This window comes from Humibacter sp. (assembly GCF_035547335.1).
Lineage (GTDB): Bacteria > Actinomycetota > Actinomycetes > Actinomycetales > Microbacteriaceae > Humibacter.
Genome location: NZ_DASZVF010000067.1, coordinates 1 through 56,672, shown reverse-complemented (window position 1 = coordinate 56,672; position 56,672 = coordinate 1). Strand labels below are relative to the sequence as shown.

The 56,672-nt window shown below is 69.2% G+C and carries 54 protein-coding genes, 1 tRNA gene and 1 riboswitch; of the genes, 33 read left to right on the top strand and 22 right to left on the bottom strand.

The genetic code is table 11. The features are described from left to right. Positions 1-30: 30 nt before the first annotated feature. Positions 31-312 carry a hypothetical protein gene (locus VHB92_RS14195; RefSeq protein WP_325454418.1) on the bottom strand — a complete coding sequence of 94 codons (282 nt, stop codon included), beginning with the start codon at positions 310-312 and terminating at the stop codon, positions 31-33. Positions 313-418: 106 nt separating this feature from the next. Here VHB92_RS14195 and VHB92_RS14190 point away from each other — a divergent pair, with 106 nt between their 5' ends. The 9 genes from VHB92_RS14190 (at position 419) to VHB92_RS14150 (ending at position 12,004) form a co-directional block, all read left to right on the top strand. After that, positions 419-1,087: a response regulator transcription factor gene (locus VHB92_RS14190; RefSeq protein WP_325454417.1), complete on the top strand. Its 669-nt coding sequence runs from the start codon at positions 419-421 to the stop codon at positions 1,085-1,087. Positions 1,088-1,091: 4 nt separating this feature from the next. Then, complete coding sequence (mshD, locus tag VHB92_RS14185) at positions 1,092-2,000, top strand: mycothiol synthase (protein ID WP_325454416.1); 909 nt, start codon at positions 1,092-1,094, stop codon at positions 1,998-2,000. Positions 2,001-2,144: 144 nt separating this feature from the next. Further along, entirely contained in the window at positions 2,145-4,325 is a 2,181-nt protein-coding gene (locus tag VHB92_RS14180) for an RNA degradosome polyphosphate kinase (RefSeq protein ID WP_325454415.1), read from the top strand. After that, a complete protein-coding gene (locus VHB92_RS14175) occupies positions 4,322-5,266 on the top strand; it encodes an NUDIX hydrolase (RefSeq protein ID WP_325454414.1) in 945 nt (314 codons plus the stop codon). The genes VHB92_RS14180 and VHB92_RS14175 overlap by 4 nt, the downstream gene beginning before the upstream one ends. Positions 5,267-5,508: 242 nt before the next feature. Beyond that, entirely contained in the window at positions 5,509-6,633 is a 1,125-nt protein-coding gene (locus tag VHB92_RS14170) for a phosphate ABC transporter substrate-binding protein PstS (RefSeq protein WP_325454413.1), read from the top strand. Between the two features lie 249 nt (positions 6,634-6,882). Continuing rightward, positions 6,883-7,914 carry a phosphate ABC transporter permease subunit PstC gene (gene pstC, locus VHB92_RS14165; protein ID WP_325454485.1) on the top strand — a complete coding sequence of 344 codons (1,032 nt, stop codon included), beginning with the start codon at positions 6,883-6,885 and terminating at the stop codon, positions 7,912-7,914. Further along, positions 7,911-9,017 carry a phosphate ABC transporter permease PstA gene (gene pstA, locus VHB92_RS14160; protein ID WP_325454412.1) on the top strand — a complete coding sequence of 369 codons (1,107 nt, stop codon included), beginning with the start codon at positions 7,911-7,913 and terminating at the stop codon, positions 9,015-9,017. Before pstC ends, pstA begins: the two co-directional genes overlap by 4 nt. Positions 9,018-9,036: 19 nt before the next feature. Next, on the top strand, positions 9,037-9,816 hold the full coding sequence (gene pstB / locus VHB92_RS14155; RefSeq protein ID WP_325454411.1) for a phosphate ABC transporter ATP-binding protein PstB: 780 nt from the start codon (positions 9,037-9,039) through the stop codon (positions 9,814-9,816). A gap of 259 nt (positions 9,817-10,075) precedes the next feature. Beyond that, positions 10,076-12,004 carry an acyltransferase family protein gene (locus VHB92_RS14150; RefSeq protein WP_325454410.1) on the top strand — a complete coding sequence of 643 codons (1,929 nt, stop codon included), beginning with the start codon at positions 10,076-10,078 and terminating at the stop codon, positions 12,002-12,004. A gap of 43 nt (positions 12,005-12,047) precedes the next feature. On the opposite strand, the gene VHB92_RS14145 is transcribed toward VHB92_RS14150, so the two are convergent. Then, positions 12,048-12,686 carry a DNA-directed RNA polymerase subunit beta gene (locus VHB92_RS14145; RefSeq protein ID WP_325454409.1) on the bottom strand — a complete coding sequence of 213 codons (639 nt, stop codon included), beginning with the start codon at positions 12,684-12,686 and terminating at the stop codon, positions 12,048-12,050. 146 nt (positions 12,687-12,832) lie between these two features. Here VHB92_RS14145 and VHB92_RS14140 point away from each other — a divergent pair, with 146 nt between their 5' ends. Both VHB92_RS14140 and VHB92_RS14135 read left to right on the top strand, forming a co-directional pair. Beyond that, the gene (locus VHB92_RS14140; protein WP_325454408.1) at positions 12,833-12,997 is read left to right on the top strand and encodes a hypothetical protein; all 165 of its coding nucleotides are present in this window, start codon (positions 12,833-12,835) and stop codon (positions 12,995-12,997) included. Positions 12,998-13,125: 128 nt separating this feature from the next. Beyond that, positions 13,126-13,198 (top strand) — tRNA-Lys (locus VHB92_RS14135). A 108-nt stretch (positions 13,199-13,306) separates the two neighbouring features. Here VHB92_RS14135 and VHB92_RS14130 read toward each other — a convergent pair. Then, positions 13,307-13,840 carry an AAA family ATPase gene (locus VHB92_RS14130; protein ID WP_325454407.1) on the bottom strand — a complete coding sequence of 178 codons (534 nt, stop codon included), beginning with the start codon at positions 13,838-13,840 and terminating at the stop codon, positions 13,307-13,309. A gap of 513 nt (positions 13,841-14,353) precedes the next feature. Next, entirely contained in the window at positions 14,354-14,803 is a 450-nt protein-coding gene (locus tag VHB92_RS14125; RefSeq protein ID WP_325454406.1) for a hypothetical protein, read from the bottom strand. Positions 14,804-15,527: 724 nt separating this feature from the next. Here VHB92_RS14125 and VHB92_RS14120 point away from each other — a divergent pair. Further along, positions 15,528-15,812 (top strand): type II toxin-antitoxin system RelE/ParE family toxin, encoded by a 285-nt coding sequence (locus VHB92_RS14120; protein WP_325454405.1) that lies wholly within the window; start codon positions 15,528-15,530, stop codon positions 15,810-15,812. A 4-nt stretch (positions 15,813-15,816) separates the two neighbouring features. Further along, entirely contained in the window at positions 15,817-16,086 is a 270-nt protein-coding gene (locus VHB92_RS14115; RefSeq protein ID WP_325454404.1) for a HigA family addiction module antitoxin, read from the top strand. Positions 16,087-16,234: 148 nt separating this feature from the next. On the opposite strand, the gene VHB92_RS14110 is transcribed toward VHB92_RS14115, so the two are convergent. Beyond that, complete coding sequence (locus VHB92_RS14110; protein WP_325454484.1) at positions 16,235-17,011, bottom strand: alpha/beta hydrolase; 777 nt, start codon at positions 17,009-17,011, stop codon at positions 16,235-16,237. Between the two features lie 237 nt (positions 17,012-17,248). Between VHB92_RS14110 and VHB92_RS14105 the strand changes: the two genes are divergently transcribed. The 3 genes from VHB92_RS14105 (at position 17,249) to VHB92_RS14095 (ending at position 20,827) form a co-directional block, all read left to right on the top strand. Continuing rightward, on the top strand, positions 17,249-18,436 hold the full coding sequence (locus tag VHB92_RS14105) for an LLM class flavin-dependent oxidoreductase (protein WP_325454403.1): 1,188 nt from the start codon (positions 17,249-17,251) through the stop codon (positions 18,434-18,436). Between the two features lies 1 nt (position 18,437). Next, positions 18,438-19,145: a CE1759 family FMN reductase gene (locus tag VHB92_RS14100; RefSeq protein ID WP_325454402.1), complete on the top strand. Its 708-nt coding sequence runs from the start codon at positions 18,438-18,440 to the stop codon at positions 19,143-19,145. A 209-nt stretch (positions 19,146-19,354) separates the two neighbouring features. Then, entirely contained in the window at positions 19,355-20,827 is a 1,473-nt protein-coding gene (locus tag VHB92_RS14095) for a GH1 family beta-glucosidase (RefSeq protein ID WP_325454401.1), read from the top strand. Between the two features lie 25 nt (positions 20,828-20,852). On the opposite strand, the gene VHB92_RS14090 is transcribed toward VHB92_RS14095, so the two are convergent. The 4 genes from VHB92_RS14090 to VHB92_RS14075 form a co-directional block, all read right to left on the bottom strand. Continuing rightward, entirely contained in the window at positions 20,853-21,851 is a 999-nt protein-coding gene (locus tag VHB92_RS14090) for a zinc-binding alcohol dehydrogenase family protein (protein WP_325454400.1), read from the bottom strand. Positions 21,852-21,899: 48 nt separating this feature from the next. Beyond that, on the bottom strand, positions 21,900-22,457 hold the full coding sequence (locus VHB92_RS14085) for a hypothetical protein (RefSeq protein ID WP_325454399.1): 558 nt from the start codon (positions 22,455-22,457) through the stop codon (positions 21,900-21,902). A 1-nt stretch (position 22,458) separates the two neighbouring features. Beyond that, on the bottom strand, positions 22,459-23,430 hold the full coding sequence (locus VHB92_RS14080; protein ID WP_325454398.1) for an aldose 1-epimerase family protein: 972 nt from the start codon (positions 23,428-23,430) through the stop codon (positions 22,459-22,461). Between the two features lie 100 nt (positions 23,431-23,530). Next, complete coding sequence (locus tag VHB92_RS14075) at positions 23,531-24,361, bottom strand: DeoR/GlpR family DNA-binding transcription regulator (RefSeq protein WP_325454397.1); 831 nt, start codon at positions 24,359-24,361, stop codon at positions 23,531-23,533. A 66-nt stretch (positions 24,362-24,427) separates the two neighbouring features. Here VHB92_RS14075 and galT point away from each other — a divergent pair, with 66 nt between their 5' ends. The 5 genes from galT to VHB92_RS14050 all read left to right on the top strand — a co-directional run bounded on the left by galT (position 24,428) and on the right by VHB92_RS14050 (position 29,550). Next, the gene (gene galT / locus VHB92_RS14070; protein ID WP_325454483.1) at positions 24,428-25,540 is read left to right on the top strand and encodes a galactose-1-phosphate uridylyltransferase; all 1,113 of its coding nucleotides are present in this window, start codon (positions 24,428-24,430) and stop codon (positions 25,538-25,540) included. Then, entirely contained in the window at positions 25,537-26,697 is a 1,161-nt protein-coding gene (galK, locus tag VHB92_RS14065; RefSeq protein WP_325454396.1) for a galactokinase, read from the top strand. The genes galT and galK overlap by 4 nt, the downstream gene beginning before the upstream one ends. Positions 26,698-26,966: 269 nt before the next feature. Further along, positions 26,967-27,506 carry a gamma carbonic anhydrase family protein gene (locus VHB92_RS14060; RefSeq protein WP_325454395.1) on the top strand — a complete coding sequence of 180 codons (540 nt, stop codon included), beginning with the start codon at positions 26,967-26,969 and terminating at the stop codon, positions 27,504-27,506. A gap of 168 nt (positions 27,507-27,674) precedes the next feature. Continuing rightward, on the top strand, positions 27,675-28,688 hold the full coding sequence (locus VHB92_RS14055; RefSeq protein WP_325454394.1) for an NAD(P)-dependent alcohol dehydrogenase: 1,014 nt from the start codon (positions 27,675-27,677) through the stop codon (positions 28,686-28,688). Next, on the top strand, positions 28,681-29,550 hold the full coding sequence (locus VHB92_RS14050; protein ID WP_325454393.1) for an aminoglycoside phosphotransferase family protein: 870 nt from the start codon (positions 28,681-28,683) through the stop codon (positions 29,548-29,550). Before VHB92_RS14055 ends, VHB92_RS14050 begins: the two co-directional genes overlap by 8 nt. 7 nt (positions 29,551-29,557) lie before the next feature. On the opposite strand, the gene VHB92_RS14045 is transcribed toward VHB92_RS14050, so the two are convergent. From VHB92_RS14045 to VHB92_RS14035, 3 genes are all read right to left on the bottom strand, one after another. Next, positions 29,558-30,040, bottom strand: coding sequence for a YbaK/EbsC family protein (locus tag VHB92_RS14045; RefSeq protein ID WP_325454392.1), 483 nt, complete (start codon positions 30,038-30,040; stop codon positions 29,558-29,560). Between the two features lie 80 nt (positions 30,041-30,120). Further along, positions 30,121-30,666, bottom strand: a complete 546-nt coding sequence (locus VHB92_RS14040) for a cysteine hydrolase (RefSeq protein WP_325454391.1) — start codon at positions 30,664-30,666, stop codon at positions 30,121-30,123. Beyond that, a complete protein-coding gene (locus tag VHB92_RS14035; protein WP_325454390.1) occupies positions 30,663-32,174 on the bottom strand; it encodes a purine-cytosine permease family protein in 1,512 nt (503 codons plus the stop codon). Before VHB92_RS14035 ends, VHB92_RS14040 begins: the two co-directional genes overlap by 4 nt. 82 nt (positions 32,175-32,256) lie before the next feature. Between VHB92_RS14035 and VHB92_RS14030 the strand changes: the two genes are divergently transcribed. Next, on the top strand, positions 32,257-32,661 hold the full coding sequence (locus tag VHB92_RS14030) for a VOC family protein (RefSeq protein ID WP_325454389.1): 405 nt from the start codon (positions 32,257-32,259) through the stop codon (positions 32,659-32,661). 39 nt (positions 32,662-32,700) lie between these two features. On the opposite strand, the gene VHB92_RS14025 is transcribed toward VHB92_RS14030, so the two are convergent. The 5 genes from VHB92_RS14025 to tdh all read right to left on the bottom strand — a co-directional run bounded on the left by VHB92_RS14025 (position 32,701) and on the right by tdh (position 38,256). Next, complete coding sequence (locus VHB92_RS14025; RefSeq protein WP_325454388.1) at positions 32,701-33,264, bottom strand: DUF6790 family protein; 564 nt, start codon at positions 33,262-33,264, stop codon at positions 32,701-32,703. A 196-nt stretch (positions 33,265-33,460) separates the two neighbouring features. Further along, positions 33,461-34,345, bottom strand: a complete 885-nt coding sequence (locus VHB92_RS14020; RefSeq protein ID WP_325454387.1) for a bifunctional methylenetetrahydrofolate dehydrogenase/methenyltetrahydrofolate cyclohydrolase — start codon at positions 34,343-34,345, stop codon at positions 33,461-33,463. Positions 34,346-34,350: 5 nt separating this feature from the next. Next, complete coding sequence (gene glyA / locus VHB92_RS14015) at positions 34,351-35,676, bottom strand: serine hydroxymethyltransferase (protein ID WP_325454386.1); 1,326 nt, start codon at positions 35,674-35,676, stop codon at positions 34,351-34,353. Positions 35,677-35,719: 43 nt separating this feature from the next. After that, a riboswitch (ZMP/ZTP riboswitch) is annotated at positions 35,720-35,852 on the bottom strand. Positions 35,853-36,019: 167 nt separating this feature from the next. Beyond that, entirely contained in the window at positions 36,020-37,213 is a 1,194-nt protein-coding gene (locus VHB92_RS14010) for a glycine C-acetyltransferase (RefSeq protein ID WP_325454385.1), read from the bottom strand. Further along, entirely contained in the window at positions 37,213-38,256 is a 1,044-nt protein-coding gene (tdh, locus tag VHB92_RS14005) for an L-threonine 3-dehydrogenase (RefSeq protein ID WP_325454384.1), read from the bottom strand. Before tdh ends, VHB92_RS14010 begins: the two co-directional genes overlap by 1 nt. Before the next feature lie 234 nt (positions 38,257-38,490). Between tdh and VHB92_RS14000 the strand changes: the two genes are divergently transcribed. The 5 genes from VHB92_RS14000 to VHB92_RS13980 all read left to right on the top strand — a co-directional run bounded on the left by VHB92_RS14000 (position 38,491) and on the right by VHB92_RS13980 (position 44,603). After that, complete coding sequence (locus VHB92_RS14000) at positions 38,491-39,414, top strand: SIS domain-containing protein (protein WP_325454383.1); 924 nt, start codon at positions 38,491-38,493, stop codon at positions 39,412-39,414. Next, the gene (locus tag VHB92_RS13995; protein ID WP_325454382.1) at positions 39,411-40,376 is read left to right on the top strand and encodes an ROK family protein; all 966 of its coding nucleotides are present in this window, start codon (positions 39,411-39,413) and stop codon (positions 40,374-40,376) included. Before VHB92_RS14000 ends, VHB92_RS13995 begins: the two co-directional genes overlap by 4 nt. Further along, a complete protein-coding gene (locus VHB92_RS13990; RefSeq protein WP_325454381.1) occupies positions 40,373-41,266 on the top strand; it encodes a class II fructose-bisphosphate aldolase in 894 nt (297 codons plus the stop codon). Before VHB92_RS13995 ends, VHB92_RS13990 begins: the two co-directional genes overlap by 4 nt. Continuing rightward, positions 41,263-42,048 (top strand): DeoR/GlpR family DNA-binding transcription regulator, encoded by a 786-nt coding sequence (locus tag VHB92_RS13985; RefSeq protein WP_325454380.1) that lies wholly within the window; start codon positions 41,263-41,265, stop codon positions 42,046-42,048. Before VHB92_RS13990 ends, VHB92_RS13985 begins: the two co-directional genes overlap by 4 nt. Before the next feature lie 428 nt (positions 42,049-42,476). Further along, entirely contained in the window at positions 42,477-44,603 is a 2,127-nt protein-coding gene (locus VHB92_RS13980; protein WP_325454379.1) for a sigma-70 family RNA polymerase sigma factor, read from the top strand. Here VHB92_RS13980 and VHB92_RS13975 read toward each other — a convergent pair. Beyond that, positions 44,550-45,830: an MFS transporter gene (locus VHB92_RS13975; RefSeq protein WP_325454378.1), complete on the bottom strand. Its 1,281-nt coding sequence runs from the start codon at positions 45,828-45,830 to the stop codon at positions 44,550-44,552. The two genes, VHB92_RS13980 and VHB92_RS13975, sit on opposite strands and share 54 nt — an antisense overlap. Positions 45,831-46,033: 203 nt before the next feature. Here VHB92_RS13975 and purU point away from each other — a divergent pair, with 203 nt between their 5' ends. The 3 genes from purU to nagA all read left to right on the top strand — a co-directional run bounded on the left by purU (position 46,034) and on the right by nagA (position 48,553). After that, positions 46,034-46,897 carry a formyltetrahydrofolate deformylase gene (gene purU / locus VHB92_RS13970; RefSeq protein WP_325454377.1) on the top strand — a complete coding sequence of 288 codons (864 nt, stop codon included), beginning with the start codon at positions 46,034-46,036 and terminating at the stop codon, positions 46,895-46,897. Positions 46,898-47,039: 142 nt separating this feature from the next. Next, the gene (locus VHB92_RS13965) at positions 47,040-47,402 is read left to right on the top strand and encodes a YrdB family protein (RefSeq protein ID WP_325454376.1); all 363 of its coding nucleotides are present in this window, start codon (positions 47,040-47,042) and stop codon (positions 47,400-47,402) included. Continuing rightward, a complete protein-coding gene (nagA, locus tag VHB92_RS13960; RefSeq protein WP_325454375.1) occupies positions 47,399-48,553 on the top strand; it encodes an N-acetylglucosamine-6-phosphate deacetylase in 1,155 nt (384 codons plus the stop codon). The genes VHB92_RS13965 and nagA overlap by 4 nt, the downstream gene beginning before the upstream one ends. Positions 48,554-48,559: 6 nt before the next feature. Here the strand turns inward: nagA and nagB are convergent, their stop codons facing one another. The 3 genes from nagB to nagZ all read right to left on the bottom strand — a co-directional run bounded on the left by nagB (position 48,560) and on the right by nagZ (position 51,973). Next, a complete protein-coding gene (nagB, locus tag VHB92_RS13955; RefSeq protein WP_325454374.1) occupies positions 48,560-49,339 on the bottom strand; it encodes a glucosamine-6-phosphate deaminase in 780 nt (259 codons plus the stop codon). Positions 49,340-49,412: 73 nt separating this feature from the next. Continuing rightward, entirely contained in the window at positions 49,413-50,366 is a 954-nt protein-coding gene (locus VHB92_RS13950) for an ROK family protein (protein ID WP_325454373.1), read from the bottom strand. Further along, positions 50,363-51,973 carry a beta-N-acetylhexosaminidase gene (gene nagZ / locus VHB92_RS13945; RefSeq protein WP_325454372.1) on the bottom strand — a complete coding sequence of 537 codons (1,611 nt, stop codon included), beginning with the start codon at positions 51,971-51,973 and terminating at the stop codon, positions 50,363-50,365. The genes VHB92_RS13950 and nagZ overlap by 4 nt, the downstream gene beginning before the upstream one ends. A 293-nt stretch (positions 51,974-52,266) precedes the next feature. On the opposite strand from nagZ, the gene VHB92_RS13940 reads away from it, so the two are divergent. From VHB92_RS13940 to VHB92_RS13930, 3 genes are all read left to right on the top strand, one after another. Next, entirely contained in the window at positions 52,267-53,373 is a 1,107-nt protein-coding gene (locus tag VHB92_RS13940; protein ID WP_325454371.1) for an ROK family transcriptional regulator, read from the top strand. A gap of 181 nt (positions 53,374-53,554) precedes the next feature. Continuing rightward, positions 53,555-54,322, top strand: coding sequence for an enoyl-CoA hydratase/isomerase family protein (locus VHB92_RS13935; RefSeq protein WP_325454370.1), 768 nt, complete (start codon positions 53,555-53,557; stop codon positions 54,320-54,322). 16 nt (positions 54,323-54,338) lie between these two features. Beyond that, positions 54,339-55,163, top strand: a complete 825-nt coding sequence (locus VHB92_RS13930; protein WP_325454369.1) for an NAD(P)-dependent oxidoreductase — start codon at positions 54,339-54,341, stop codon at positions 55,161-55,163. Positions 55,164-55,190: 27 nt separating this feature from the next. Here the strand turns inward: VHB92_RS13930 and VHB92_RS13925 are convergent. Then, positions 55,191-56,672 (bottom strand): beta-N-acetylhexosaminidase (locus VHB92_RS13925; protein WP_325454368.1); only part of this gene is annotated, 1,482 nt, incomplete at its 5' end.

The window sequence follows — 56,672 nt, the reverse complement described above, 5'->3', positions numbered from 1 at the left end:
GTGATTCAGTCTATCGACCCTCGACGCCCGTCAGGCGTGCGCGAGAGCCAGCACGAGCGTGGCGATCGCGAGGATGACGAACGAGCCGGCGAGGCTCGCGCCCATCCGCATGACGAAGCCCCGCTTCTGCTGCGTGGCCAGCTGGACGCACATCGACACCAGCACGGCTCCCGCCATCGCGATGCCCAACCATCCGAGGTACGCGTTCGCACTCGCGAACACGCCGATCAGCACGGCGGCGACCACGGCCGCCGCCCACACGCACACGACCGAGGTCCAACGCAGGGCTGGGGTGAGGGTTTCGCCGGTCACTCGCACATTCTCCCCCGCTGAGCGCCGGGGCCCAAGGCGGACGCGGCCGAGGGTACGTGCTCGCTGACGATAGGATCGGGATACTCTCAAGCGGGCGGGAGGTCGCGTGGCTCAACTGTTGGTGCTCACGCCCACGCCTTCGCAAGAGGTTCTGCCCGCTCTCGGGCTGTTGTCGCACCGCGTGCGGCAGGTCGCCTCGTCCACGACCGCACTGCTGAACGCCCCCGCGTCCGACCTGATCTTCCTGGATGCCCGGCGCGACCTCGTCGGCGCGAAGGCGCTGTGCAAGATCCTCTCCTCGACCGGCAACTCGACCCCCATCGTGCTCGTGCTGACCGAAGGAGGGCTCACGGCGGTCACCGGCGACTGGGGGGTCGACGACGTGATCCTCGAGGGTGCCGGCCCTGCGGAAGCGGATGCGCGCATCCGGCTCGCGGTCGACCGGCGCTCGAACGATCCCGCCCAGTCGAAGATCCAGGCCTCCGGCGTGACCATCGACGAGGCGAGCTACTCGGCCAAGGTGCACGGACGCTCGCTTGACCTGACGTTCAAGGAGTTCGAGCTGCTGCGGTTCCTCGCCACGCATCCGTCTCGCGTCTTCACGCGGGAGCAGCTGCTGAGCGAGGTGTGGGGCTACGACTACTTCGGCGGCACGCGCACCGTCGACGTGCACGTGCGACGCCTTCGAGCCAAACTCGGCGACTCGGAGTCGCTCATCGGCACGGTGCGGAACGTGGGGTACCGCTTCAACGTGGTCGACGACGAGGAAGCCTGATCGCATGCCCGACGCCTCCGCCCCCGCGATTCGGGTGCATCGTGCCGCGCCGGACGATCTCGCCGGGGTGCTGGCCGTCGCGGATGCCGCGAGCGAGCAGGACGGCGCCGACCCCTTCAACGAGCAGACCCGCCTCGACCTCGCCTCCGGGCGCCGTTCCGCGCATGCCGCGTACAGCGGTGCCGACGGCAGCACCGGCCCCGACGCCGATCGCATCGTCGGGGCCGCAGCGACCGGCGCCGGCGAGCTGGATCTCGTCGTGCTGCCCGGCGAGCGCGGGCGCGGCTACGGAACCGCGCTTCTCGAATCGCTCCTGCCGACGCTGGACCCCAACGTCTCGGCCTGGTCGCACGGCGACCATCCCGCCGCACGCGCGCTCGCGGCGAGCCACGGCTTCCAGCTGGTGCGTACGCTGCTGCGGCTCCGGCTGCCGTCGCTCATCCAGGTCGTGCGGCGGCCGCTGCCCGACGGCATCCGGATCGAGACGTTCGATCCCGTCGCCGGTGCCTCCGACTGGCTCGCGGTCAACTCGCGGGCGTTCGCCGGGCATCCCGAGCAAGGCAGGATGAGCGCCGACGATCTGTCCGAGCGCGAGGCGGAGCCGTGGTTCGACCCTGACGACTTTCTGGTCGCGCTTGACGACGAGGGAAGGATGCTCGGCTTCCACTGGATGAAGCTCGAGCCCGGATCCGACGAGGGCGAGGTGTACGTGCTGGGCGTCGACCCTGGCGCTGCAGGACGCGGACTCGGATCCGTGCTCCTCGCCGAGGGCCTGGTGCGGATGCGCGAACGCGGTCGCACGTCGGCCTCGCTCTACGTGGAGGGCGACAACGACCGCGCCCTTGCGCTGTATCGCCGCGCCGGCTTCGTCGACGATGCGGTGGACGTGCAGTTCCGTCGCGCGCCTGCGTGAGTGTTCGACCCCTCGCGGGTTGAGCTTGTCGAAACCGCGGTCGCAGAGGGTTTCGACAGGCTCAACCCTCGGTCACGGTTGGGCCCCGCTGACGGAAAGCCGATCGGCAACCTGCCGTTTCCCCCACGGTGTCATGATGAGAGGATGGACGGCGAGGACACCCTGATCGGCACCGGGCTCAGCCCCGAGTTCGATGACGACTTCGAGCAGCCGTGGAATCCCGAGCTCGATCCGACCCTTCCGCCCGACCGCTATCTGGACCGCGAGCTGAGCTGGCTCGCGTTCAACCAGCGCGTGCTCGAACTGGCCGAAGATCCCCTGGTGCCCGTGCTGGAGCGGGCGAACTTCCTCGCGATCTTCGCCACCAACCTCGACGAGTTCTTCATGGTGCGCGTCGCCGGGCTGAAGCGGCGCATCCTCACGGGTCTCGCCGTGCAGACGAACACCGGCAGGGCGCCGGTCGACGTGCTCGCCGACATCTCCGCGATGGCCCACGACCTGCAGGTGCGGCACGCCAAGGCCTATCACGAAGGCGTGCTGCCGGCTCTCGCCGAGGCCGGGATCTCGATCGCCACCTGGGACAGCCTCGACGACGCCGATCGCGAGCAGATGCGCGACATCTTCTCGCGTCAGATCTTCCCCGTGCTCATGCCGCTCGCCGTGGACCCCGCGCATCCGTTCCCGTACATCTCGGGGCTCTCGCTCAACCTGGCGATCAGGGTGCGCAACTCGAAGACGGGCAAGGAGCAGTTCGCGAGGCTCAAGGTTCCGACGATGCTGCCCCGGTTCGTGCGCATCGACCAGCGCGAGTCGATCGGGCAGATGCGCTTCATCATGCTCGAGGACCTGATCGCCCACCATCTCGGCGACCTCTTTCCGGGCATGGAGGTGCTCGCGCATCACGTGTTCCGCGTGACGCGCAACGAAGACGTCGAGATCGACGAGGACGAGACGGAGAACCTGATCCAGGCACTGGAGCGGGAGTTGCTGCGGCGCCGGTTCGGTCCGCCGATCCGGCTCGAGGTGTCGCAGGACATGGACGCGATCACGCTCGACCTGCTCGTGCGCGAGCTCGACATCACGCAGCAGGAGGTCTACCCGCTGCCGGCTCCCCTCGACCTCGGCGGCCTGTACGAGCTCGCCAAGATCGAACGGCCCGAGCTGCACTATCCGAACCACGTGCCGACGACGCCCGCGCAGCTCATGCCGCGCGAGCCCAACGCGCTGCCGGATGTCTTCGCCTCGATCGCGCGCGGCAACATCCTGCTTCACCACCCCTACGAGTCGTTCGCGACGAGCGTGCAGGCGTTCCTGGAGCAGGCGGCGCGCGACCCTCATGTGCTGGCCATCAAGCAGACCCTGTACCGCACGAGCGGCGACAGCCCGATCGTCGAGGCGCTCATCGACGCCGCAGAGCGCGGCAAGCAGGTGCTCGCGCTGGTGGAGATCAAGGCGCGGTTCGACGAGCAGGCGAACATCGAGTGGGCGCGCAAGCTTGAGAAGGCCGGTGTGCACGTCGTGTACGGCCTCGTCGGGCTCAAGACGCACTGCAAGCTCGCGCTCGTCGTGCGCGAGGAGAACGGGGTGCTGCGGCACTACAGCCACATCGGCACAGGCAACTATAACCCCAAGACGTCGCGCATCTACGAGGATCTCGGTCTGCTCACGGCCGACGACCAGGTGGGCAAGGATCTGACGCGGCTGTTCAACGAGCTCTCCGGCTACGCGATCGAGAAGAAGTTCAAGCGGCTGCTGGTGGCGCCGTTGCACCTGCGCAAGGGCCTGCTCAAGGCCATCGACAACGAGCGCAAGAACGCTGAGGCGGGCCGGGCCAGCGGCATCCGCATCAAGGTCAACTCCATCGTCGACGAGGCGATCATCGACGCCCTCTACCGTGCGAGCAGGGCAGGCGTGCCGGTCGACCTGTGGGTGCGAGGCATCTGCGGACTGAAGGCAGGCCAGGAGGACTACAGCGCGAACGTGCGGGTGCGCTCCATCTTGGGGCGATACCTGGAGCACTCGCGCATCTTCGCGTTCGCCAACGACGGGGATCCGCAGGTCTACATCGGCAGCGCCGACATGATGCACCGCAACCTCGATCGCAGGGTCGAGACGCTCGTGCGCCTGGTGGACCGGGCGCACATCGCAGAGCTCGACGAGCTTTTCGACAGGGCCATGGATGACCGCACGTCGTCGTGGTGGCTCACCTCGGACGGCAGCTGGGTGCGGCACAGCCTGGACGAGAATGGACAGCCGCTCGACGACCTGCAGAATAGGCTCATGCAGTTGATCTCGCACCGACAGCGCCCAGGCAGCCGCCGGTGACAGAGACCGCCATCTACGCCGGCGGCGCGGTGTGCTGGCGCATCATCGACGGCGCCGTGCACATCCTCGTCGTGCACCGCGCCAAGTACGCCGACGTGACCCTGCCGAAGGGCAAGGTCGACCCGGGCGAGTCGCTCCCCCAGGCCGCGCAGCGCGAGGTGCTCGAGGAGACCGGCCTGAAGGTGACGCTCGGCGTTCCGCTGGGCATCACGCAGTACACGATCTCGAGCGGACGCGAGAAGTTCGTGCACTACTGGGCGGCGGCCGTGAGCGACAAGGCCGTGCACGCCTCCACGTTCGTGCCGAACGAGGAGATCGCGGCCATCGAGTGGGTTCCGCTGCGACGCGTGCGCAAATACCTCAGCTACGAGCGCGACGTCGAGATCGTCGAACAGTGGGCCGCCCTCTACGACGAGGGTGTCACCAAGACATTCGCGCTCATCGTGCTTCGGCACGCCAAGGCCACGTCGCGTTCGCACTGGGAGGGTGAGGATGCCCTCCGCCCGCTGACGAAGGTCGGCGTACGCCAGGCCGCCAGCAACGTGCCCACCATCGCGGCGTGGCGCCCGAAGCGCATCGTCACCTCGCCCGCCGTGCGCTGCGTCGCCACCGTGGCCCCGCTGGCTGCGGCGTTCGGCGTCACCGTGACGCGGACCGATCGCCTCGCTCAGGACACCTGGGAGTCGGGCACGGCGACGGCGGGCATCCGCCAGGTGGTCGGCAAGCGGGTCAGGGCGCGCAAGACGTCTGTGCTGTGCACGCACGGCCCCGTGCTCCCCGATGTTCTGCGGGAGATCGCCCTCGCAACGGGCACCACGATGGGCAGCTACATCCGGGATGCCGCTGCGCTCGAGGTGGGCGAGTACTCCGTGGTGCACCTGTCGAAGAGCAACCCGGCATCCGGCATCATCGCCATCGAGACGCACAGCCCGCGGGCGTGACCCGGCCGGCGGCACGCATCGAAGCCTCCATAGTGCGTCAGTCCGCCGCGCACCGCCAGTGACCTTGCAACCCTTCGCCCTTCGTTAACCTCGCGTTCACCGCCGAGGGGGACTCTGGTCACGCCCCGAACCTACCTTCACTCACAGGCCGGTACCCGGCCCATGCCGTGCGTCCTTCACGGCCGCTCATCACGAGGCACGCGGCCCGCGAACGGCAGTCACCCACTCCCGAAGGGAACACAGTGAAGTTCAACAAAGCAGCTGCGGCGAGTGCCATCGCCCTCGCCTCCGTGCTCGCGCTCAGCGCCTGCTCGGGAGACGGCGGCGCCAAGAGCTCCGGCACGCCCGCTGCCTCCACGACCGACTCGGCCGCGGACTACAGCTCGCTCTCCGGCACGATCACCGCAGGCGGCTCGAGCGCACAGGCCAATGCTCAGGCCGCGTGGACCGCAGCCTTCCAGGCGCAGGCCAAGGGTGTGACCATCAACTACGACAAGTCGCAGGGCTCGGGCGGCGGCGTCACGAACTGGCTGAACGGCTCCTACGACTTCGCCGGGACCGACGCCGGACTCACCGCCGACCAGCAGACCCAGTCGCAGGCGAACTGCGGCCCCAACGGCGCGCTCAACCTCCCGACCTACCTCTCCGGCGTGGCCATCATCTACAACCTGCCCGGCGTGAAGCTGCAGCTGTCGAACAAGACGGTCGCCGACATCTTCAGCCTCAAGGTGACGAAGTGGAACGACCCGGAGATCACGGCCGACAACCCGGGACAGAACCTTCCGGACTCGGCCATCACCGTGGTCTCCCGCGCTGACGGCTCCGGCACGACGGCCAACTTCACGAGCTACCTGAGCCAGACGCAGCCCAGCGTGTGGACCTACCCGGTCTCGACCGCATGGCCCGTTCAGGGCACGAGCGGCCAGCAGGGCGGCAGCGGCGTGGTGAACACCGTCACGGCCGGAACGGGGACGATCGGATACGCCGACCACAGTTCCATCGGCAACGCCGAGGCCGCGAAGATCCAGGTCGGCACGAGCAAGACGTTCGTCGACTACTCCGCCGCCGGCGCCACCAAGGCGTTCGACTCGGCCGCATCCGCCACACCGCAGGTGAAGGGCGATCTGCTCCAGAAGATCGACTACACGAAGATCACCGACAAGTCGGCGTACCCGATCCCGCTGCTCTCCTATGACGTCGTCTGCACGACGTTCAAGGATGCGGCTCAGGCCAAGCTGACGGCCGCCTACCTCGGCTTCGTCGCCAGCGAGACCGGTCAGAAGGTCGCCGCCGCGAACGCCGGTTCGGCTCCGCTTCCGAGCAAGGTCCAGGCGGATGTCGCCGCGAGCCTGAAGCTCGTCAAGTAGCAGCACCGCAGAGGGCATCCGCGTCCCGACCCGAACGTCGACGTCGTCAGAGAGAGTGAAGTGACAGAGAATACCGCTGTGCGACCTCCGCTGAACGATGCGGTCGACCGCAGGACGGACGGGGATGCCCTCCGCGCATCCGGATCGGACCGGTCACGACACGACCGGTCCACACAGGGCCGTCCCGACTCGGGCGGCCGTGGCCGGCGTCGCAGTGAGGACAGAGTCAAGGCCCGCCCCGCCGACCGGATCTTCCGGTTCCTGAGCACGGGCTCGGCCGCCCTGATCATGGTGATCCTGGCCGGCGTCGCGCTCTTCCTCATCATCAAGGCCAGCCCCGCGATCACGGCGAACTGGGCCACGAACCCGGACCTGTCCCACGGCACGACGCAGGGACACTCCTCGTTCTGGGCGTACGTCGGCCCCCTCGTCTGGGGAACGCTGTGGTCCGCTCTCATCGCCCTCGTGCTGGGCGCCCCCGTCGCCATCGGCATCGCGCTGTTCATCTCGCACTATGCGCCGAGACGTCTGGCGGGCGTGCTCGGCTACCTCGTCGATCTTCTGGCGGCCGTTCCGTCCGTCGTGTTCGGCCTCTGGGGCATCTTCGTCATCCGGCCGTTCATCGTTCCCTTCCAGGACTGGCTGAACCAGTACCTCGGCTGGATCCCGCTGTTCGGTGGCCCCGTGTCACGTACGGGTTCGACCATGCTGGCCGGAGGCGTCGTGCTGGCCGTCATGATCCTCCCGATCATCACGTCGATCTCGCGCGAGATCTTCCTGCAGACACCTCGCCTGCACGAGGAGGCGGCGCTCGCGCTCGGCTCGACCAAGTGGGAGATGATCAAGCTCGCGGTGTTCCCGTACGCCAGAAGCGGCATCGTCAGCGCCACGCTGCTCGGTCTCGGCCGAGCACTCGGCGAGACCATGGCCATCGCGCTCATCATCTCGCCCTCGCTGATCTACTCCGTCCACCTGATCACCGACACGAAGAACTCGCAGACCATCGCGGCGAACGCCGCCCTCAACTTCCCGGAGTCGAACCCGCTGCAGCGCGATGCGCTCATCGCCACCGGCCTCGCGCTGTTCATCATCTCGTTCGGCGTGAACTTCGTGGCCAGGTGGGTCATCTCGCGAACCGGGTCCGGCGCCAGGCGCAAGACGAGAGCGGCGCGCTCGCTGCCGCCGTCCGATCCGACATCCACGCTCTCCACGGATGCCGCGGCCAGCCCCCTACTCGCACACCGCGCCGTGGAGAAGGCCGAGGAGGCCGCCGACCGATGACCGCCACCCTCACCCAGAACGGCCGCAGGCCGCGCGGACCCGTTCCGAACGCGCTCACCTCCGGACAGTTGCCGCGTTTCGTCGAGCTCTACACACTCATCGGCGCCCTGGCCGTCAGCGCTGCCGTGCTCGCGATGACCGGGTTCAGCATCGTCGGCTGGCTCGTCCTCAGCGCCGTCGTCTACCTGGTCGGCCTCGGCATCCTGTCCACGGTCGTGGAGAACCGCCGGAAGGCGACAGACCGCGTCATCCGCGGGCTCGTCACGATCGCGTTCCTGCTCGCGCTCATCCCACTGGTCTCGACGCTGATCACGGTCATCGTGGGCGGCGCGCCGGCGCTCACCTGGGACTTCATCACGAAGACCGGCGGCAGCGTCTTCGACCCCAAGACGCTCAAGGTCACCGTCGTGACCGGCGCGTGGCAGGCCATCGTCGGAACGCTCATCATCACCGGCATCGCCGCCCTCATCTCGATTCCGATCGGCATCATGGCCGCCATCTACCTGGTGGAGTACGCGCAGCCCAAGCAGTGGATGGCGCGGGTCGTGACGTTCCTGGTCGACGTGATGACGGGCATCCCGTCGATCGTGGCCGGCCTGTTCGCGTTCTCGCTGTTCACGCTGATCGTCGGGCCCAAGGCGTTCAGCGGCTTCTCCGCCTCCATCGCACTCTCGGTGCTCATGATCCCGATCGTGATCCGCTCGACAGAGGAGATGCTCAAGCTCGTCTCGAACGACCTGCGGGAGGCGTCGTACGCGCTGGGCGTGACGAAGTTCTCGACCATCGTGCGCATCGTGCTTCCCACCGCCATCGCCGGGATCATCACGGGCGTCATGCTCGCCATCTCGCGCGTGATCGGCGAGACGGCGCCCATCTTCATCGCCGCGAGCTTCACCGACAACTTCAACGCCAATCCGTTCAACGGGCCCATGCAGACCGTCGCGGTGATGGTGTACACGGACTACAAGTTCCCTTCGCAGGACATCGCGTCCTCGTACCAGTCGGCGTGGGGCGCGGCTCTGCTGCTCGTGCTGCTCGTCGTCATCCTGAATCTCATCGCGCGTATCGTCGCCAGGGTGTTCGCACCCAAGGGTCTGCGGTAGAAACCTGACAGGAGCAAGCGTGTCCAAGCGCATCAATGTGAACGACCTCGACGTGTACTACGGCGACTTCCTCGCCGTCGAGGGCGTGAGCATGACCATCGAGCCGCGCACCGTCACGGCGTTCATCGGGCCGAGCGGATGCGGCAAGTCCACCTTCCTGCGCACGCTCAACCGCATGCACGAGGTGATCCCCGGGGCGCACGTCTCCGGCGAGGTGCTCATCGACGGCGACAACCTGTATGCGCCCGGCGTCGACCCGGTTCTCGTGCGGCGCCAGGTGGGCATGGTGTTCCAGCGCGCGAACCCGTTCCCGACCATGTCGATCCGCGACAACGTGCTGGCCGGAGTCAAGCTCAACAACCGCAGGATGTCGAAGAGCGATCAGGACGCACTCGTCGAGCAGTCCCTACGCGGCGCGAACCTGTGGAACGAGGTCAAGGACCGCTTGCACCTACCCGGCTCCGGTCTCTCCGGCGGCCAGCAGCAGCGTCTGTGCATCGCGCGGGCGATCGCGGTGTCGCCTGACATCCTGCTGATGGACGAGCCGTGCTCGGCCCTCGACCCGATCTCCACGCTCGCCATCGAAGACCTCATCGAGGAGCTGAAGCGCGAGTACACGATCGTGATCGTGACGCACAACATGCAGCAAGCAACCAGGGTCTCCGACCGCACGGCGTTCTTCAACATCGCCGGAACCGGCAAGCCGGGCAAGCTCATCGAGTACGACGACACGGCGACGATCTTCACGAAGCCGTCCGTGCAGGCGACGGAGGACTACGTCTCGGGCCGATTCGGATAGGGGCGGATTCCGCTTCCCCGTCTGGACTCGATGCGGCATGCGTCGATGCGGCATGCGAGAGCCCGGATGCGCCGACCGAGAGCGGAGACGCAAGTGCCGGGCCGCAGAACGCCTCTCGGCGCGAGGCCGCTCGAAGCGGCGAATGATGGAGCCCGGGGTTACTGCGGCCCGGCCACGTAAGTCTAACGAATCAGCCCCCGGGGTATTCCCGAACAGCCTGACTTCCGCCGACGGAAGCCCCGGTTAGACTCGGGCCCCGATGGCTCCGCACACCCGCCTCCCGATAGCGCCGCCGGCTCCTCCTGCGTCGCGCATGCCGACGCGCCTGCCCGGTCTTGACGGTCTGCGGGCGCTCGCGGTGATCGCCGTCATCGTGTACCACTACGTGCCCGGCGCGCTGCCCGGCGGATACATCGGCGTCGACGTGTTCTTCGTGATCAGCGGGTTTCTCATCACGTCATTGCTCACCGGTTCCCTCGGGCGCAAGGAGCGGCTGGGCTCGTTCTGGATGCGCAGAGCTCGCCGCCTGCTCCCCGCCCTCGTCGTGCTCGTGCTCACGTGCTGCACCGCTGCGCTGTTCGTCGGCAAGGACGTGCTCGCAGGCATCGGCGCGCAGATCGCCGGCGCGCTCACGTTCAGCAGCAACTGGGTGTACATCGCCCTGGATCAGAGCTACTTCGCGCAGGGCTCGCCCCAGCTGTTCCGCAATCTGTGGTCGCTCGCGGTCGAGGAACAGTTCTACCTCGTCTGGCCGTTCGTGGTGCTCGCACTCGTGGCGTGGATGCCGCGCCGCGGCCGCGCGATCGTCCCGCTGCTGCTCGCACTGGCATCCGTCGCCGCCATGGCCGCGCTGTACCGTCCGGGCTCCGATCCGAGCGGCGTCTACTACGGCACGGGAACCCACTTCTTCGGGCTGGCGCTGGGTGCGGGGCTCGCCTTCGTGCTCGACCGGCAGCGAAGGTGGAACCTGTACGGGCACGAGTCGTGGGGCGAACGGTTCGCCAGGCGGTCCGCGCCGGCCGTCGGCATCCTGTCGCTGGTCGCCCTGACCTGCTACGCGGTGTTCGTGCACGACAGCGACGCGTTCAACTACGACGGCGGTCTCGGCGTCGTATCGCTGCTCTCGGTCGGCGTGGTGTGGGCGGCGACGAGGCCGGGATCGGCTCTGGGTGCAGCGCTCGACGTGCGGCCGCTGCGAGCGGTTGGCGTGCGGTCGTACGGGCTTTACCTCTGGCACTGGCCGGTGCTCGTGCTGGTCGCGGCAGCACTGCCCGGGCCGCCGGCCGGGGCCTGGGCGTGGCTCGTTCCGTCGATCGCTCTCGCCATCAGCGCCGTGGCCACGGCACTCTCCTACCGCTTCGTCGAGACGCCCATCAGGCGCGGTGGCTTCCGGATGCTGACCCGCCCGTTCACGAGCGCTCGCCGCGCCCGTCCCGCCCTGTTCGCCGCAGCGAGCGCGGGCTGTGTCGCGCTACTGGTGGGTGTGGTGGGCACGTCCGCCGCCGCCGTCGAGGGCATGAAGGGCACGATCGCCGAACAGCAGGTGGCGGCGGGACAACGCGCGATCGACGCCGCACGACACCAGCAGCCGAGCACGGGCACCCCGACCGCTGCTCCCCCGACACCGTCCGCGACCGGCGCGTCGCCGTCGGCCACGCCGACACCGCAGCCCACGACCACGCGGCCGGGCCCCGTCGTGCCGCCCGAGCCGAGGAACGGGGCAGGCATCACGGCGATCGGCGACTCGGTGATGCTCGCCTCCGCCCCAGCGCTGCTGACCGCCTTCCCCGGGATCGACATCGACGCCGTCGTGTCACGATCGCCGCGCGACGCTCCCACCCTTCTGGCGCAGAAGGCCGCTGCCGGAACGCTCAGGGACACGGTCGTGATCGGCCTGGGGACCAACGGATACCTCGGAACGGGCACGCTCGACCGCGACCTCGCGGCCGTCGGACCGGGCCGCCGCATCGTGTTCGTGAACATCTTCGCGGATCGGCCGTGGCTGCAGGAGGTGGACGGCGATCTCGCCGGCTTCGTCGCGGCGCATCCGCAGACCGCGCTCGCCGACTGGCACGATGCGATCGCGGCGCATCCCGAGCTTCTGGGACCTGACGGCATCCATCCGGGATCGCAGGGCGGCGTGCTCTACGCCGACTGCGTGGCGTCGGCGCTCGACCGCCTGGGCTGAGCGTCCGGGCTGCGCGCCGCCCGGGTTGTCGCAGCTCTGCTCGTCACTCCAGCGAGTCGTCGCGCCAGAGCCGGGCCGCTGTCGTCAGCTCGGAGGCGAACTGCGAGAACCTCAGTGCACGCCGCGTGAGCAGGCTCGCCCGCTCCGGTTCGGTGTGGTCGGCGTCATCCGCGAGGCTCGTGCATCCGGCGGCGCTCACGCGACAGAATGCCGCCGCCCTGTCGAGCGCCACGGCGAAGTCACCCTCGAACACCCCGCGCAGAATGCGGTCGGCGAGCTCGATGATCTCGTTCGGACCCGTCGGTGTCTCCGCTCCCGCGACCACCTCGTCGATGGACTGGAGCACCTCGGTTCCGCGCTGGAACTGGAGACTCGTGGCGTGCGGATCCTCCTTGATCGCGAGCCGGATCAGGTAGATGCGCCAGAGCGCGCCGGGCAGGCTGTGCGCGGCCGCCCGCGACCAGAGCTCGGCGATGGCGTCGATGCCGTTGTCGTCGGTGTACGCGACGAGCCGGGAGACGATCTCGGGGTCAGGATGCCTGCGCACGCGCTCCAGCAGCGCTGCGGCCGTCTCGTGCGCGACTCGGCTCGTGGTGGCGGGATCTTCCGCGCCATGCATGTCGTCGAACTTGAAGCCGGGGAACTTCGTCGGCTTGTGGTACGGGCGTTTCGAGTCTGTCACCCGACAAGGATTCCGCATCTGGCGCACGTCCGCACCCGTCGGGCATCCGCGCCGATTCTGCGGCTCTCCGCGGCCGATACGCATGAATCGGAGCCTCTTGTCAAGGGACTACCCCCGTGGGAGGGGCCGCCGATAGCGTGACGGCCATGAACATTTTGCTGATCATCGTGGCGATCATCGCCGTCATTCTGCTCTTCACGGGCGGTTTCGTTCAGGCGGTCAGCTGGCTGCTCTGGGTCGGAATCGTTCTGCTGGTCTTGGCCATCATCGTGTGGATCGTTCGGGCGCTCACCGGAAGGCGGCGTGTCTGACACCCCCACTCCTACTCGCACAGGCGGGCGTTGCAGACAGATGTCGCGGCGCCCGCCTTCGTCTGTCATCCGCCCTGCGCCTGCGGCGTCTCCCAGGCGATGTGCTCGCCCGGTAGATTGGTCTGCGCGCCCCTCTAGCTCAGTTGGTAGAGCATCGGACTTTTAATCCGCGGGTCGCCGGTTCGAGCCCGGCGGGGGGCACTGAGGATCGGCGGGATCAAGCCGTTCGATGACGGAACAGCTGTCCTCGAATGAAGGATTCGCATTGGTTTCGCAATCCCGAGGATCCCGATGCGTGCCAGCGCACGATCAATTGAGGACTCGGTCAGCGATCCGCCCGGCGATATCGGTGACGGAAAGACTCGTACTATCGAGAACCAACTCGGACGGGAATTCGACGCGTTCGAGGATTTCGGCCAGCTCCGGATGCCGTCGTTCATGCCACTCAAGTTCGTTCGTGTTCTCGCCGTGCCGAAACCTCAGCCGGGCCAGTGCGATATCGGGGTCCAGAACCAGACGCACCAGTAGCGAGTGCTCGGCTTCAAGCGCCCCTACGCAGCGGTCGAACTGCTCGGTCGTCTCCACCACGCCAGCAGCCACGATGATCTGCGCACCGCGAGCACGAAACTGCCTGGCGACAGCCCTGATGTTTGCCACAGCCAGCTCGAACTGGAATGGGTCATCTCGTGGAGACGGCCAGGCGCGACGGAGCCAGTCGACATCAATCACCGCACCCGGGATGCCGCGATTCTCCAACTCTTCACCCAACCGATCAGCGGTTGTGGTTTTGCCCGCGCCGACGCTCCCGTTGATCCACACCGCGTCGTAAGCAGGTCGAGTCATACGCGAGACCATACCGCCGCACTTGCGGCTCACGCCTTGACCACGCGTAGCGGGATCCGCTGACGAATTGATCGAGGGCGTGAGCCGGGCAGGTGAACGGGATTACGGTGTCTGCGTGACCAGTCTGGAGCCGGTGGGGCAGGTGCTCTGCGTCTGGTTGGCAGCATTCGAGCCCGGCGGGGCACGCTGATAAGTCATTAGGGCACCCCGAGCCGGTACCGCCGACCTACTGCACGCACGGGCATCGGCGAGCGGACACGAATGGTGCAAACGGCAAGCTTGTGCCGAGGTCGTTGACGGCCAGCAGCGCGTCAGCGGTCGTTGCTGCGACCGCGAAAGCATCCGAGACTTCGTCGACTACGTGCGTGGGCTCAAGCTCAAGCACTCGTTCCCCATTCAGGCATTGGCAAGCAGAGGGGGGATGCCCGCATCCAATCGGCGACCCGGGGGGGCAGCCACTACCTCGGGATGCGGCCCGATGGCACGTATGAGATGTGGTGTGCATTGGAATCCCTATGCCGCTGTGAGTGCGTCGCCAACGAACGCCAGCTGTGCGGGAGCGAGGCGGCGCCAGAACCCGGGGTCGTGGGCCCCGGGTTCGAAACCGCCGGCGGGACGCGCTGAGAAGCCGGCGGCATAGTCGCGGGCGTTGGGGTAGAAGCCGTCGCCCGTGCCGCAATCGATCCGGACGGCGACGCCGGCCAAGTCAGACTGGCGCCCGAAAACGGTGTTGCGCGCGAAGTCCGCCGCGTCGTCGAAGGCGCCTTTGGCAGCCTGGCCGAACGTGTGCCACAGGGCCGGGCTCTCGGCCGCGACCGCGGCAACCCGCGAGTTTCCGAGTAAACCGCCGAGTCGGAGCACACCGTAGCCTCCCATCGACCAGCCCATGAGGGCGATGCGATCAGCCCGCCCCCCGCGCAGGCCCCGCGCCGCGAGTTGCGGAAGCAAGTCGTCGACGACCATCGCGCCGGCATCCGTTCCGTCTGCCCGCGGATGCCAGTAGCCGTTACCCCAGCGACGGATGCCAGCGCGAACGGCTTACGCGTCTGGACCGCCTGCGCGAGATAGGCATCGAAACGCATTGATGGCGAGAACGCGGCCCTTTGGTCGTCACCGTATCCGTGCAGAACTACAGCGACGGGCAACTCAGCCCCGGGTTTCGTGCCCGGTGGGTACGCGATCTCGTACCCGACCTGGCGACCACCCATATGCTTTGACGTGAGCGATCCGGCGACCAGCGGGCCGGACGCGATCGCCGGAACGACGCCGTCGGGCCCGTCAAGGCCGAGCGCGCGGTACATGGTGGATCGCCCAGGAAGCAGATTCTCATTGACGGCGAGGCCGGCACCGGCGAGTACAGCGCCCGCGGCAATCCCGATACCGGTTCCCAACACGACGCGGCGAGAAACGGGACGGCTGACCATGGCGACATTCTGACAGCGCTCACCCAACCCACCGACACCGCTCCGAATACGACGTGGGCGCGCATCCAGCCCGCACGCTCCGGAATTGGTTCCGCGGGCTTCTATCGCTGCCTGCAGGGTCGACTCACGAAGAGCCACGCCGTCGTCGCGGAATCGCGCAGTTTGCGTGGGGTGCGGCCACGAGCGGCATGCTCCGAGACACGGCAGCACCGCACGAATCCGGGAGGCAAAGGACCTTGATACTTGCGTGATGCGCTAGCATTATGCATGTGCGGTTCGCGGATCGGGACGTCGAGTCGTATTGGCTCGGCGGTCCGGCCCCGCGGCGCGTGCCGGCCGACGTGCGAAAACGTTTGGTGCGCAAGCTTCAGATGCTTGACGCGGCGGCCGAGCTGAACGACCTGAGGGTTCCGCCCTCAAACCACCTCGAGAAGCTGCAAGGAGACCGTGCGGGCAGCTACAGCATCCGGGTGACCGACAAGCGGCGCCTGGTCTTCAACTGGGACGGAGGAGAGGCACACGATGTCGCATTCATCGACTATCACTGACGACTTGTCCACGCCGGGTGAGATCCTGCTCGAGGAGTTCCTCGTGCCGCTCGGGGTGACCCAGTACGAGTTGGCCAAGCGCATCGGCGTCGACCAGTCCCGCATCTCCCGAATCATCCGCGGCCGCCAGGCGATCACCGCCGACACCGCCCTGCGCCTCAGCGCCTTCTTCGGCACCACCCCGCAGTTCTGGCTCCGGTTGCAGGAGGGCTACGACCTCGCCCTCGCACGCGCAACCGCCTCGCTCAACACAATCCAGCCGCTCAGCGCCTGATGTCAGTCCCCGACCAGTGCGTGGTACTGCTCGTTGATCGCGCTGACCGATACCTGGTAGCGCGCCGAGGAATGCCCTAGTGACTCCCTTGCCGGATTGTGGTCGCTCGTCAGTCTTACGGCGATGCTGGTCCACGTCCTGCCCCCGCTCAGCTCCGCAAGAACTCCGCGAGTGCTGCGGCGAGCAGCTCGGGCTGCTCCTCGGCGACGTGGTGGCCTGAGTCGATGCCGCGCCCCTGCACCTGGTCGGCCCAGCTCTTCCAGATCGGGATGGGGTCGCCGAAGAGGTCGACCAGGTCGTCGCGTTCCGACCACAGCACCAGCAGCGGCATGCTGAGACGCCGTCCTTCCCTGCGGTCGGCACGTTCATCCTCGACGTTCACGGTGAGGCCCGCGCGATAGTCCTCGATCATCGCTCGCACGACGTCGGGGTGGTGAATCGCGGCACGACGTTCGGCGAAGTTCTCGGCGCCCATGGATTCTGGGTCACCCCGGTACCAGCTGTCCGGGTCCGCGAGGATCGCGCGCTCCGGCTTGTCGGGTTGTGCGTAGAAGAACCAGTGCCACCACGCCGTGGCGAAAGCGGGTGTGATGCGGTCGAGATGCTCCGTGATGGGCAGACAGTCCATCAGTACCAGCCTGCGAACCCGGTCCGGCTCGTCCATCGCCAGGCGCATGGCGACGTAGCTGCCCCGGTCATGCCCGACGACATCCGCCTGGTCATGACCCAGTCGATCGAGCAGAGCGAGGATGTCGCGGGCCATCGCCCGTTTCGAGTGGGGCCGGTGGTCGGCGGTCGCGGCGGGACCGCGCGAGCGTCCGTAACCCCGGAGGTCCGGGCAGATGACGGTGTGGCCGGCTGCCGCGACCAGAGGGGCGACCCGATGCCAGGTGGCGGATGTCCGCGGATGCCCGTGCAGGAGCACGACAGGCGATCCTCTCCCACCGCGGCGGAGGAACACGCTGGATTCACCTAACTCGATCGTCTCTTCGGTGACCCCCTCGAACACGACTCGACGCTATCGATGCGGCCCGTGCCTGTGGACCGGCTGCATTTCGAGTCGCAGCGGGGAATGATGGACCTGGGTCGCGCGTTCCATGTCTATGCAAACGCATACACACGACAATGAACCGCTCTGCGGTTCCGACGAGGGGGCATCCCAATGCAGTTCGGCATCTTCTCGGTCAGCGATATCACGCGCGACCCGACGACGGGCGTCACGCCCAGCGAGGCCGAGCGCATCGACGCCACGGTCCAGATGGCGTTGAAAGCCGAGGAGGTGGGCCTGGATGTCTTCGCGATCGGCGAGCACCACAATCCGCCCTTCTTCTCCTCGTCGCCGACGACGCTCCTCGCCCACATCGCGGCCCTGACGAAGCGGCTGATCGTGACGACGTCGACGACGCTCATCACGACGAACGACCCGGTGCGCATCGCCGAGGAGTACGCCATGCTGCAGCACCTGTCGAAGGGCCGCATGGATCTCATGCTCGGCCGCGGGAACACCGCGCCGGTCTACCCGTGGTTCGGGCAGGACATCCGCCAGGGCCTCCCGCTCGCCCTCGAGCACTACAACCTGCTGCACAGCCTCTGGCGCGAGGACGTCGTGGACTGGGAAGGCCACTTCCGCACTCCGCTTCAGGGATTCACGTCGGTGCCGCGACCTCTGGATGACGTGCCGCCCTTCGTGTGGCACGGCTCCATCCGCACGCCCGAGATCGCCGAGCAGGCCGCGTTCTACGGCGACGGCTTCTTCGCCAACCACATCTTCTGGCCCAAGGAGCACACCCAGCGCATGGTGGAGTTCTACCGCCAGCGCTTCGAGCACTACGGACACGGCAGCGCCAAGCAGGCCATCGTCGGACTGGGCGGCCAGACATACATCGCGAAGAACTCGCAGGATGCCAAGCGCGAGTTCCGTCCCTACTTCGACGAGGCCCCGGTGTACGGCAACGGCCCCACCATGGAGCAGTTCACCGATATGACGCCGCTCACCGTCGGCAGCCCGCAGGAGGTCATCGACAAGACGCTGGGATTCCGCGACTACGTCGGCGACTACCAGCGCCAGCTCTTCCTCGTCGACCACGCCGGCCTGCCCATCGGCACGGTGCTCGACCAGATCGAGCTGCTAGGGAGCGAGGTGGTGCCCGTGCTGCGCCGCGAGTTCGACGCCCTGCGCGACCCCGAGGTACCGGATGCTCCCACTCACGCGAGCCTGGTCAAGGCCAAGTACGGCGACGCCGCACCCCGCCAGCCGCGTCCGAACGCGAATCGCGGCGACAACGTGACGGGCGGTTCCCCGTACCAGGACACCGAGACGGCCGGCGCAGGCGTCGTGGAGGGAGACTGAGATGGAGCCGCAGAGCTTCACGCTCGCCGTCGTCAACGCGGGAATCAGCGACCCGTCGTCGACGAAGCTCCTGGGCGACAGGATCGCGCAGTCGGCGCGGGACATCGCCGAGCGGCGCGGCCACACGGTACGCCTGATCACAGTGGACCTACGGGACCTGCTGCCGGAGCTGTCCGGCGCGCTCGCATCCGGTCTGCTCGGTCCGCGGTTCACAGCCGCCGTCGAGGCGCTCCGCTCGGCCGATGGCGTGATCGCCAGCACCCCCGTGTACAAGGCGGGGCCGAGCGGCCTGTTCAGCTCGTTCTTCCAAGTGCTCGACAACGACCTTCTGATCGCCAAGCCGGTGGCGCTGGCTGCCACTGCGGGCACCGCCCGCCACGCCCTGGTGGTGGACGAGCAGATGCGGTCGCTCTTCGCCTACCTGAGGGCGCTGAGCGTGCCGACGTCGGTGTTCGCCTCCACCGAGGACTGGCAGGACAAGGCCCTCGCATCGCGCGTGGACCGCGCGGCGTACGAGCTCGTGCTGCTCATGGAGAGCGGCTTCGAGCGTAACGTGCGGGACTCGAGCTGGCGCAGCTACCAGCACGAGTACGGCAGCGCAGGCGGCACCGAGCTCGGGATCGACCTCGAGAGCGATCTGATGCGACTGGCCACCGGCGGCTCGCTCAAGCCGAAGAACTCGGTCATCGAGGGAGTCGGCGAAGGCTGAGCCGCGACCCCCGGCTCCGCCGTCGCGCCAGTGCGGGTTCCTGGTCGGGCCCTCGCGCTGGCGCACCGTGCCGGCCGCGCCCACGACAGGTTCGGATGACACCCTCGCGCTAGCGACGGCGGCCGCGGAATCACTATGCTGGGCGCATCCTGAAAGAGAGCGCTCTCTGAGGTGCGGTGCGCGCCGGAGAGCCGAGGCGAAGGCGGCTCGTGGGCAACGCGGAATCGTTCAGCAGGCGAGGCTTCATCGGCATGGCGGGCGCGGTCGCGGCCGGCGGCCTCCTCACGTCGACGCTCGCCGGATGCACCCCGACGCCGCAGCACGCGAAGGCGACCTGGACGCCGCCCGCTTCGCCGATGCGTTTCCCGAAGGGATACGTGTGGGGCGCCGCCACGAGCGCCTATCAGATCGAGGGCGCGTGGAACGAAGACGGCAGAGGGCCCTCCATCTGGGACACGTTCTGTCACGAGCGCGGCGACGCCATCGCCGATCACTCGTCAGGCGATGTCGCGGCCGATCACTACCATCGCTGGCGAACCGACCTCGATCTGCTGGCGTCGCTCGGCGTTGGCGGTTACCGGTTCTCGATGGCCTGGCCGCGCATCCAGCCGACCGGGTCCGGTGCGAGCAACCAGAAGGGCCTCGACTTCTACAAGGGGCTCATCGACGGACTGCTCGAGCGCGGCATCCGCCCCGCCATCACGCTGTATCACTGGGACCTCCCCCAGCCTCTGCAGGATGCCGGCGGCTGGCCCATCCGCGACACGGCTAACCGATTCGCGGACTACGTCGACATCGTGTTCGGCGCCTTCTCCGACGTGGATGCCGACTGGTTCACGCTCAACGAGCCGAAGACCCAGGCGTACAACGGCTACTGGTACGGCACAGACGCCCCCGGCCTGATGGAGCCGGACAAGGCGGCGGCCACCGTGCACCACCAGCTGCTGGCGCACGGGCTCACGGTGCAGGCGTTCCACTCGCACGGCGTGAAGGGCCGGATTGGACCGGTGCTCAACCTCACGCCGGTGAAGCCGACGGATGCCGCCGCCAAGGAGCAGGCGAAGAACGTCGACGCCGTGCAGAATCGCCTGTTCCTCGATCCGATCCTGAAGGGCAGCTACCCGACGGATGCCATCGGCACGGCGAACGGGCAGCTTCCGGCCGACCCCGGCGGATTCGCGGCTCTCATCCACGACGGCGACTTGAAGACGATCTCCTCGCCCATCGGCGTTCTCGGGGTGAACTACTACGGCGTCGCGGGCGTCGACCTCAACGGGCAGATGGTGCAGATCCACCCGACCTCGACGGCGAACTGGGAGCAGATCTGGGCTCCGGGGCTGTACGAGCTGCTGACGCGTATCAAGCAGGACTACAAGAAGACGCCCATCGTGATCACCGAGAACGGCATGCCGGATGACGTGCTGCAGCACGGCGTCGACGACCCCAAGCGCATCGACTATCTGCGCTCGCACTTCCAGCAGGCCGCACGTGCGATCCAGGCGGGCGTGCCTCTGGAGGGTCACTACGTGTGGGCGCTGATCGACAACTTCGAGTGGTCGCAGGGGTATACGCAGCGCTGGGGGCTCGCGCAGGTCGACTACCTCACGCAGAAGCGCACGCCGAAGAAGAGCTTCGGCTGGTACCGCTCCGTGATCAAGGCGAACGCCGTCGCGCCCAAGTAGGCGCGAGCATCCGTCGGCGGGCCGCTCAGCGCTCGACGACCACCTTGCCCATGGTGCGTCCCGTCTCCACCAGGCGGTGTGCCTCCCGGAAGGTCGCGGCATCCCAGCCGTGCAGCACCGTCGTCGCGGTCGAGGCGACCCGGCCTGCGTCGACGAGGTCTGCGACGGCGTCCAGCAGCTCGTGCTGCCGGATCATGTCAGGGGTGTGCTGCATGGGACGCGTGAACATCAGCTCCCAGTGCCAGGTGAGGCTCTTCGACTTCAGAGCATCGAAGTCGACATCCTTTCCGGAGTCGATCGCGACGACGGCTCCGAAAGGCTTGAGCACGCGCGCGAAGTCCTCCGCCCTGCCTGCGCTGTGCGCCGAGAACACCCAGTCGACGCCGTCGGGCGCGGCGGCGAGCACGTCGTCCACGAAGTCGCCGTGGTGGTCGGCCGTCGCCGAGGCGCCGAGCGTGCGCACCCACTGCGACTTCTCCTCGCCAGAGGCCGTGGCGATCGTCCGCACGCCGGGCAGAAGCTCGCGCACGAGCTGTAGCAGGATCGATCCGACGCCTCCCGTCGCACCGACCACGAGAAGCGTGCCCTCGCTCCCCTCGTGCAGCCCGAGCTTGTGGAACAGCGACTCCCACGCCGTGATGGCCGTGAGCGGCAGCGCCGCGGCCTGGGCGAACCCGACGGAGGCCGGCTTGCGACCCACGATGCGTTCGTCGACGAGCTGCAGGTCGGCATCCGACCCCTGCCTGTCCAGCTGACCTGCCCACCACACCTCGTCGCCAGGGCGGAACAGCGTCCCCTCCTCACCCACGGCGCGCACGACGCCGGCGCCGTCGAAGCCGAGCACGCGCGGCTGCTCCAGCTCGGGGCTTCCGGCGCGCTGCTTCACGTCGACGGGGTTCACGGATGCCGCGCGCACCTCCACCAGCACGTCACGCGGTCCCGGCTGCGGGTCGGGCAGGTCCACGTCGATGAGACTCCGCTCGTCGTCGATCGGCAGTCCCGACGTCAGCGCAACAGCGTGCATGCGTTCTCTCCTCTTCTCGCGCTGGGTGCTCCGGCCGGATGCCGCCCGTCAGACCCGCCCCACACGGTCGGGAATGACCGATGCGAGTCCACGCAACCAGGTCGCCTGATCCTCAGGCCACCATCCGCCTGAGGGAAGCGCTCCGAGCACGTGCGCTATTCCTGAGGCCGTCGCCGGGGCGGGAACGACCCGGCTGGGAGCCGCGGCGGAGACCGCGCCCAGCCACCAGTGACGCTCCGTCACCGGCAGCGATTCCGGCTCGACCACGACGAAGTAGTCGGGGAGCGCCGCCGCCCCACGTCGAAGCCGGCCGAGGAGCGCTTCGACTGCTACCTCCAGCGTGCCGACGGGCGCGCTCTCGTCGAAGTACGAGATCCAGGCCCGTCCGACATCGTGCAGCGGGTCCACGTCGTGCACGGCGTACGGGCCGTGCACCGACCCGGCGAACGAGTGGGCGCGCGCCTCCTGCTCCGTCTCGTCCACGCCATCCTGCTCTGCCTGCCGCAGACGGATGGCGCGCACGTTCGGCAGCGAGTCGAGTTCGCCGAACACCTCGGCGGGAACACGCCCGACGAGCACGACCTCGGTGCTGGAGGGTCTGGCCATATCAGGCCCGCGCCGCGCCCTGAACGCCGTGCGCCCCGAGCAGCGGAGCAATGCCCCAGCGCGCCTTCATCGTCTCCCCCGCGCCCAGCCAGCGCAGTCCCTGCCCGGAGTTCAGCGCGTTCGCGGGAGCCGTCATGGGCTCGATCGCCACCGCGACCTGCCCCTGGGGCAGCGTGGCGAACGAGCGGTGCGTGAAGGCCTGCACGAAGCCGAACGAGTCGTCGGCCCAGAGCGTGACGCTGCGGCCGTCCGGTGCGGTCAGCGAATGCTCCGCCCTGCCCGACTCGTGCTGCACGCCGCCGAAGCCGTCGTCGAGCCGCAGGTCAGCCACGCGGCGCCCCTCTCGCAGGTCGTACTCCGTGCCGTCGACCGGATGCTCGTCGACCACATTCATGCGCTCGTCCACCTCGAAATGCGTCGCCGCATCCAGCTTCAGCACGAGGTCGGCCGTCTCCACGCCACCGATCTTGAGGTAGGGATGCGCGCCGATCGCGACCGGAGCGTCGCTCTGCCCTGCGTTCACGATGGTGTGCTCGACGGTGAGACCGTCGGCGCTCAGGCTGTACCGCACCGTCGTGTCGAGCAGGAACGGATACCCGAGCTGCGGGTAGACCGTCGCGCCCAGCGTGATGGATTCCCTGCCGCGCAGAACGGGCAGGTACGGCGAGTAGCGCAACAGCCCGTGGATGGCGTTACCGCGCGCCGGCTCCGTGACGGCGAGCTTCTGCTCTGAGACCGACCCGGACTCGTCGCGCAGCCACCAGGTGGCATCCTTCACGCGGTTCGGCCAGGGGACGAGCACGATCCCGCAACCGGACGGCGGGGTCGAGGCCTCGTCGAACGGTTCAGTGACGTCGATGCCGCCGACGGAGTAGGAGCGGATGCCGGCAGCCAACTGCGTGATGACCGCCTTCGCCTGCCCGTCGGGCGTGTCGCACGTGAGTTCGTACTGATCCCCGGTTGGTGCGCGCATGACCCAAGCCTAGATGCGGCGGCGCCGCCCGCGGAGGAGCACGGTGCCGCCCACGGAGGAGTACGGAGCCGCCCGCGAAGGAGCAAAGAACGGACTGCGCCTACTCGTCGACGACCAGCACGCGGGAATGGGCAGCACGCAACGCGCGAAGCGCCTCGCCGTCGGCCGAGGCGCCGAGGTAGACGGCCGCGAAGTCGGACAGCTCGCCGATGCGGCCGAGGTGCACCCGGCCGGTCTTCGACCCGTCGGCCAGCACGACGGCCCGTGCCGATGCCTGCACCATCTCGCGCTTCAGCTCCGCCTCGGGAAGGTTGATGTTCGTGATGCCGGCGTGCGCATCCACGCCGTTGCATCCGATGAAGGCGAGGTCGGCGTGCACGTGCGTGAACATGAGCGACGCGAGCGGCGCGACGAGCGAGTGCTGCAGCGGGCGCAGGGTGCCTCCCGTGACGATCACCTGGACGCGCGGGATCGCGTTCTCCAGCTCGAGCGCGATGGTCAGGCCGTTCGTGATCACGGTGACGTCGTACAGGTCCTCACGGCACACGAGTTCGCGGGCCAGCGCCATGCACGTGCTCCCCACGTCGACGATGACGCTCATGCCCGGCTCCACGAGTGCGACGGCGGCGCGGGCGATGGACCGCTTCTCGTCGGCGGAGCTCTGCAGCGCCTCCTCGAACGACAGCTCGTGCAGCGGACCGGTCACCCTGGGCATGGCGCCGCCGTGCACGCGACGGATGCCCTGCGTGCCCTCCAGCACCGCGAGATCGCCGCGCACCGTGACGTCGGAGACCCCGAACGTGTCGCTCAGCTCGCCGACCCGCACGAATCCCCGCTCGCCGATCAGGGCGAGCATGCGCTGCCTCCTGATGGTCGCCGGTGCACCGGCATCGGGAACCGAACCGGCGGTCGGGGCTGGGACATCGGCCACGCGGCAAACTTACGTTTGCTTGTGTTTGGTTGTCAATCCGTAAGGTAGGGTTTGGACGTGGGCACCATCACGAAGCGCGAGCACCGCCTCGCGGACGGGCGTGAGCTCATCTACTTCGACGACGCGGACAGCTCGCTTCCGCCGGATCGAGCGCCCGACCTGCGCATCCTCGACCATCGACCCGAGACGGCGCGCATGCGTCAGGATCCGCTCACCGGAGACTGGATCTCGATCGCCGCAGCACGTCAGAACCGGGTGGTGCTGCCGCCTGCCGCGCTCGATCCGCTCGCTCCGCAGTCGCCAGGCAACCCGTCGGAGATCCCGAGCGACTACGACGTCGCGGTCTTCGAGAACCGCTCCCCCTCGTTCGGCCCGGCACTGGACGGCCCGGATGCTCCGCGCGGGCTCGACGACCTCGCCGAGATCGGGATCGGACGCATGCGCACCTCCGTCGGACGCTGCGAGGTGGTGTGCTTCAGCCCGCAGCATTCCGGAGCGTTCGGCAGCATCTCCGCGTCGAGGGCGCGCACGGTGATCGAGGCCTGGGCCGACCGCACGGCCGCGTTGTCGGCGCTGCCCGGCATCCAGGAGGTGTTCCCGTTCGAGAACCGCGGCGAGGCGATCGGCGTGACGCTCGGGCATCCGCACGGGCAGATCTACGCGTATCCGTACATCACGCCGCGCACGCAGCGGCTGCTGGCGTCCGTCGAGGCGTACGGGCCGACGCTGTTCGACGACATCCTGGAGTTCGAGCGCGCCAGCGAGCGGATGCTCATCACCGGCGCGCACTGGAGCGCCTATGTGCCCTTCGCGGCGAGGTGGCCGCTCGAGGTGCACCTCGTGCCGCACAGGCAGGTGCCCGACTTCGCCGCGACGATCGACGACGAGCGGGACGAGCTCGCCAGGCTGTACCTACGGCTGCTGCGTGGCGTCGACCGGCTCTACGACACCCCGACCCCGTACATCGCGGCCTGGCATCAGGCGCCCGTGAACGTGCATCGTGACGACGTGCGGCTGCACCTGCAGCTCACCTCACCGCGACGGGCCGCCGACAAGCTCAAGTTCTTGGCGGGCAGCGAAGCGGCCATGGGAGCATGGATCGGCGATGTGCCGCCGGAGAAGCAGGCAGGCGAGCTGCGCGAGGGGATCGCGCTGGCCGAGAAGGAGAACCCCGTATGACCGACCTCGCCTCCACGGCACGCGCCCGCTTCGCCGAGCTGTTCGGGCATGCGCCGCAGGGCGTGTGGTCGGCCCCTGGCCGGGTGAACCTCATCGGCGAGCACACCGACTACAACGACGGCTTCGTGTTCCCGTTCGCGATCGACCGGCGAACCGTCGGAGCTCTCGCGCTGCGTGATGACCGCGTCGTGCGTGTCGCGTCGTCGTTCGCGGACCGCGTCGTGGAGACGTCGCTGTCCGAGCTCGGGCCGGGAGCGCCGCGCGGCTGGCAGAACTATCCGCTCGGCGTCGCGTGGGCGCTGGGGCAGCTGGGCGCCGACCTGAACACCGTGCCCGGCTTCGATCTGTACCTCGACTCGTCCGTTCCGATCGGCGCAGGCCTTTCTTCCTCGGCTGCCATCGAGTCCGCCGTGGCGGTCGCGCTGAACGACGTGTGGCGGCTCGACCTCGACCGCAAGGCGCTCGTCAAGGCCGGCCACATCGCCGAAAACGAGGTCGTCGGCGCGCCGACGGGCATCCTCGACCAGTCCGCCTCGCTGCTCGGCCGCACCGACAGCGGCATCTTCATCGACTGCCGCAGCTTCGAGACCGACGTCATCCCACTCGGATTCGACGACGCAGGACTCGAGGTGCTCGTGATGGACACGAAGGTGGAGCACGAGCACGCAGCCGGCGGCTACGCGGCGCGGCGGGCGTCCTGCGAGGCGGGAGCACGAGCGCTGGGCGTTTCCTCGCTGCGGGATGTGACGATCGCCGATCTGCCGCGAGCGCGCGACATCCTCGACGGCGAGACGTTCCGCCGGGTGCGGCACGTGGTGACCGAGAACCAGCGCGTGCTCGACACCGTGCGCACGTTGCGCGAGCAGGGTCCGCGAGCCATCGGCGACCTGATGGATGCCTCGCACCGCTCCCTGCGCGACGACTTCGAGGTGTCCGTTCCGCAGCTCGACCTGGCCGTGGAGATCTCGCAGAACTACGGCGCCATCGGCGCGCGGATGACCGGCGGCGGCTTCGGCGGATCGGCCATCGCGCTCGTGCCGCACGAGCTGGTGTCGCAGGTGGAGGCTTCCGTCGACGCCGCGTTCGCCGAGCACGGCTACGCGCAGCCGGACCTCTTCGCCGTCGTGCCGTCCGCCGGCGCCTACCGGGACGAGTGACGTCGCACCCTGACTACCCGCTCCCCCCACCCAGCTCCACGGCCTCCCGGCCTGCCCCCGTCCCCGCCTCCGATTCCGTGAAAACAGGCAGGAATGCGGTTACCTCGCGGGAACAGGCTGAATCGGCCTGTTCCGGATAGATCTGCCTGTACTGGCGACTGGGGCTGCGCCGTTTTGGGTAGACCCGCCTGTGCTGGCGACTGGGGCCGGTACCCGTACTGGTGTCTGAGACGGTGCTGAGGCCCGCCGCGGGGTGGCAGGCTGAGGGTATGACCGCACACCAGGATGCCCGCGTCACCGCACTCCCCGATCGCCCGTCGCCCGAGGTGGCCGAGTCCGCGTGGGCGGCGCCCGGGTCGCACCTGATCGGAGCCGTCACGCTGGCCGAGCGGGCGAGCGTCTGGTACAACGCCGTGCTGCGCGCCGACAACGAACCGATCGTGATCGGCGAGCGCTCGAACATCCAGGACAACTGCTCCTGCCACGTCGACACCGGCTTTCCGCTCACGGTCGGCTCCGGAGTCTCCGTCGGCCACAACGCCGTGCTGCACGGCTGCACCGTCGAGGACGACGTGCTCATCGGCATGCATGCCACGGTGATGAACGGTGCCGTCATCGGCACGGGATCCCTCGTCGCGGCCGGGGCTCTGGTGACGGCGGGAACCGTCGTGCCGCCCCGATCGCTCGTCGCCGGCGTGCCCGCGAAGGTGCGACGCGAGTTGAGCGACGAGGAGGTGGCGGGCATCCGCCACAACGCCGAGGTCTACCTCGAGCACCTCGAGCTGCACCGCGTGGGCGTGCGCAACTGACGTGCGCGACCTGCAGGATGCGTGACAGCAGGGCATCCTGACGGCACCGGTCGGTCGCAGCACCGGTCCGACCGAGTACCACTCGTGCCACGACCGGATCGGCACCGAACGGCTCCGGGACCGATCCGATTCACCACCGATCCGCACACGATCAGAAGGAGATCAGCGATGACGAATCTCGCCGCGGTCATGACAGGACTGGAGCAGATCGAGCTCCGGGATCGCGAAGAGCCGCACGCCGGGCCGGGAGAGGCGGTCGTCGCCATCCGAGCCGTCGGCGTCTGCGGTTCCGACGTGGCCTACTACCGCTACGGCCGGATCGGGCCGTACATCGTGGACGGCGACATCGTGCTCGGACACGAGGCGTCGGGAGAGGTGGTCTCGGTGGGCGAAGGCGTCACGAACGTGGCGCCAGGCGACCGCGTCGCCATCGAGCCGAGCGTGCCGGACTGGACGTGCGAGCAGTGCAGGGCCGGCCGTTATCACCTGTGCCCGAACCTGCGCTTCCTGGCCACGCCGCCCGTCGACGGCGCTCTCGTGCAGCGTCTGGCGATCGACGCCCGCACCCTGTTCGTCATGCCCGACACGATGTCGTTCGAGGAGGGCGCGCTCGTCGAACCCCTCTCGGTGGGGCTGTGGGGATGCCAGCGCGCCGGACTGCGACCCGGAGACGACGTGCTCGTCACCGGCGCGGGGCCGGTCGGCCTTCTCGCGGCGGAGGCGGCACGCGCACTCGGTGCTCGCACGGTGACCGTGACGGATGTGTCCGAGCCTCGACTCGCCCTCGCTGCGCGGCACGGCTTCGACGTCGAGCTCAGCGGCTCCGAGTCCCGCTCGTCACGCGCATTCGACGTGCTGCTCGAGTGCTCGGGGGCACCCGGCGTGCTCGCCGACGGCCTGTCGCGCCTCGGACCTGCCGGGCGGGCTGCGGTCATCGGGATCGCAAAGCAGAACGTGGAGTTGCCGCTGCACACCCTGAACTGGAACGAGATCACCATCTCGATGGTCAGCCGCTACCAGAACACGTGGCCGCTGGGCATCGCGCTGATCTCCTCCGGCCGGGTCGACCTCACGGGCGTGCACACGCACAGCTTCTCGCTGGCGCAGACGGCCGAAGCGCTGGGCATCGGCGCCGCGGATCCGTCGGCCGTGAAGGCGATCATCTACCCGCAGGATGCCTGAACAGCAGGACGCGCGGCCGCAGCTGACGCGGCGGCATCGCCTGCTGCTCACCAGCTGGCTGGGCGACTGGTCGGTGCTCGCCGACTACTCCTGGCCGTTGCAGGACACGGCCGTGCTGCACATCGTGTCGGACTCCGGCGAGCACATCGTGAAGGCCAGCGAGTCCAGCCATCACATCCAGCGCGAGATCAACGCTCACCGCACTGTGCTGAGCACCCTTGACGAGGTGCCTGTGCCGCGACTTCAGTTCGCCGACGCGGATGCCGGCGTCCTGGTGACGGAGTATCTGCCTGGGCGCCTTCTGCTCGGGGCGCCGGAGCAGGATCATGCGGATGCTTTCGAGCAGGCCGGCCGCATCCTTGCGCGCCTGCAGGTGCCAGGGTCGCTCTCAGCCGAGTACATGGACGACGTCGCCGCGCAGGCCATCGAGCTCGTGCAGCGGGCCGAAGAGATTCTCGACGAACGGTCGCGTCGGATGCTGCAGGAAAGGGTCGCGGCGGTGCCGCGGCATCCCGTCAGGCTCCACTTCACGCACGGCGACTATCAGCCGCGCAACTGGCTGGTACACGAAGGACGGATCGCCGTCATCGATTTCGGTCGAGGAGCGCAGCGCTCCTGGGTGAGCGACCTGGTGCGTCTGCGCAGCAAGGACTTCCACGGCCGGCCGGAGCTCGAAGCCGCGTTCATGCGTGGGATGGGCCGCGAGCTGGATGCCTCGGACGCGGCCGTGCTCGAGCTGGAGACGATGCGTGAGGCGATCGGCACCGTCGTGTGGTCGCACGGCATCGGGGACCGCGACTTCGAACAGCACGGACGGGCGATGATCCGGCGATTGCTCGACGGCGACGCCGTCTCCGCTTAGTGCAGCGCTACCCGCGCTCGACGTCGATCTCGGTTCCGCCGGTGAGCTCGACGAGCTGGTCGTACGTGAGCGGGAACACCGTGTGCGGGTGGCCCGCCGCCGCCCAGATCTGCGGATATGCCCGCAGCGCGGCGTCGACCCAGGTGCGCAAGCGCGCGGGATGCCCGGTGGGAGCCACTCCCCCGATGACCTGTCCCGTCGCCTCGCGCACGGTGTCCGCGGATGCCCGCTTGAGCGTTCCGCCGAGCGCCTCGCCCAGGTAGGCGGTGTCGACCCGGTGCCCACCCGAGGTCATCACGAGCACGGGCTCTCCGTCGAGCGTGAACACGAGCGAGTTCGCGATGGCGCCGACCTCGACGCCCAGGGCCGCCGCCGCGGCGGCCGCCGTCGGGGTCGCCTCATCGAGCCAGCGGACCTCGCCCTGGATGCCGTGCGCGCGCAGCTCGCGCTCGACGGCCCGAACGGCGGAATGCGATGTGTCGATGCTCATCGGTCCAGGGTAGCGAGCACACTTGCCGGCTCCGGCAGCGAGTACTCCCGCCGGCTCACGCAGCGGGCAGTCCCGTCGCCTCAGGCGAGGGAGGCGAGCACGGCATCCACGTCCGTCACGTCGATCAGCGGCGCGTAGAGGGCCATGGCGTCCAGCGCGCGGCGATGGTCGGCGTCGGTGGCGCCCGCGCAGGCATCCGCTGCGACGCGCACGTGCACGCCGGCATCCGCAGCAGGCAGCGCGGTGGAGAGCACGCAGCAGTCCGTCGAGACACCGGTCAGCACGAGCTCACGACTGCCGCCCGTTGCGGCGTCGAGAGCGGCGCCCCACTTGCCGAACGTGCTCTGCGCGATGAGCGCGTGATCGGATGCCGGTTCGTCGACCAGCCGGTAGAGCCGGTCGTCGTCGGGCACCAGCGCCCACGGCCACACGTCGTAGTACACCGCCCATGCTCCCTTCGGATGCTCCGGTGCCACGAACCGCGTGTGCACGACCCGGTGACCGAAAGCGGGAAGCAGCCGGCGGATGCCCGCCCTCGCCTCCTCGAAACGCGGCGTGAACCAGCCGCTGGCGGCATCCGCGAACACGTGCTGCATGTCGATGACGACGAGCCATGGATCGCTCATCGCTCGGCCTGCGCAGCCGTCGCATCCTGCGCGCTGTCGTCGAGCGCCTCCTGACGGCGCACCCGGCCCCGGCCGAAGATCACGACGCCCAGGTACCCGATCACGAGGGCGGCGAGCACGCCCAGGTTGGCACCGCCCCAGATGCCCTTCACACCGCCGAGTCCGAACGGCCCGAGGAGGTAGCCCTGCCAGTTCAGCCAGTCGAGACCGTACGGGTTGACGACGAGGCCCCATCCGATGCCCGTGCCGATCACGAGCAGGGCGATGGCGAGCCAGTTCCAGCTGCCGTACCGTCCTCGTGCGTCGAACAGGTCGCGGTCGGAGTAGTCGCGCCTGCGCAGTGTGAGGTCGGCCAGGAACACACCGCACCACGCTGCGATGGGCACGCCGAGCGTGATGAGGAAGCCCTGGAACGGTCCGATGAAGTCCGCAGCGAAGAACACGATGTAGACGGCTCCGGCGATCATGATGATGCCGTCGACGAGGGCGGCGACCGGACGCGGGATGTTCACCCCGGCGCTGAGCAGCGCGATCCCGGATGAATAGATGTCCAGCACGGCACCGCCGATGAGGCCGAGCACGGCGACGATGAAGAACGGCACCAGGAACCACGCGGGCAGGATCGTGGTGAGCGCTCCGATCGGGTCGGCGCCTATGGCTCCCGACAGCTTCTGCGACGAGCCGGCCAGCATGAGACCGAAGACGAGCAGGATGACCGGTGCCAGCGAAGCGCCGAACGTGGTCCACCCCACGACGCCTCCCGACGAGGAGGAGCGCGGCAGGTAGCGCGAATAGTCCGCTGCCGCTTGCACCCAGCCGAGCCCGAACCCGGTCATCATGAACACGAACCCGCCGATGAGCTTCGGCAGGTCGCCCGATGGCAGTTCGGCCAGCTTGGTGAAGTCGATCTGTCCTGCCACCAGGACGATGTAGACGATCGTGAGAACGGCGGTCGCGATGGTGATGATCACCTGCAGCCGCATGATCACGTGGAAGCCGAACACGCCGCCGCCGATGACGAGCACGACGACGATCACGAGCGTGACGATCCGGGTGACGACACCACCCGCACCGCCCAGCTCTTTGAAGACAGTCGTGGTGGCCAGTACGGCGAGGGCGACGAGCACCGTCTCCCAGCCGACCGTGAGCAGCCAGGAGATGACGGATGGCACGGTGTTGCCGCGCACGCCGAACGCGGCCCTGCTGAGCGTGAGGGTGGGGGCCGATCCGCGTTTGCCCGCCAGCGAGATGAATCCGCAGAACAGGAACGAGACGATGATGCCCAGGATGCCCACGATCGTCGCCTGCCAGAACGAGATGCCGAATCCGAGCAGGAACGATCCGTAGCTGACGCCGAGCACGGAGACGTTGGCGGCGAACCACGGCCAGAACAGGCCGCTCGGCCGCCCGCGCCGCTCGGACTCGTCGATCGAGTTCAGGGCGTTGAGCTCGATCGTCATGGCGTTCGGTCGAGGCGCTTCGGCTCGATCGTCGTGCACGGTGGTCATGGCCTGGAATGTAGCGCAGGCACGCCGTCGGCGGTAGCGTCCGCGGCGACCGGGTGTCACTGGCTCACGGCACGATCGAGCCATGGAGATACAGCTCGCGATGGTCGTGCTCGAGGTTCGGGATCTAGACGCCTCGATCGCGTTCTACCGTCGCCTCGGCCTCGACATCCCTCAACCGCCTTCCGAGCGCCCCGTCGTCATCCATCGGATGCCCAGCGGCGTGAGCCTGCTGCTCACGACGAACTTCGCGGCCGCCTACGATCCGGGCTTCCGGCGGCCGGAGGGCGGCTACCAGCAGCTCCTCGAGTTCTACGTCGGTGAGGACGCCGCCGTCGACCGCATGTGGGATCAGCTCACGGGCGCCGGCTATCACGGACGCATGCCGCCGACGAAGACCGCAGGGCCGTACGCCGCGATGGTGGACGACCCGGACGGCAACGTCATCCTGCTCACGTCCGATGAGGCAGCGATCCCCGCCGCAGCGTGATCAGCGCTCCGTGTGATCAGCGGTCAGCGATCAGCGTGATCAGCTGGCTGCTTCGGACCAGGCCACGGCATCCCGCTCCGGAACGGCGTCGCTGCGCCGCACGGCAGCGCCGTGCCACCACAGCAGCGCGAACCCGATGAACGGCAGCAGGATGTCGGTGTACAGGATCGACCCCGCGTTGCCGGCGGCCAGGTTGCCCGTGGTCGCGATCTGGTAGATGTGGCCGGCGGCGTCTCCCCAGAGGAACACGGCGGGGCCGACGAGAGCCAGGAACTTCACCAGCAGGCTGCGCTTTCGCGAGAAGGCGATGAATCCGACGACGGCGAAGCCCAGGCTCGCGAACGCGACCTCGAGCTGGAAGGGGCTCTGCGCCCAGCCGATCACCTTCGCGGTGAACGCCCCGAAGACGCTGTGCATGACGAAGTTGTAGGCGTAGCTGACCCCGACGGACAGCAGCAGGAACTGGTTCAGGAACGCGCCGCTGACGAAGCCCGGCTCGTGCCTGTGCCGCGACGACAACGAGATGATCGCCGCCGTGATCAGTCCGACGATGAACAGCGTCACGGTCATATTGCTCAGAATGAGCGTGATCGCCACGGTCATGAACTCTTGCACGATGGCCCCCCGAAGCCGCAGCCCCCGAGTGCTGCCGTACCGAGGCACAGCGTAATCGCGTCGAAATGGCGGGAAACACCCCCAACATGGGGAGTGTGCCATGGGCACCGACGCGGCGAGACGGCCGGAAAGGCCGTCGGCTCAGTGCCCACGGTTCAGTGCCCGCCGACCAGCGCTCGTCGGCTCAGTACTCGAGGGAGCGCTCCGCGGCCTCCACCACGTTCGTCATGAGCAACGCCACCGTCATGGGTCCCACACCGCCCGGGTTGGGCGAGAGCCAGCCGGCGACATCCTCCACGCCGGGGTCCACGTCGCCGTACACCTTCGACTTGCCCGTGTCGCGGTCGTCCTCCCGGGTGACCCCGACGTCCAGAACCGCCGCCCCTGGCCGCACGTCCTCGGGCCGTACCAGGTGCTTCACGCCGGCCGCGGCCACGATGACGTCGGCCTGCCGCAGGTAGAACGGCAGGTCACGCGTTCCGGTGTGCGTCAGCGTCACCGTCGCGTTGATCGCGCGACGCGTCAGGAGCAACCCGATCGAACGGCCGATCGTGACGCCCCGCCCGACCACCACGACATGCTTGCCCTTCAGGTCGTAGTCGTTGCGCAGCAGCAGCTCGATCACGGCACGCGGCGTGCACGGCAGCGGCGTCGAGATCGGGCCGTTCACGTTGAGCACGAGCCGGCCGAGGTTGGTCGGATGCAGTCCGTCGGCATCCTTCGCCGGGTCGATGCGCTCCAGAATCGCGTCCGTGTCCAGGTGCTTCGGCAACGGCAGCTGCACGATGTACCCGTGGCAGGCGGGGTCGGCGTTCAGGCGGTCGATCGCCTCCTCGACGTCGTGCTGTGTCGCATCCGCCGGGAGCTCGACCTGGATCGAGTTCATGCCGATGGCCTCGGACTGCCTGTGCTTCATGCCCACGTAGAGTTGGGAAGCCGGATCGGCACCGACCAGCACGGTGCCGATGCCGGGAACGATGCCGCGTTCCTTCAGCGCCGCGACGCGTTCGGACAGTTCCTGCTTGATCTGTGCTGCCGTCGCCTTGCCGTCGAGTCGAATGGCCGTCATCGCCCTCAGCCCTCGATCGAGGAGGCGAGCTCGACCTGCTCGACCGGGAAGCCGGACGGACCGAGCCCCGGGTAGAGCGGGAAGGCATCCGTCAGAGCGCGCACTCGCTGGTGCAGGGCGGGGATGTCGGCATCCTGCTTGAGCGCCAGCGCGATGACGTCGGCGACCTCGGTGAACTCGGCGTCTCCGAAGCCCCGGGTGGCGAGAGCCGGCGTGCCGATGCGCAGGCCGGAGGTGACCATCGGCGGACGCGGGTCGAACGGCACGGCGTTCTTGTTCACCGTGATGCCGACCTCGTGCAGGCGGTCCTCCGCCTCCTTGCCGGTGAACTGCGACGTGCGCAGGTCGACGAGCACGAGGTGCACGTCGGTGCCGCCGGTGAGCACGTCGACGCCTTCCGCCTTCGCATCGGAGGCGGTCAGCCGGTCGGCCAGGATCTGCGCGCCGCGCACCGTGCGCTCCTGGCGGTCGCGGAACTCGTCGGTGCCGGCGAGCTTGAAGGCCGTCGCCTTGGCGGCGATCACGTGCATCAGCGGCCCGCCCTGCTGGCCGGGGAACACGTTGGAGTTGAGTTTCTTGGCGATGTCGGCGTCGTTGCTGAGGATGAACCCCGAGCGCGGACCGCCGATGGTCTTGTGCACCGTCGAGCTGGTCACGTGCGCGTACGGCACCGGGGACGGGTGGATGCCTGCTGCGACCAGGCCGGCGAAGTGCGCCATGTCGACCCAGAGCGTCGCGCCCACCTCGTCGGCGATCGCGCGGAACGCCGCGAAGTCGAGGTGACGCGGGTAGGCGGACCAGCCGGCGATGATCACCTTCGGCTTGCTCTCGAGCGCCTTCTGCCGCACCACGTCCATGTCGACGCGGAACGACTGCGGGTCGATCCCGTAGGACGCGACGTTGTAGAGCTTGCCGGAGAAGTTCAGCTTCATGCCGTGCGTGAGGTGGCCGCCGTGGGCCAGCTCGAGCCCGAGGATGGTGTCGCCCGGCTGCGCGATGGCGCTCAGCACGGCGGCGTTCGCGGATGCCCCGGAGTGCGGCTGCACGTTCGCGTACTGGGCGCCGAAGAGCGACTTGGCACGCTCGATCGCGAGGTTCTCCGCGATGTCGACGAACTCGCATCCGCCGTAGTACCGACGGCCGGGATAGCCCTCTGCGTACTTGTTCGTGAGCACGGAGCCCTGCGACTCGAGAACGGCGCGCGGGACGAAGTTCTCGCTCGCGATCATCTCGAGGTAGTCGCGCTGGCGGCCGAGCTCGAGGTTGAGCACCTCGGCGATCTCCGGATCGACCTCCGCCAACGGCGCGTTGAAAGTTTCGGAAACGGTCATGCCTGGCTCCTCATTCCTAGGGCGGACGTGTGCACGTCTTGTTCGCGTCGGCCCAGGCGCGCGGCCGAATCCGCCCTCGAATCTTCAGAGCTGGAGAGTCGCTCCCCGATGGTGAACCATCCGCGACGGATGCCGGATGCCCGTCACTCGCCGATACGCCAGTTGCGACGGCTCCAGCATACCCGGCCCCCACCGCTGGTTGAGCCTGTCGAAACCCGGGCCTCCGACCAGCGCCACCGAGGGTTGAGCTTGTCGAAACCCGACCCACTGCGCTGAGGCCAGGGCTCGTCGAAACGCTTGGCTGGTTTCGACAAGCTCAACCAGCGGTACCGGCGGTACCGGCTCAACCTGCGGTGGGGGCGGCCGCGCGTTCGCGCGCCGTGGTGAACGCCTCGACGCAGCGGCGGATCTGCTCCTCGGTGTGCGCGGCGGAGAGCTGCACGCGGATCCTCGCCTTGCCGACGGGCACCACGGGGTAGCTGAACGCCGTCACGTAGATGCCGCTGCGCTGCATCTCGGTGGCGATCCTGGCCGTGAGCGCCGCATCAGAGAACATGACGGGCACGATCGGATGCTCCCCTGGCAGCAGGTCGAAGCCGGCGTCGGTCATGAGCGTGCGGAACAGGTTCGCGTTCTCCACGAGCCGCACGCGGGCGTCATCCGAGTGCTCGATGAGGTCGAGAGCCGCGAGCGTTCCCGCGACGATCGACGGCGCGAGCGAGTTGGAGAACAGGTAGGGCCGCGAGCGCTGCCGCAGCAGGTCGACGATCTCGCGCCGCGCAGACACGTATCCGCCGGATGCGCCGCCGAGCGCCTTGCCGAACGTTCCGGTGCGCACGTCGATCCGGTCCTCCACGCCGCACAGCTCCGGCGTGCCGCGGCCGTGCTCGCCGATGAAGCCGACGGCGTGCGAGTCGTCGACGATGACGAGGGCGTCGTACTTCTCCGCCAGGTCGCAGATGCCCTCGAGGGGTGCGATGTAGCCGTCCATCGAGAAGACGCCGTCGGTGACGATGGCGCGGAAGCGCGCATCCTGCGCCGCTTTCAGCTGCTCCTCGAGGTCGGCGAGGTCGCGGTTGCGGTATCTCAGCCGTCGCGCCTTGCACAGCCTGATGCCGTCGATGATCGACGCGTGGTTGAGCTCGTCCGAGATGATCGCATCTTCCGCACCCAGCAGCACCTCGAAGAGACCGCCGTTCGCGTCGAAGCACGACGAGTACAGGATGGTCGACTCCGTGCCCAGGAACTCCGATACCCGGCGTTCGAGCTGAACGTGCTGCTCCTGTGTTCCGCAGATGAAGCGCACACTGGCCAGGCCGTAGCCCCACTCCTGGAGGGCGCGGGTCGCAGCCTCCACCAGTACGGGGCTGCCGGCGAGGCCCAGGTAGTTGTTGGCGCAGAAGTTCAGCACCTGAAGGCCGTCGGCCTCGATCTCGGCACTCTGAGGCCCGCGGATGCCGCGCTCGCGCTTGGTGAGTCCCTCCGCCTCGATCTCGGCCAGCTGGCCGGCGAGGTGTTCCTTGAGCTTTCCGTACATCACATCACCGTCCAGTCCAGGATGACCTTGCCACCGTGCGCGGATGCCGCCGCCTCGAATCCGCGCTCCCAGTCCGTCGCCGGCATCCGCTCCGAGATGATCGAGCCGATCGCCTCGCGCAGCACGGCGCTGGTCTGCAACATGGCGCCCATGGCGTTCCACGTCTCGAACATCTCGCGTCCGTAGATGCCCTTGAGCGTGAGCATGTGCGTGACCACGATGCCCCAGTCCACCGCGATGGCGGCGCTCGGAAGGCCGAGCATTGCGATCCTGCCGCCGTGGTTCATGTTCTCGATCATCTGGGGTAGAGCACTCGGGGCACCGCTCATCTCGAATCCCACGTCGAAGCCCTCGCGCATGCCGAGCATGTGCTGGGCCTCGCGGATGGTCTGCCTGGACACGTCGACGGCGAGGTCGGCGCCCATCCTGGTGGCCATCGCCAGCCGCTCGGGACTGATATCGGTGGCGACGATGAAGCGCGCGCCGACGTGGCGTGCGATGGCGACCGCCATGAGCCCGATCGGTCCGCAGCCGGTGACGAGCACGTCCTCCCCCACCAGTGGGAACGCCAGGGCCGTGTGCACCGCGTTGCCCAGCGGATCGAAGATCGCCCCGACATCGGGGTCGATCGACTCGTGGTGCACCCACACGTTGGTCCCAGGCAGCGTGAGGTATTCGGCGAACGCGCCGTCGCGCTGCACTCCGAGGCCCTTGGTGCGTATGCACATCTGCCGCCTGCCCGCACGGCAGTTGCGGCACATGCCGCACACGATGTGCCCCTCGCCGGAGACCATGTCGCCGACCGCGACCTCGTGTACGAGCGGGCCCACCTCGACCACCTCGCCGAAGAACTCGTGCCCTGGGATCAGCGGAGCGGCGACGGCCGACGACGCCCAATCGTCCCAGCGTCGGATGTGCAGATCCGTGCCGCAGATGCCGGTGCGCAGCACCCGGATCTTCACCTCGTCCTCGGCCGGCACGGGCTCCGGCCGGTCGACGAGCTCGAGGCCGGGGCCGGCCTCGGCCTTGTAGAGCGCCTTCACCGAGCGGTCCTCCTTCGCGCAGACATCCCTATCGGTCTATCGCAATCCTGACGTGTGTAGCGCGCGGAGGCGCTCGCACGCGGAAGGCGTGCGCCGGAATCCTGCGGGCGTCGGGCGAAGCAGTGCGGCGATCCTGCGTGCCGCGGAGATCGGCGGCCGGGGCAGCGCGAGCTCATTTTGACGATTGAAACTGCAGCTTTGACACGGCTTGCGATCATGAACGATCATGAAGGGATGAGCAACGACAACGCGAACATGCCCGGGGCAGACCTCGAAGCAGAGCTGACATCGCAGCCGGACGTGTGGGAACACGCCGTCTCCCTGACCCGCGAGCCGGCCCTGCTGCCTGCCGACGGACAGCGCATCGCCGTGGTCGGCTGCGGCACGTCGTGGTTCATGGCCCAGGCGTACGCCAGTCTGCGTGAGCGAGGCGGCAGGGGCGAGACGGATGCCTTCGCCGCGTCGGAGGCGCTCGTCGACCGCGACTACGACGCGATCGTCGCCATCACCCGCTCGGGCACCACGACGGAGGTTCTCGAACTGCTCGACGCCGTGCGATCGCACGCGCGTCGCGGCGGCGTGCGCACCGTCGGCATCGTGGGAGACCCGAACACGCCGCTCGTCGACCTGGTGGACGACGTCGTCGCGCTGCCGTTCGCGGACGAGCGCTCGGTGGTGCAGACGCGGTTCGCGACCAGCGCGCTCGCTTTGCTGCGCTCATCCCTCGGTCACGATCTGGCGCCTGTGATCGCGCAGGCCCGCGCCGTGCTGCATGACGAGCTGGACGACGAGCTGATAGAAGCGGAGCAGTACACGTTCCTCGGCACGGGCTTCAGCGTCGGAATCGCGCACGAGGCCGCGCTCAAGATGCGCGAGTCGTCGCAGTCGTGGACGGAGTCGTACCCGGCGAAGGAGTACCGCCACGGACCGATCGCGATCGCGGCGCCCGGCAGGGTCACGTGGGCGTTCGGCGAGCTGCCGGCCGGCATCCGGGCCGACACCGAGTCGACGGGCGCCCGTTTCGAGCACAACGAGATCGACGCCATGGCCGACCTCGTTCGACTGCACCGGGTCGCGCTCGAGCGCGCACGTCGGAAGGGCCTGGATCCCGACCGGCCGCGCAACCTGACCCGTTCCGTCATCCTGGACCCGCAATGAGCGAAGCCACCTCGATCGGCGCCGGCGCTGCCGTCGTGGCGTTCGACGTCGGCGGCACCGACATGAAGGCGGCGCTCGTCGACGAGGACGGGCGGCTGCGCGAGAAGCTGCGCGTGCCGACCCCGCTCGCCGAGGAGCTGACCGGGGAGCGCGTCGTCGAGGAGGCGGCGCGACTGGCGCGACTGCTCGCGGAACGGCATCCGGACGTGCACCCGGCAGCCGCCGGACTGCTCGTGCCCGGCCACGTCGACGACGTTCTCGGAATCGGCGTCTTCGCGGAGAACCTGGGCTGGCGGGACTTCCCGTTCCGCGACAGCGCGGAGGCAGCGCTCGGCGTCCCGGTCGGGTTCGGGCACGACGTGCGGGGCGCAGGAGAGGCCGAGCACCGGCTCGGTGCCGCGCGCGGGTTCGACGACGTTCTCGTCGTGACGATCGGAACGGGCATCGCCGCCGCCGTCTTCGTCGACGGCCGGCTGTACACCGGGGGCGGACTGGCGGGCGAGATCGGGCACGACCGGGTGGCCGACGGCCCACTCTGCGCGTGTGGCGGCCACGGGTGCCTCGAGGCGGTGGCCTCCGCCGCCGCCATCGCGCGCCGGTATGCCGCGCGCAGCGGTCGCACCGTCGCGGGCGCCAAGGAGGTGCTGGAACTCAAGAGGTCGGGCGACGCCAACGCGAACGCCGCCTGGGAGGGCGCTCTCGACGCGCTCGCACTCGGGTTCTCCCACGCCGTCGCACTGCTGGCGCCGCAGGCCATCGTGATCGGCGGCGGCCTCTCCGAAGCGGGCGACGAGCTGCTCGATCCGCTGCGGGAGCGGCTGGACGACGTACTGACGTTCCATCGGCGTCCGCTGCTGATCAGGGCGAGCATCGGCGCGGATGCCGGTCTGTACGGATCGGCGCTGACGGCGCGGGACGCGCTCCGCGCCGTCGCCACCGCGCGGATCGGAGGAGGACGATGACGCTGGCTCCGACAGCGGACCTCATCGCTCGCGCCGCGCAGGCCGGCGTCGGCATCGGCGCGTTCAACGTCATCCACCTCGAGACCGCGGAGGGGATCGTCTCCGCCGCCGAGCGGGCGGACCTGCCCGTCATCCTGCAGGTGTCGCAGAACTGCGTGACGTACCACGGCGGCCTCGACCCGATCGGGAGGGCGTGCCTGGAGCTGGCAGCCGAGTCATCTGCCGCCGTCGCCGTTCACCTGGACCACGCCGAAGACGCCGTGCTGGCTAGGCGCGCCGTCGACCTCGGGTTCGGCTCCGTCATGTTCGACGCCTCCCGGCTCGACTACGACGAGAACGTCGCGGCCACCGCCGCTGTCGCCGCGTACGCGCACGAGCGCGGGGTCGCCGTTGAAGCGGAGCTCGGCGAGATCGGCGGCAAGGACGGCGCGCATGCGCCCGGCGTCCGCACGGACCCCGACGAGGCGGCGGCCTTCGTCGCGGCGACGGGCGTGGATGCGCTGGCCGTGGCCGTCGGCTCGTCGCACGCGATGACGTCACGCGAGGCGTCCCTCGACCTCGCACTCATCGCGAGGGTGCACGCCACGTTGTCCGTGCCGCTCGTGCTGCACGGATCCTCCGGCGTGCCCGACGACACCATCGCAGCCGCGATCGCGGCCGGCATGACGAAGGTCAACGTGTCGACGCACCTCAACGGATTCTTCACGCGTGCGGTGCGCGAGTATCTCGACAGCCATCCGGATGTCGTCGACTCCCGCAAGTACGTCGCGGTCGGTCGCACGGCGCTGAGCGGCGAGGCCGAGCGGATGCTCCGGCTCTTCGCCCAGGCGGGCTCAGCCCAGACAGGCTCAGCAGAGGCGGGCGCGGCGCAGGCGGGCGGTGCCGCGTGAACCGCTCGGCACGGCTGCAGGCCGTGCTCGATCTGCTCGCGGAGACCGGTCAGATCGAGGTCGAGGACATCGTCAGGCGCCTCCAGGTCTCCCCCGCGACGGCCCGTCGCGACCTCGACGCACTGGCGTCGCAGCAGCTGCTCAGCCGCACCAGGGGCGGCGCGACCGGGCAGTCCGTCGCCTACGACCTGCCGCTGCGCTACAAGCGCGAGCAGCACGCCGAGCAGAAGCAGGCCATCGCCCAGGCCGCGAGCGCGCTTGTGCCCCGCGGAGCCGTCGTCGGCCTGTGCGGGGGCACCACGAGCACCGCCGTGGCCACCGCGCTCGGCACACGTCCCGATCTGGCCGAGCCGTCGTCTCGCCCCGTGCTCACCGTGGTGACCAACGCCATCAACATCGCGGCCCAACTCGTCATGCGTCCACAGATCAAGGTGGTCATGACAGGTGGCGTCGTGCAGCCCAGGTCGTACGAGCTGGTGGGCCCGTACACCGACTCCGTGCTCGGACAGATCGCGTTGGACTTCGCATTCATCGGGGTGAACGGCGTGGACCCGGTGTTCGGCCCGACGGTGCACGACGAGCACGAGGCCGCCGTGAACGCGCTCATGGCCGAACGCGCGGAACGTGCCGTGCTGGTCGCCGATGCGAGCAAGATCGGCCGCAGGGCGTTCGCCGCCGTCGGCGAGCCCGGCGCGTTCGACACGTTCATCACCGATGACGGCATCACCACGAAGCAGCTGCGCGACTTCGAAGACGGGGGCATGCGCGTCATCGTCGCGTAGCGATCTTCGGCTCCGCATCCGTGGCGCATCCGTGCCGCATCCGTGTCGCACCGGTCGCGGGGAGCGGTGCGGCGGGCGAGACACGAACGGGGCGGCCCGCCGGATGATCACCGGCGGCACCGCCCCAGCGCCGCGCTCCTGAACCCCCCACAGTTCACGCGGCATCCTGACCGATGCTCGGGTCGCAGCCAGGTCCGTCGCGTCGAAGCCGAATGAGACGCGACGGTGGTCCGTTTCACCTTCAGAGACGCATCACGGCGCGGATCATGACGCGCAACCAGCGGAGATTTCTCCGCGCGTCGCGGCGACCAGTTCCGGCGGGATCTCCCCGTGACAGGGCGAATTGCGCGCACGGGGACAGCACCCCAGAATCGAGTAGACCGCCCGTCCTCCCGCCCATCGTGGCTTCTCGCAAAGGCGACCAACGAATGGCACCGCACAGCTCCCCGCGCCGGCTCGAACGGTCCGGCGATGCCGAGTTGCTGCGCCTGACGAGAACCGGCGACATGGATGCCTATGCGCTGCTGTTCCACAGACACGCGTCGGCCGCGGCGTCCGTCGCCCGCTCCGTGACGAGCAGTTACGAGCCCGACGACCTCGTGTCCGAGGCGTACGTGCGCATCCTTCAGGCGCTGCAGTCGGGCAACGGACCCAAGGACACGTTCCGTCCGTACCTGTTCACGACCGTGCGCAACATCGCCGCTTCGTGGGGGCGATCCGGCAAGGATGCCGTTCCCGTCGGCCCCGAGGAGCTCGAGACCCTGGCGGTGCAGGAGGACTACTCGCTGGTCGCACTCGACAGGTCGCTGACGGCCCAGGCGTTCCGCTCGCTGCCACCGCGGTGGCAGGAGGCGCTGTGGTACAGCGAGATCGAAGGCATGCAGCCGGCCGAGCTCGCCCCGATCCTGGGCATGAGCGCCCAGGCCGCGGCCGCCTTGTGCTACCGCGCCCGCGAGGGCCTGCGGCAGGCGTGGATCCGCGCCCACCTCACCTCTGCCGATCTCGAGCCGGAGTGCGCGTGGACCGTCGAACACCTTCCTGCGCGCTCGCGCGGACGCCTCGGCAAACGCGACAGGGCGCGCGTGGAAGCCCATCTCGAGACGTGCGAGAAGTGCACGATGGCGGCCGCCGAGGCCGAAGAGACCGGGGCACGGCTCGCGCTCGTGCTGCTTCCGCTCCTCCTCGGCACGGGTGCCGCGACGATCTACGCCGCCACGCTGAAGAGCGGAGCTGCGACGGGAAGCGCCGCGGGAACGGTCGGCGCAGGGACCGCTGCGGGATCGTCAGGTGGCACGGGCGCCGGCGGAGGCGGCACTGCGGCAGGCACGAGCGCCGCCGGCGGCGGCACTGCGGCGAGCACGAGCGCCGCAGCGGCAAGCACCTCGGCGGGAACGGTGACCGCCGCCGGCGGCACCGCAGTCGCCGCCGGAGCGACGGCAGGTGGCCTGGGCGCGCTGTTCAGCGGCGCGAGCGGCGTCGTCCTCGGCGTCGCGGCTTCTCTGGTCATCGTCGGCGGTGCCGTCGCGGGCGTTCTCATCGCCACCTCTCCGGGACGCGGAGCGGATGCGTCTCCCGTCGCGATCGCCGACGGATCGTCAGGGGCGTCGCACGGCGGAGCATCCTCTGCTCACCGTTCGGCACCGACCTCCCCCTCGACACCGACGACGCCGACCGACGGCTCATCCGCGGACGGCACGGCAGGGTCGGACGCCGCTGCGCACGACGGGCCGCCGGCGGCATCCGATCGGCCAGACGGCTCCAGTGGCACGGCGCCCGGCGGATCCGCCGGTCCCGCCGGACCGACGCAGCCGGGGAGGCCGACCGGACCGACGGACCCCACCGGGCCGACGGACCCCGCGGGACCGGGCGGCCCCAGCGATCCGGTGCCGCCTGTTGCTCCCTCGATCGCGAGTATCGACACCGGCGGCGGACTCTATTACCCGATCGTGTCGGGCACGGCCGCGCCGGGCGCGACGATCACCGTCACGGGCGGCGGCGCGACGACGACGACGACGACCGACGCGACGGGCGCCTGGTCGGCGAGCCCGTTCGACGCCGAGCAGCACCAGGCCGCCGCGTCGCTGAAGGCGCTCTCTGCAGCGGCCGCGACGACCGATCAGCCGGACTCGTCCGACCCGTCGGACCAGACCGGCGAGTCCGACCCATCCGCCCCGTCCGACCTCGGTGTGCTCGCGCCGCCGGTGAGCGCACCTCCCGTCACGGTCTCGGGCACCATCGAGGTCACCCAGACCGTCGCGGGAGTGCGGTCGGAAGCGGCATCCGCCCCCTATTCCGTGACCGGGCCCCAGCTCAGTGTCGAACAACTGCTGTGGGACGAGTCGCCGATCGTGGCCGTGCATGTGCCCGAGGCGAATGCGACGGACTGCCAGATCCTCATCGATGGTGCGCCGACAGCCGAGCCGCTTTCACCTGGGGCGACGCGGTACGTGTTACTGCCGAGCTTCGGCACTCACACCATCTCCGCCAGGTACGAGGACGGCTCAGGCCGCCTCGGGCCCAGCACGCAGGTCACGATCACGGTCGATCTGCCCTGACCGAGTGCGAGAGCGAGCTGTCGCGGCGAACATGACGATCGCGATCACGAGGATGCCGAGCGCCGTCCACGGAACGGCATAGATGCCCCAGAGCGCGTAGATCGCGCCACCGATCACCGCCCCGCCGCCGATGCCGACGTTGAACGATGTGGTGTACAGGGCACTCGCCGTGTCACGGAACCGCGCGGACGCCGCATGCAGCAACTGGGTCTGCAGAAGGGGCGGCAGGCATCCGAACGCCAGCGCCCACAGCGCGAACGCGGCGATCGCGACGGGAGGAACGCCGGGCACGACCGCCAGCACGGCGACACCGACGGCCGTGAAGACCAGGCAGATCGCCGCAGAACGGGCTGGCTTGCGACCGAGCCAGGTGCCCACCAGCACGACGCCCACGGCGCCCATTAGCCCGCCCACGAACAGCATCGGGCCGACGGCGCCGGTTCCCAGGCCCATGGCGTCGGCCACGAACGGCGCGACATAGGCGTTCAGGGTGAAGCTGCCCAGCGTGGTCAGGCCGGTGAGCACGCAGACGACGATCACCGGACGGATGCTCGGATCCCTCCGCAGCGAGAACCCGCCCGTCACCGTGGACACGCCGCCCGTCATGACGGGAGCCGACGCCGCAGACGCCTTGGGCAGCATGGTGCCCACGACGATCGAGCCGACGACGAGCAGGCATCCGACGACGGCGAACGCGATGCGCCAGCCAACGGCATGGCCGAGGATCGTGGCCAGCGGAGCGCCGAGGATCAGGGCGAGCGACACCCCACCCGACGAGATGGAGACGGCGCGCGCCAGCTGGTGCGACGGCACGATGTGGCCGGCGTATGCGCCGGTGACGGCCCAGAACACGCCATGCGCCATGCCGCCCGTGATGCGCGCGATGACGGCGACGCCGTAGTTCGGCGAGACGGCCAGCAGCAGAGAGCTGAGACCGATCACGACTATGACGATCACGACGAGCAACCGGCGCGGGATGCGCCGGGTCAGCGCAGTCAACGGCGTCGCGGCGACCACGACCGTGAATGCGTAGACCGAGACGAGCATGCCCGTCTCCGGAGTGGTGGCGTGCAACCCTGCCGCGATCTCGGGCAGCAGCCCGGTCGGCAGCGTCTCGCTGGTGACCGCGAGGAACGCCGCTGCGGCGAGCGCGAGCATCCCTGTCCATGGGAAGGGCGCGGCATCCTTCCCATCTGCGGCGCCGACCGCTCCATCGTGCGACGACATGAGCGTGTCCTCCTTCGCTTCGTCGCTGTTCGCCCCAAACGGTGATGGCTCCGGGCGCGGCAGACGAAGCAGGGTCGTCGGATGCGTCGCGCACCGGCAACTCTAATCGATTCGATCGACGGATTCCGAACGCCTCGAGCGCGTCGGCCGGTGCCTTCGCCCGCGCGCCATGGGCACCCTGCGGGGTGCCATACCCTGGTGGGATGGATGCCGCCGCCTCCCTCCGCCACTGGGTGATCACGCTGATCTGCGCCGACCGCCCTGGCATCGTGCACGCGGTGAGCGGTGCTGTCGTCGAAGCACGGGGCAACATCACCGAGAGCCAGCAGTTCTCGAGCTCCGACACGGGCCGGTTCTTCATGCGGTTGCAGGTGGAGTCGCCCGCCGACCGCGAGGAGTTCGAGGCCGCCCTGGCGCCCGTGGTGCAGCAGTACGACATGACATGGACGCTCGACACGGTCGGCCGCCCGCTGCGCACGCTCGTGCTGGTCTCGACGGCCGCGCACTGCCTCAACGACCTGCTGTTCCGCCAGCGCGCCGGCCAGCTGCCCGTCGACATCCCTCTCGTGCTCTCCAACCACGGCACCCTGCGCGAGCTCGCCGGCTTCTACGGCGTGCCGTTCGACTCGCACCCTGTCACGGATGCCGCCAGCAAGGCCGCGTTCGAGGCGCGCGTGCTCGAAGAGGTCGAGCGGCACGACATCGAGCTGGTCGTGCTGGCCAGGTACATGCAGATCCTGTCCCCTGAGCTCTGCGCTGCGCTCAGCGGACGGTGCATCAACATCCACCATTCGTTCCTGCCCGGCTTCAAGGGCGCGAACCCCTACCGGCAGGCGCACGCCCGAGGCGTCAAGCTCATCGGCGCGACGGCACACTTCGTCACGAGCGACCTCGACGAGGGACCCATCATCGAGCAGAACGTGGTGCGAGTCGACCACAGCGCGTCGCCCAGCCAGCTGGTCGCCATCGGACAGGACGAAGAGAGCCGCACGCTCACGCAGGCCGTGAAGTGGTTCGCCGAAGACCGCATCCTGCTCGACGGCGCGCGGACCATCATCTTCCGCTGACGCGACCCCGGCACGATCTCGCCTCGATCGTCCACATCGCAGATCCCGATATCGTCGCTGTCGCTTCTCATCGACTCAATCGGCTCGGCCACCCGAGCAAGCTCGGCCGGCTCTCACCTCAATCGCCGATACCATGGAGGCGATGTCTGCGCAGAGTACCGAGCATGCGCGCGCCCCGATCGACTTCTGGGACGTGCTCCGCTTCGTCGTCGAACTGTTCGCCTTCGTGACGCTGGCGGTGTGGGGATTCATCGCCTGGACGTTCCCGCTCAACATCGTCGTGGGCATCGCCGCTCCGCTGCTCGCGATCGTGCTCTGGGCCGTGTTCCGGTCGCCGAAGGCGGTCATCCGCATCGACACGTTCGGCAAGGCGATCGTCGAGATCATCGTCATGACGGCAGCGGCGTTCGCGTGGTGGGATCTCGGTCAGCCGATCGTCGCGGTGGTGTTCGCGCTGGTCGCGCTGCTCAGCGGCATCATGAGTGGCCGCAAGGAACTCGCGTGAGCGCCGCGCGGGTCATCCACGGCGCTCGCAAGCTGGATGCCGACGGCCAGGTCGACGACTTCTGGCTCGCGACGCAGGGCGACCGCATCGTCGCCACCGGGAACGGGTCGGGATGGCGCGCCTTCGCCGACGACGCCGACGTGACGGATGCCGGCGGGCACTGGCTCACGCCCGGTTTCATCGACCTGCACTCGCACGGCGCAGGAGGATGCGCGTACGAAGGCAGCGTCGACGACATGCGCACCGCGCTGCGCACGCACAGGCAGCACGGCACCACGCGCTCGATCCTGAGCCTGGTCGCGAACCCCGTCGACGAGCTGCGCGTCAGCCTTGCGCGCATCGCCGAGCTGATGGAATCCGACCCGCTCGTGCTCGGATCCCATCTGGAGGGACCGTTCCTGAACCCGGAGCAGAAGGGCGCTCACAACGCGGCGTTCCTGCGCACGCCCGACGATCTCGAGGCCGTCGAGCAGCTGATCGCCGCCGCCCGTGGCACTCTGCGCCAGATCACCATCGCACCCGAGCTGCCTGGCGCTCTGGAGGCCATCGACGTGCTCGTCGAGGCCGGCGTCATCGTCGCCGTCGGCCACACCAATGCCACGGAGCAGCAGGCGAAGCTGGCGTTCGACCGCGGCGCCCGCGTGCTCACGCACGTGTTCAACGCCATGCCCGGCATCCACCACAGGGCGCCGGGGCCCATCATCGCGGCATTCGACGACCAGCGCGTGGCGATCGAGCTCATCCTCGACGGATTCCACGTGAAGCCCGAGGTGGCGCACCTCGCGTTCGTGCAGGCTCCCGAGCGCATCGCGCTGATCACCGACTCCATGGTGGCGGCAGGCATGCCGGATGGCGCGTACCACCTGGGCTCGCTCGCCGTCACGGTGACCGACGGCCACGTGCTGCTCACCGGGACGAACCAGATCGCCGGATCGACGCTCACCCAGGACGTCGCGCTGCGGATCGCGATCCTTCAGACGCGGATCGCTCCGGCCGACGCGGTGGCCGCCCTCACGCTCACGCCGGCCAAGGTGCTCGGGCGCGAGCACGAACTGGGCCGCCTGGCCGCCGGATACCTGGCCGACGTGGTGCTCCTCGACCACGACTGGAACGTGCGCAGCGTGTGGGCCGACGGAGCGACGCTGGTCTGAATCGCGCTACAGCTGCCAGGCCGGCTTGTTGTCGTAGGTGTACTTGTAGTAGTCGGCCAGGCGCAGCTTGCTCGCCGCTGCCTCGTCCACGATCACCGTGGCGTGCTCATGGAACTGCAGGATCGAGGCGGGGCACATGCTCGAGACCGGTCCCTCCACGGCCGCGGCGATGGCATCCGCCTTGCCCTCGCCCTGCGCGACCAGCACGAGGCGTCGCGCGCCCATGATGGTGCCGAGTCCCTGGGTCACGCAATGCGTCGGCACGTCATCGGCCGAGTCGAAGAACCGGGCGTTGTCTGCACGGGTCTTCGGCGCCAGCGTCTTGATGCGGGTGCGCGACGCGAACGACGACGTGGGCTCGTTGAAGCCGATGTGCCCGTTGGCGCCGATGCCGAGGATCTGGATGTCGATGCCACCGGCATCCGCGATCGCCTGCTCGTAGTCGCGGCAGGCCACCTCGATGTCGACGGAGCGCCCGTCGGGCACCTGGACGAGCGCCGGGTCCATGCGCAGCGGCTCGACCACCTCCGTGCGGATGACCGACGCGTAGCTCTGCGGATGGTCCTCGGGAATGCCGACGTACTCGTCGAGCGCGAACCCGCGCACTCCGTCGAAGCTCAGCGTGCCGGCGGCCACGCGCTCCGCGAGGCTCGTGTAGATCGCCAGCGGCGACGACCCTGTGGCCAAGCCGATGGTGGCGCGCGGCTTCGAGTCGATGACCCGCTCGATGAGGTCGGCCGCCAGCACCCCGACTTCGTCCGCCGTCTGCTTGATCACGACTTCCACGCGTGCCTCCTGAGGTCTTGTGCGTCTGTTCCAGTCTTGCCGACCCGAGCGGCCGGTTCCACCACGGTCGGCGTCACCGCTCTTCAGCGGCCGCGGCCGCGGATGGCGCAGACGGCCGGGATGCCGTCCCCGCTGCCGCGCCGACGAGCGCGGCTCCGACCGCCGCGGCCGGCACCTCGGCCGGCAGCATTCGCACGCGTTCCGGCAGGCCGAGCGAGGCGATGAACGGCGAGTCCTCGCCCCACTGCGTCATCACGTCCGTCATGGCCGCGAGCAGCCGGTCGCCGAGATTGCTCAGACCGCCGCCGATGACCACCGTCTGCACGTCGACCGTGAGCACGAGCACCCGTACACCGGAGGCCGCTCCTGCGGCGACGGCGCGCCGCACCTCGATCGCCGCCTGGTCGCCGGCATCCGCGGCGTCGAAGAGCTCGAGCGCCGGCAACGGCGCCTGCGACGGCCACAGGCGGGCAACGGCCCTGCCGGACGCGAACGTCTCGATGCAGCCGTACTGGCCGCAGCCGCAGCGCACTCCCGACGGATCGATGGGGATGTGGCCCACCTCGCCTGCGCCGCCGCCCGGCCCTCGCCACAGCGTGCCGTCCATCACGATCCCGGCGGCGACGCCCGTGCCGAGATTCAGCAGCGCGGCCGTACCGGTCAGGCCGAGGAGGCTGTACGCGCCGAGCGCTGCGGCCTTCACGTCGTTCTCCAGCCGCACGGGAGCACTGACCCTGCCGCTCAGGAGCTCCGCGAGGGCGAGATCGGTCACACCCAGGTTCACCGCGTGCCGCACGTGCCCGGTCGCCGGATCCACCATGCCGGGGATGCCGACGCCGATCGACGTCACGTCGCCGAGGTCGAGGCCGTCGCGCTCGACGACCTCGCACACCGCCAGCTCGGCCGAGTCGAGCAGCGCGTTCGGTCCCATTCCGGTCGCCACCCGCACCCGGGAGCGCACGGCGTCGTCGGCATCGAGCACGACCGCGTCGATCTTCGTTCCCCCGATGTCGAGGCCGAGCCTCATGCGTCGCTCCCGTCCAGCAGAAGCGCGATGAGCGCTCGCCCGACGAGCCGGGACGCGCCGAACGTGGCGACATCCGCGTACTCGCGTGCGTCCGACGGCCAGCCCATGTCGACGACGAGCGTCGGGCGAGCAGCGCGGAGCGCGTCGATGGTCGCTCTGGCGAACGGATGCCTGTGCACCGCCTTGCCGATCACGACCACTCCCCGATCGTCCGGCACGCCATCCAGGATGGCCGCCACGCGGGCGTCGAGGTCGCCGCCCGAGGCATCCGCCTCGGACACCACGAACTGCGGATGCCGCGACCACGCCACCGAGTCGCCGGCGGCGGGTTCCGCGCTCGCCTGGGCGAACGGTCCCCACGGAGCGACGCCGACCGCGATGTTCGCCTCGGTCTCGAGGCGCACCACGGCGAACGGGCCCCGCGCCGCGGCCAGTGCGGAGAGCGCGCCCGGCCGCACGTCGAAGGAGCGGCGCACGTCGTCCACGCTCACCGACGCCGGGGTGCTCCCGCCGGGCGCTGCCTCAGAATGCGAGGCCGCACGTGCCGCTATCGAGCGCGCGGCCATCGCGCGGACACGGCTCGCGGCATCCGCCACCCGCTCCGCGCTCAGCCTTCCGGAGTCGATGGCATCGTCCACGGCGCCGACGATCTCGTCGATCAGCTGGTCCGGCGTGTCTGTGCCCAGGCAGAGCAGGTCGCATCCCGCCGCGAGTGCCCGGACGGCGGCCTCGGAGATGCCGGTCTCGCCGCTGGCGCCCTTCATGTCGAGCGCGTCGGTCACGATGACGCCCTCGAAGCCCAGCTCGCCGCGAAGCAGCTGGGTGAGGATGCGCGACGAGAACGTCGCGGGAGTGCCGGCGTCGACTCGAGGGAGCACGATGTGCGAGGTCATGATGGCGGCGACGCCCGCCTCGATGGCCGCGCGGAACGGAACGAGCTCTCGTTCGCGCAGCTCGTCCAGCGACCTGTCGATGACCGGCAGCGCCAGATGCGAGTCGAGCGCGGTGTCTCCGTGGCCGGGAAAGTGCTTGGCGCAGGCCGCGATGCCGGTGGACTGGATGCCCGTCGTCCAGGCGGCCCCGTGCCGGGCCACAAGTGCGGCATCCGCTCCGAAGCTGCGCACCCCGATCACCGGGTTGTCGGGATTGGAGTTCACGTCGACCACAGGGGCGAAGTCGAGCGTGCACGACGTGCGGCGCAGCGTCCATCCCACCTCCGTGCCCACCCGCCCGGTGACCTCGAGCTCGTCGATCCTGCCGAGCACGGCGTTGCCCGGGTAGGGAGAGCCGTCAGCGTAGTTCAGGCGCGTGACGTCGCCGCCCTCCTCATCGATGGCGATGACGGCGAGCGGCGAGGCGGTCAGGATGTCGTCGTTCAGCTCCTCGAGCTGGCTCTCCGAGACGATGTTCGGCCCGAACACGCACACGCCGCCGAGCCCCGCGGTCAGGCGCCTGCGCAGGGAGTCGGGCAGCCGGGTGCCCATGAAGCCGGGAAGGAGGGTGGCGGCGATGGCGCGGGCGCGGGCATCCGGGTCGGCCATGTCGATGGATGCGACGGCCTCGTCGAGCATCGCCGGTGCCTGCCGAGGCGCCTGGGGATCTGGCATATTTGTAAGTAAAGCTTACGAACGCGGCGGGCCGCAAATGATCCGGCAGCGGGCAGATGTCGCTGCTGGACGGCGCGCCGCGCGCTCAGGGGTGAGAAGGTGACCGGAGGGCCGCGCGCGGCGGAGCACCGGACTTGACACCATGGGGAGAGCGCCGCTTCACTGACGAACCGTCGGCACGACGGCGACGTCGACCGCGACGAGACCCCGACGACGGAGGCGGGAGCCGGTGCGCGGTGAAAGGGCAGGCCGGCGAGACCCGGGGGACGGCGCAGAGAGGCACGGAGACGAGCATGGTGCGGTTGCGCGTGACGACGAAGGCGTTACCCGAGCACAACAGGCGTCACAACCGCTCGCTTCTGTTGCAGACGCTGCTGCACGACGGCCCGATGAGTCGTGCCGATCTTGCGCGCGAGTCGGGTCTCACCAGGGTCACCGTCTCGGACCTCGTGAACGAGCTCGCCTCTGAGGGGCTGATCAGCGAGCTCGGGCCCCGGCCGAGCCCGCGCATCGGCAAGCCGGCGACGCTCATCGGGCTGAACGAGAACGCGTATCACGTCGTGTCGCTCGATCTGTCCGGCGACGATCGGTTCGTGGGCGCCATCGTCGACCTGCGGGGCACCATCGTGCAGAGAGCGCACGCCGAGCTCGGTGGCGCCGGCGGGGCCGATGCCGTCGAGCTCGCGCTCCGCCTGGCATCCGAGCTCGTCGCACGGTCGACCGTGCGCCTGCTCGGCATCGGCGTCGGTACGCCCGGCGTCGTCGCTGACGGCGTCGTCGTCTCGGCGCCGAACCTCGGTTGGGCCGGTCTCGATCTCGCTGCCGCGTTCCGCCGGGAGTTCGATGTGCCCGTGCACGTGGGCAACGATGCGAACGCGGCGGCGCTGGCCATGCGCACGTTCCGCGACACGACCTCGAGCTTCCTCCTCGTCGAGATCGAGAACGGGGTCGGCGCCGGCCTCGTGATCGGCGACACGCTCGTGGAGGGCAAGGGTTCGTCGGCGGGCGAGATCGGCCACCTCGTCGTCGACGAGAACGGGGAGCGCTGCGCGTGCGGACGCAACGGATGCCTCGAGCAGGTCGTCGCCGTCCCCCACCTGCGCGCCCGGCTCGCCGCAGCCGGCGCTGACAGGCGGGCAGGCGTGCTGACGGATGCCGGCCGCTCGCTCGGACTCGCGCTCGCACCCATCGTCGCCACGCTCGGACTCGACGATGTCGTGCTCGCCGGACCGGCCGACCTCCTCGACGGACCGTTCCTCACCGCAGTGCTCGAGACCGTGCGATCGCGCACGCTGGCCACAGCCGGCGGACCGCGCATCGTCGTCGAGAACGACAGTCACGACCTGGTGGTGCTCGGCGCGGCGGTGCTCGTGCTCTCGTCGGAGCTCGGCGTCGCCTGAGCCGGTGGGCGGCAACCCCTTCGGCAGGCGGCCACGCGCGGATGCCTACAACAGCAGGCCGCAGCCGCGCGATCCGATGTGTGGTCGCCGTGCATCCGCCGCCGTGCGGCATCCGGGTGGGAGTAGGTTGCTGGCGTCGGTCGCGGCCGCGACCGTTGCCCTCCGAGCCCAGGCGGACATCATGAGCGACACCATCCTTTTCGAGGTATCCGACGGTCTTGCGCACCTCACGCTGAACCGGCCGGAGCGGCTGAACGCCATCGACGGCGAGGCCGCCCACCGCTGGCGCGACCTCGCGATCCAGGTGGCCGAGCGCGACGACATCCGCGCCGTGCTGTTCGACGCCGCCGGGTCCGCGTTCTGCGCGGGAGGCGACGTGGCCGCGATGGCCACGACGGGAGGCGACGGCTCCGTGGTCGCCGGGCTCGCCGACGTCATCCACGAGGGGCACCGCATCTTCAGCGAGACCCCGAAGCCCATCGTCGGCGCGGTGCATGGCGCCGTCGCGGGCGGCGGCCTCGGATTCATGCTCGTCGCCGACTACGTGGTGGCGTCGGAGGCGGCCTTCTTCGTCTCCAAGTACGCCGACATCGGCCTCACGCCCGACTGCGGCGTGAGCACGTTGCTGCCGCAGGCCATCGGCGTGCGCCGGGCGCTGCAGCTGCTGCTCACCGACCGTTCCCTCACGGCCGTCGAGGGACTCGAGTGGGGTCTCGTGGCCGAGGTGGTTCCGGCCGACGATCTGAGAGACCGCGCTCGCCACATCGCCGAGCACTGGCTCGCGGGAGCCACCGGCGCGTACGGTCAGGCGAAGCGCCTGGTGCGAGCCGGCGTCGGCCGCAGCTACCAGGACGGGCTCGATGACGAGGCCCGAACCATCGGGGCCGCGTTCGAGACACCGGATGCCCGAGCCCGCGTCGCCGCCTTTCTCGCCCGCTCCGCCCGCTGACCGAAGGACTCCCCCGATGACCGATCTGCAAGGACGCACCATCCTCATGTCCGGCGGAAGCCGCGGCATCGGCCTCGCGATCGCCGTTCGCGCCGCCCGCGACGGAGCGAACGTCGTGCTGCTGGCGAAGACCGACACTCCGCATCCTCGTCTGCCCGGCACCATCCACACGGCGGCGGACGACATCCGCGCCGCGGGCGGCCAGGCGCTCGCCGTCGTCGGCGACGTGCGCGAGGACGCCGACATCGCGCGCGCCGTCGACTCCGCCGTCTCGGAGTTCGGCGGCATCGACATCGTTGTGAACAACGCCAGCGTCATCGACCTCTCGCGCACGCTGGACCTCCAGCCCAAGCGTTACGACCTGATGCAGGACGTCAACGTGCGAGGAACGTTCATGCTGTCGCGGGCCGCGATTCCGCAGCTGAGGAAGGCGGCCAACCCGCACATCCTCTCGCTCAGCCCGCCCGTCGGCCTGGAGCCGAAGTGGCTGGGCGCCCACACCGGGTACACGCTGGCGAAGTACGGCATGAGCATGGTCACGCTCGGACTCGCCGCCGAGTTCGCTCGCGACGGCATCGCGGCCAACACGCTGTGGCCGCGCACGACCATCAAGACGGCCGCGGTCGGCAACATCCTCGGCGGCGAGGCGCTGCTGGCCAAGAGCCGCACGCCCGAGATCTACGCGGATGCCGCGTACGAGGTGCTGACGAAGCCGGCGCGCGACTACACCGGCCGTTCGCTCATCGTGGAGGACGTGCTCGCCGAGGCGGGCGTCACCGACCTCGCCAAGTACTCCCCCGGCGTGCCGGAGAGCGAGCTGTTCCCCGACATCTTCCTGTAGACCGGTCGGGCGATCGCCGCCGCCGGCTTACGGGTTCCTGCTGGCGATGCGTTCCGTGAGCGGCGCGAAGTAGGCGGCCCGCTGCTGCGGTGTCACCGTGCGCCCGGTCACGCCGGGGCGCTGCTGCCACGGCAGAGGCCCCGACGATCTGCGGTACTCGACGCCGATGGCATCCAGGCGCAGCAGATGCGGCTCGAGCCGGTAGAGGAAGTCGTCGTAGTCGCGCTCGCCGTCGAGCCACAGGACCTCGGCGAGCGCGCACATCCTGGGGAACGCGAAGTAGTCCACGGTGCGCGGGGAGTCCATGTGCTCGGTCCAGATGTTGCCCTGACCGCCGAGTACATGCGCGGCCTCCTCCGGCGTCAGCTCGAACGGCACGGGGTCGAACCGGTACACGTCCGCGATGGTGAGCACGGTGCCGACCGGGATGGGCTCGTCCGTGCGATCGGACTGCCGGTAGTCGAGGTACGCCTGGTCGTCGGGGCACGCGACGACGTCGTGCCCGGACCGCGCAGCGGCGATGGCGCCCTCCATGCCGCGCCAGGATGCGACGGTGGCGCCCTGGCTCACGGTGCCGGCGAGCCCGCCCTCCAGGATCTCCTCCCACCCGTACAGCCGACGGCCGCGACGGGCGAGATGGTCGTCGAGACGTCGGATGAACCACGCCTGCAGCTCCTCCTCCGTCGAAAGCCCGAGCTCCGCCTTGCGCTGCTGGGTGCGCTGATCGAGGAGCCAGCCCGTCTTCGGACACTCGTCGCCTCCCACGCCGATGAACGGCGACGGGAAGATCTCGATGACCTCGTCGAGCACGTTGGTGAAGAACTCGACGGTGGAGTCCTCCAGGTTGATGACGTTGTCGTTGATGCCCCACCGCGTCCACACGCCGAGCGGCTCGCTCTCCTCGCGAGCGAGGCCCAACTCGGGGTAGGCCGCGATGGCCGCCTGCGTGTGGCCGGGCGACTCGATCTCCGGGATGACGTTGATCGCCCTGTCCATCGCGTAGCTGACGATCTCGCGCAGGTCGTCCTGCGTGTAGAAACCGCCGTGCGGCCGGGAATCCCCTCGCGAATACGACGCCGCGCCGAGCTGGCTCTCCCGCCGCCAGGAGCCCACCTCGGTCAGCTTCGGGTATCGCTTGATCTCCACGCGCCAGCCCTGGTCGTCGGTGAGATGCAGGTGCAGCGTGTTGAACCGGTGCATGGCCATGAGGTCGATGAAGCGCAGCAGATCATGCTTGGGCATGAAGTGCCGAGCGACGTCGAGCATGATGCCCCGCCATGCGAAGCGCGGCGCGTCGTGGATGCTCACCACGGGTGCGACCCATCGCACGCCGAGCACGCGGCCCTTGCGATAGATCTCGGGCGGAAGCAGCTGCAGCAGCGACTGGCATCCGTAGAACACGCCGGCGGGTCCGCCGCCTGCGATGTGGACGCCGTCCGTCGTCACCTCGAGCGTGTATCCCTCAGGCGAGAGCTGGGGGTTCCACTCCAGCTCGATGCCGCCGTCCGG

Excerpts from the sequence above, each read along its gene's own strand:
- VHB92_RS14125 (WP_325454406.1), bottom strand. The coding sequence starts at position 14,803 with ATGGTCGTCGACGACTTGCTTCCGCAACTCGCGGCGCGGGGCCTGCGC.
- nagZ (WP_325454372.1), bottom strand. The coding sequence starts at position 51,973 with ATGCCAGATCCCCAGGCGCCTCGGCAGGCACCGGCGATGCTCGACGAG.
- VHB92_RS14085 (WP_325454399.1), bottom strand. The coding sequence starts at position 22,457 with ATGGCCAGACCCTCCAGCACCGAGGTCGTGCTCGTCGGGCGTGTTCCC.
- VHB92_RS14040 (WP_325454391.1), bottom strand. The coding sequence starts at position 30,666 with ATGAGCGATCCATGGCTCGTCGTCATCGACATGCAGCACGTGTTCGCG.
- VHB92_RS14100 (WP_325454402.1), top strand. The coding sequence starts at position 18,438 with ATGGAGCCGCAGAGCTTCACGCTCGCCGTCGTCAACGCGGGAATCAGC.
- VHB92_RS14140 (WP_325454408.1), top strand. The coding sequence starts at position 12,833 with ATGAACATTTTGCTGATCATCGTGGCGATCATCGCCGTCATTCTGCTC.
- VHB92_RS13950 (WP_325454373.1), bottom strand. The coding sequence starts at position 50,366 with ATGAGGCTCGGCCTCGACATCGGGGGAACGAAGATCGACGCGGTCGTG.
- VHB92_RS14025 (WP_325454388.1), bottom strand. The coding sequence starts at position 33,264 with ATGACCGTGGCGATCACGCTCATTCTGAGCAATATGACCGTGACGCTG.
- VHB92_RS13975 (WP_325454378.1), bottom strand. The coding sequence starts at position 45,830 with ATGTCGTCGCACGATGGAGCGGTCGGCGCCGCAGATGGGAAGGATGCC.
- purU (WP_325454377.1), top strand. The coding sequence starts at position 46,034 with ATGGATGCCGCCGCCTCCCTCCGCCACTGGGTGATCACGCTGATCTGC.
- VHB92_RS14010 (WP_325454385.1), bottom strand. The coding sequence starts at position 37,213 with ATGTACGGAAAGCTCAAGGAACACCTCGCCGGCCAGCTGGCCGAGATC.
- VHB92_RS14055 (WP_325454394.1), top strand. The coding sequence starts at position 27,675 with ATGACGAATCTCGCCGCGGTCATGACAGGACTGGAGCAGATCGAGCTC.
- VHB92_RS13940 (WP_325454371.1), top strand. The coding sequence starts at position 52,267 with ATGGTGCGGTTGCGCGTGACGACGAAGGCGTTACCCGAGCACAACAGG.
- mshD (WP_325454416.1), top strand. The coding sequence starts at position 1,092 with ATGCCCGACGCCTCCGCCCCCGCGATTCGGGTGCATCGTGCCGCGCCG.
- VHB92_RS14080 (WP_325454398.1), bottom strand. The coding sequence starts at position 23,430 with ATGCGCGCACCAACCGGGGATCAGTACGAACTCACGTGCGACACGCCC.
- VHB92_RS14045 (WP_325454392.1), bottom strand. The coding sequence starts at position 30,040 with ATGAGCATCGACACATCGCATTCCGCCGTTCGGGCCGTCGAGCGCGAG.
- VHB92_RS14020 (WP_325454387.1), bottom strand. The coding sequence starts at position 34,345 with ATGACGGCCATTCGACTCGACGGCAAGGCGACGGCAGCACAGATCAAG.
- VHB92_RS14035 (WP_325454390.1), bottom strand. The coding sequence starts at position 32,174 with ATGACCACCGTGCACGACGATCGAGCCGAAGCGCCTCGACCGAACGCC.
- VHB92_RS13995 (WP_325454382.1), top strand. The coding sequence starts at position 39,411 with ATGAGCGAAGCCACCTCGATCGGCGCCGGCGCTGCCGTCGTGGCGTTC.
- VHB92_RS13935 (WP_325454370.1), top strand. The coding sequence starts at position 53,555 with ATGAGCGACACCATCCTTTTCGAGGTATCCGACGGTCTTGCGCACCTC.
- galK (WP_325454396.1), top strand. The coding sequence starts at position 25,537 with ATGACCGACCTCGCCTCCACGGCACGCGCCCGCTTCGCCGAGCTGTTC.
- VHB92_RS13980 (WP_325454379.1), top strand. The coding sequence starts at position 42,477 with ATGGCACCGCACAGCTCCCCGCGCCGGCTCGAACGGTCCGGCGATGCC.
- VHB92_RS14130 (WP_325454407.1), bottom strand. The coding sequence starts at position 13,840 with ATGACTCGACCTGCTTACGACGCGGTGTGGATCAACGGGAGCGTCGGC.
- VHB92_RS14090 (WP_325454400.1), bottom strand. The coding sequence starts at position 21,851 with ATGCACGCTGTTGCGCTGACGTCGGGACTGCCGATCGACGACGAGCGG.
- glyA (WP_325454386.1), bottom strand. The coding sequence starts at position 35,676 with ATGACCGTTTCCGAAACTTTCAACGCGCCGTTGGCGGAGGTCGATCCG.
- VHB92_RS14105 (WP_325454403.1), top strand. The coding sequence starts at position 17,249 with ATGCAGTTCGGCATCTTCTCGGTCAGCGATATCACGCGCGACCCGACG.
- VHB92_RS13990 (WP_325454381.1), top strand. The coding sequence starts at position 40,373 with ATGACGCTGGCTCCGACAGCGGACCTCATCGCTCGCGCCGCGCAGGCC.
- VHB92_RS14030 (WP_325454389.1), top strand. The coding sequence starts at position 32,257 with ATGGAGATACAGCTCGCGATGGTCGTGCTCGAGGTTCGGGATCTAGAC.
- VHB92_RS14120 (WP_325454405.1), top strand. The coding sequence starts at position 15,528 with ATGCATGTGCGGTTCGCGGATCGGGACGTCGAGTCGTATTGGCTCGGC.
- VHB92_RS13930 (WP_325454369.1), top strand. The coding sequence starts at position 54,339 with ATGACCGATCTGCAAGGACGCACCATCCTCATGTCCGGCGGAAGCCGC.
- VHB92_RS13965 (WP_325454376.1), top strand. The coding sequence starts at position 47,040 with ATGTCTGCGCAGAGTACCGAGCATGCGCGCGCCCCGATCGACTTCTGG.
- VHB92_RS14180 (WP_325454415.1), top strand. The coding sequence starts at position 2,145 with ATGGACGGCGAGGACACCCTGATCGGCACCGGGCTCAGCCCCGAGTTC.
- VHB92_RS14000 (WP_325454383.1), top strand. The coding sequence starts at position 38,491 with ATGAGCAACGACAACGCGAACATGCCCGGGGCAGACCTCGAAGCAGAG.
- VHB92_RS14150 (WP_325454410.1), top strand. The coding sequence starts at position 10,076 with ATGGCTCCGCACACCCGCCTCCCGATAGCGCCGCCGGCTCCTCCTGCG.
- pstA (WP_325454412.1), top strand. The coding sequence starts at position 7,911 with ATGACCGCCACCCTCACCCAGAACGGCCGCAGGCCGCGCGGACCCGTT.
- VHB92_RS14060 (WP_325454395.1), top strand. The coding sequence starts at position 26,967 with ATGACCGCACACCAGGATGCCCGCGTCACCGCACTCCCCGATCGCCCG.
- VHB92_RS14050 (WP_325454393.1), top strand. The coding sequence starts at position 28,681 with ATGCCTGAACAGCAGGACGCGCGGCCGCAGCTGACGCGGCGGCATCGC.